The sequence below is a fragment of the Corallococcus caeni genome (assembly GCF_036245865.1).
Classification (GTDB): Bacteria; Myxococcota; Myxococcia; order Myxococcales; family Myxococcaceae; genus Corallococcus; species Corallococcus caeni.
The window spans coordinates 1,200,798-1,258,468 of sequence record NZ_BTTW01000001.1 but is presented as its reverse complement, the minus strand read 5'-3'; the positions used below and the strand labels follow the sequence as shown (position 1 = coordinate 1,258,468).

The following is a 57,671-nucleotide window of genomic DNA, read 5'->3' as shown; positions in this document are numbered from 1 at the left end:
GCTCAACGCGGACAAGTACCACTCCACGCTGGACTACACGGAGGAGCTCTTCGCGTGGACGCTGCGCGAGGGGCTCTTCCAGTACAAGCTCGCGGTGAAGAACGGACGCGTGGATGGCTTCTACGCCACCCACACCAGCCAGGACGTCGTCTGGTCCCCCATGTTCGGCTACGACCTGGCGCTGCCGCAGGAGCTGGGGCTGTACCGCGGGCTCGTGCACCGGCTCATGCAGGACGCGCTGGAGGTGGGGCTCACCATCGAGCTGGGGCCGGGCTCGGATCCGTTCAAGAGCCTGCGCGGCTCCCAGCCGGTGCCCCGGTGGTCCGCCTTCCACGTGAAGCACCTGTCGGGCTTCCGCCAGTACGCGTGGCGCACGCTGCAGCGCTACGTCAACGGCGGGGTGCGGCCCGCCGCGAACGCCATGCTGAAGAAGATCGACGGGGAGGCGGCCGTCGGCTTCGGTCCGCTCACGCTGCCCTTCACGCCGCCCACGGGCCAGACGCCGCGCGAAGCGGCCCGGGCGCTGCGCGAGCAGGTGGACGCGCTGGAGGCGGCGCTGGAGTCCGCGGCCCGGCTGGAGGGCGAGGCCCGGCTGCAGGCGCTCTCGCCGCTGTCGCAGACGCTGCACAACTGGCCGCAGCCCATGCCCCGCGTGGTGGCCCTGCGCGAGCGGCTGACGCGGCTGGAGCAGGAGGCGCGCCGCAAGCCCGTGCAGGCCGCGGCGCCCGTGGGCGCGCCGCCCGAGGACCAGGCCCGCCAGTTGCTCCAGGAGGCGACGCGCTGGGGCGACACGTCGCTCGTCGTCGCGCACCTGGGCGAGGCGCCGGCCCCGCACCTCAAGGCGCTGGTGGAGGCGCTGCGGCAGGCGGCGGGCAGCGTGGGCGTGGTGCTCACCGCCACGCGCGGCGGCAAGGTGGTGTTGGTGACGGCCGCGAGCGAGGCGCTCCGCGGCAGGGGCGTGGACGCGGGTCAGCTCATGGCCCAGGCGGCGCCCTGCGTGGACGGCAAGGGCGGCGGCTCTCCGGAGGTGGCCTGGGGTGGCGGCTCGCGCGCGGACGGCATCGACGCGGCGCTCACCGCGACCCGGCGCTTCGTGGAGTCGCGGCTGGCCGGGCCGGTGCCGTCCGGCGGTGTCGGCTGAGCGTCAGAGGACCTGGCGCACGGCCTCCTCCAGCTTCGCCTTCGGCACGGCGCCCACGACCTGCTTCACCACCTTCCCGCCCTTGAAGAACAGCAGGGTGGGCATGGCCCGGATGCCGTACTGCTCGGGCGTCCTCGGGTGGTCGTCCACGTTGAGCTTCACCATCTTCATCCGGCCCTTGTACTCGGCGGCCAGCGTGTCGATGACCGGCGCGATGACCCGGCACGGCGGGCACCAGGTGGCGGTGAAGTCCACCAGCACCGGCTCCTGCGACTCCAGCACCTCGCGTTGGAACTCCGCGTCGCCCAATTCGATGACGTTGCCAGCCATGTCCATCCTCCCTGCGCTTCGTGTGCAGGGGATGTAATCGCGGGCGGGGGCGCGGACGAGCACCCCGCGCGGGACGCATTGTTCCGCCAGGAGCCCTATTCCTCTTCCCACGGGAGCGCGGCGCCGCGCGCGGAGAGGAGCTTCAGGAAGGCGCGCACCTTGAGGGGCAACTGCCGGCTGCTCGGGTAGACGGCGAAGATGGGCAGGCCCGGGGGCGTGTCCGCCGCGAGCACCGGGACGAGCAGCCCCGCGCGCACGTCGTCCGCCACCAGCGACGCCGCGAGCCGCACGATGCCCAGGCCCGCGCGCGCCGCAGCCTGGCCCGCGCGCTCGCTGGGCACGCGCAGGCGGCCCGTCACCGGCACCGTGCGCGCGCTCTTGCCCTCGCCGAAGAACCACACCTCGTCGGTGCCGGACTCGGCCAGGAGGATGCACTCGTGGCCCGTCAGCGCTTCGGGTGTCCGGGGCGTGCCGTGGCGGCTCAGGTAGCTGGGGCTGGCGTAGTAGCCCGTGCGCACGCGTCCCAGCCTGCGCGCCATCAGCGACGAATCCGCGAGCGGCCCGGTGCGCAGCGCCAGGTCGTACTCCTCCGCGATGAGGTCCACGTGCGTCTGCGCGAGCGACACCTCCACGCGCAGCCGGGGCTGGTGCAGCAGCAGCTCCGCGATGACGGGCGTGAGCAGCTCGCCCAGCAGGGACAGCGTGGCGATGCGCAGCGTCCCCTGGGGCGTGCCGCGCGACTCGCTGACGGCCGCGTTCACCTCGCGGGCCTCGGCGACGAGCCGTGCGCAGTGCGCGTGGTAGTCGCGGCCCGCCTCGGTGAGGCGGAGCCTGCGCGTGTTGCGCTCGAGCAGCCGGATGCCCAGGCGCTCCTCCAGGGCCGCCAGCCGGCGGCTCACCGTGGACTTGCGCAGGCCCAGGCGCTCCGCCGCGGAGGTGATGCTGGCCGCCGCCACCACCTCCGCGAAGAGGAGCATGTCATCCAGCAGGGGCGGGTTGGCGGCCACGAGGGCCGAGCCTATGCCCCGGCAGGAAGGGGCGCGAGCCTCTCGCGCACGGCCGTCAGTCGTTGGCCGCGCCCGCGAGGATCCACGAGCGGACCAGGACGTTCAGTCCCGGGTGCTGATCGAAGTACTCCGGCTTGCCGGCGGGCATGCGGTCTCCGCACCCGGTGCCCTCCATCTTCCGGATGAGCGCCGATTGGTCCGGGGCGCCGGGCGTGACGCGCATGAGCGTGCCGCAGTCCCTGGCGGTGACGTTGATCAGGTTGGCGTGGCTGCTGTCCGCCGCGAGGTTCAGGTTGCCGGCCTTGCCGTGACACTTCGTGCACTCCCCGGAGCCCCACACGGCCTGGACGTCCGTGCCGTAGCGGGGCACCGACACGGGCAGGGTGACGGTCCGCACCACGGGCAGGCCCACGCCATCCGAGACGCTCACGGAAAAGGTGAACGCGGTCTGGGTCGCGACGACGGGCGAGTACCACTGCGCGCTCGGGCCGGTGGTGCCGCCCACCCAGGTGCCCGCCGTGCTCGGGGAGGTCTGCGTCCACGCGTAGGTCAGCGGGTCGCCGTCCGGGTCGCTCGCGGTGACGGTGAGCGTGCCAGTCGCTCCAGCCACCAGCGACGTGGGCGCGGAGATGCTCACGGTGGGCGGCTGATTGCTCTTGCGCACGGTAACGTCGATGGTGCCCTCGTTGGAGCCGCCCCGGCCGTCGCTCACGGTCACCTTCAGCGTGAAGCTCTGGGTGCTGTTCACGTCGGGCGCGGTCCAGGAGGGCTGGGCTGCGGAGGGGTTGTCGAAGGTGCCCGCTGGGGAGGCAGGCAGCTGTGTCCAGGTGTAGGTGAGCGCGTCTCCGTCAGCATCCGACGCCTCCAGCGTCATCGCGACGGGCGTGCCGGAAGTCACGCTCGACGCCTGGACCGTGGGACCACTGACGGTCGGAGGGGTGTTGGGGGCGGGAGAAGCCTCATCGCCGCAGGCGATGCCTCCAAGCCCGATGACCAGCACGGGCAGCACGAGTCGTAAGGGAAGGTGCATGGGGGAACCTCGGAACACGGGTGCCTGCCAAACTGGTATGCGGTGGTCATTTCAACCCAGTGTCCTGAGGGGATGGACAAGTCAGGCTGACGCACGTTCAGCACGTTCTTGAAGGCAGGCAGGGAAGCGAACGCCATGTTCCGCATCGAGTCAGAGAAAGAGTTGCTGCGCGCATTCCGCTCCAGGGATCGCAAGTACGTCGAGCTGCCCAAGGGCACCCGGCTCCCGCTCTTCGTGCGGGACTACCTCGCGTGGGTGGATCCGTATGGGGTACGCGTCTTCCTGGTGTTCGTCGCGCCGGGGAGCAAGCAACCCACGGGCATCGCCTTCCGTCGGGATCAGCAGGGGGACCCCACCCTGGCACCCAAGATGTGTGACTGGTGCTGGACGTCCACGGACGCGGAGATTGGCCTGCTCACCACGGATGTGGATTCGAAGCGCCGGGTGGGCGTGAACCTCTGCCTGGACCTGCGCTGCGGTGAGCGGCTGGAGGCCCAGGCGGACAGGGCCGGACGCAGCACCCTGGACGAAAACGCGCACCTGATTGAGCGCATGGCGCGCTTCGCTCGCGAAGCACTGGGCATGGAGCCCGACTCCGACGCGTGAGGAGGCGGGCCCAGGTTCGGGCCCGCGCTCCTTCGCGCGCTACAGCGCCCGCAGGTGGTGGAGCAGCCGCTCCGCCACGGTGGAGGCATGGGGGGCGCTCAGCATCGTGTAGTGGTCGCCCGGCACCTCGTACCGGGTGACGGACCCCGTGAGCCACGTGCTCCAGTCAGGCTCCCCGGAGGCGGTTCGCGCGGTGGCGGCCTGGAAGAGCAGCGTGGGCCCCGAGTAGTCGCCGCCGGGCACGTAGCCGCGCTGCGCGTCGTAGAGCCGCGAGTGCAGGGCGAACAGGTGCGCCGCGCCATCCAGGTCCAGTCCGAGGTCGTTCGCGGGCGCGCTCCGGAGCTGCTCCAGGACGTAGGCGAGTTGCTCGCGTCCCTCCAGGCGTCGCAGCCGGTCCAGATCCAGGGACAGCTCCTGCCAGGGCAGCCCAAGCGTCCGCGCGAAGAGGGCCAGCATGCCGAGCGGATCCGCTTCGGGGCGCGGTTGGGGCGTGGGCACGGTGGAGTCCATGAGGGCCAGCAACTCCACCTGCTCGCCGGTGAGCTGGAGCTGACGTGCCATCTCCAGCGCGACGAGCCCACCGAAGGACCAGCCTCCCAGCAGGTACGGCCCTCGCGGCTGCACGGTGCGGACCTGGACGAGGTAGTCGCGTGCCAGCGCTTCGATGGAGGCGGGAGGCAGGGTACCGCCGTCCAGCCCCGATGCTGACAGACCGTAGACGGGCCGGTCGTTGCCCAGCTGTCGGACCAGCTCCGAGTAGCCCAGCACACTGCCGCCACCCCCATGGACGAGGAAGAGCGGGCGCGCGCTGGAGGTGCCCGCGTCCAGCCGCACGAGGTTGGGGGGAAGCGCGGTGGCCTCCTGAGCCACCCTGCGCGCCAGTTGCTCCACGGTGGCGTACTGGAAGAGGGCGGCCATGGGGATCATCTGGCCCGTGTGCTCGCGGATGGCCGCCATCAATCGCAGCGCGAGCAGTGAGTGGCCACCGAGGTCGAAGAAGCTGTCGGTGACGCTGACGCGGGGCACGCGCAGCACCTCCGCGAAGGACCGTGCCAGCTGTTCCTCCAGGGCCGTGCGGGGCGCGACGTAGGCGTCCGCCGGGGTCGCGGAGTCGGGAGCGGGCAGGGCTTTGCGGTCCACCTTGCCGTTGGAGGTGAGGGGCAGGGCGTCCAGGCGGCACACGGTGGAAGGCACCATGTAGTCGGGCAGCCGCTGCTTGAGGAACGCGCGCAGCTCGGCCATGTCCAGGGTCGCGGGAGCGACGACGTAGGCGACGAGGCGCTTGTCGCCGGGCACGTCCTCGCGGGTGATGACGACGGCCTCGCGCACGTTGGAGTGGGCCAGGAGCGCGGCTTCGATTTCAGACAGCTCGATGCGGAAGCCGCGCACCTTCACCTGGACATCCGCGCGGCCGAGGAACTCCAGCACGCCGTCGTCGCGCCAGCGGCCGAGGTCGCCGGTGCGGTAGAGGCGGGCGCCTGGAGTGGCCGCGAAGGGATTGGGGACGAAGCGCTCCGCGGTGAGCGCGGGCTGGCCCACGTAGCCACGAGCGAGGCCATCACCGCCGACGTAGACCTCGCCCTTCACGCCCGGAGGAACGGGCTGGCCGGAGTCATCCAGCACGTACACCTGCGTGTTGCCCAGCGGGCGGCCCAGCGGGGCGCACCCCCCCACCTGAGAGGCCTGCGTGAAGCGGTGGCTGGTGGCGAAGACGGTGGTCTCCGTGGGGCCGTAGCCAGCAGTGACGGGGAGGCCCAGTTGCTCCAGCACCTTGCGGACATGGGGCGCGGAGACGACATCGCCGCCGGTGAGCACCTGGCGCAACGAGCGCAGCGCGGGCAGGTGCGAATCCACCACCTGCGTGAAGAGGCCCGAGGTGAGCCACAGCGTCGTCACGCCGTGGCGCACGAGCACCTGCTCCAACTCGTGCGGATCCGTCGGAGGGTGGGCCGGGAAGACGGCCAGCTTCGCGCCATGCAGCAGCGCGCCCCAGACTTCGAGCGTGGAGGCGTCGAAGGCGAGGGGCGCCATGAGCAGCAGCGTCTCGTCAGGGCCGAAGCGGGCGTAGTCGACGCCAAAGAGGGTGCGGAGCACGGCGGCGTGAGGCGTGCCGACACCCTTGGGCCTGCCGGTGGAGCCAGAGGTGAAGTCGATATACGCGAGGCTCTGGGGCAGGGCGCTTCGTGGAGGCGCATGCACGGGCAGCGCGTCGAGGGACAGCTCCTCCAGCACCACGGGCAGCAGGTCCGCGTGAGGCAACTTCGGCAAGAGCGCGCGAGAGGTGAGGAGGACGTGGGGACGGGCGTCCTCCACCATCGCGGCCAGACGTGCCTGCGGATACGCCGGGTCCAGGGGCACGTAGGCCGCACCGGCCTTGAGGATGGCGACGAGGGAGACGACCAGCTCCAGTGAACGCTCCAGCGCGACGGCCACCCGCGAGTCCGTATCCACGCCCAGCGAGCGCAGGTGATACGCGAGTCGATTCGCGCGCTCCTCCAGTTGCCGGTACGTCAGCCGCGCATCGCCGAACTCGACGGCGACCTTCTCCGGGAAGCGGGCCACCACCCGCGCGAAGACCTCCGGCAGCGTGGCGTCGCGCGGGTATTCGGTCTCCGTCGCGTTCCATTCCACCAGCACCTGCTGGCGCTCCATCGGCGTCAGCAGCGATACGGAATCCAACGCCGCCTCGGGCCGTGCAACGAGCGCTTCCACCAACGTGCGGAAGTGCTCCGCCATCCTTGCCGCCGTGCGCGGCTCGAACAGCGCGGTGTTGTAGCCCAGCGTTCCCGCGAAGCCTTCCGGCGACTCCGCCAGGCTCAGCTCCAGGTCGAACTTGGCGGTGGTGTCTTCCACGTCCAGTGGGTGCAGCTCCAGCTCCCCTCCTTGCGGTGAGCGCGGGGCAGTGGTGTCCCGCAGCGTGAAGAGGACCTGGAACAGGGGGCTGCGGCTCGGATCGCGAGCGGGCTTCAGCTCCTCCACCAGCCGCTCGAACGGCAGGTCCTGGTGGGCATAGGCCCCCAGCGCCACCTCCTTCACCCGCCGCAGCAACTGGCGGAACGAACCGCGCCGGTCCACCTGGGCGCGCAGCACCAGCGTGTTGACGAAGAAGCCGACCAGCCCCTCCAACTCGCCGTGCTCACGGCCCGCGATGGGCGAGCCGACGGCGAAGTCCTCCTGCCCGGAGTAACAGGCCAGCAGCACCTGCCACAGGGCGAGCAGCGCCATGAACGGGGTGGCGACCTCCTGCTGGCAGAGGGCCTTGAGACTCCGCGAAGCCCCCGGCGAAAGGACCACGGGCACCTGGGCCCCCCGGTACGTCTGCACGGAAGGACGGGGCTTGTCCGTGGGCAGCTCCAGCGCCTGCGGTGCACCGTCGAGCTGCCGCTTCCACCACCCCACCTGCTGCTCCAGCACCTCGCCCTTCAGCCAGTCCCGCTGCCAGGCCGCGAAGTCCGCGTACTGGAGCGCCAGCGGCGGCAGGGGCGACGGCTGCCCCCGCGAGAACGCCGCGTAGAGCGCGCCCAGCTCCTCGACGAGGACGCGGTTGGACCAGCCGTCCGAGACGATGTGATGCAACGTGACGAGCAGCACGTGGCGCTGCTCGGACAGGCGCAGCAGCGTGGCGCGCATCAGGGGCGCGCGCGTCAGGTCGAAGGGCGTCCGCGCTTCCTCCAGCGCCCGTCGCCGGACCTCCGCGTCCTGCGCCGCCTCTGGCAGTTGGCTCAGCTCCACCCGCGACACGGCCAGTTCCACTTGCGCATGCGGATGCTGGACGGGCTCGCCGTCGTCGCGCGCATGGAACGTGGTGCGCAGCGCTTCGTGACGGTGGACGAGTTCCCGCAGGCCACGGCTCAGCGCCTCCGTGTCCAACGGACCGTCGAGCCGCAAGGCGGCGGGGATGTTGTAGTGGATGCTTCCCGGCTGGAGCCGGTCGAGGAACCACAGGCGCTGCTGCGCGAAGGACAACGGCAGCGGGCCGGTGCGAGCCACGGCCACCAGCGGCGGACGCGGCACCTCTGGCCGTGCACGCAACGCGGCTTCGACCCTCGAGGCCAGTGACTCCACCGAAGGCGCCTCGAACAACGCGCGCAGCGGAAGCTCCGCGCCCGTCTCCGTGCGCACCCGCGACACCACCTGCGTCGCGAGCAACGAGTGTCCGCCCAGCGCGAAGAAGTCGTCCCTCACGCCCACGCGAGGCACTCGCAGCACCTGTGCCCAGATGGCCGCCAGCTTCGCCTCCAGCTCCGTGCGCGGGGCTTCGTAGGTGCCGCCGGACGTGGGCGCATCCGGCTCCGGCAGGGCCTTGCGGTCCACCTTGCCGTTGGCGTTCAGCGGCAGCGCCTCCAGCACCACCACCGTCCCCGGCACCATGTACTCCGGCAACCGCTGGCGCAGATCCGCCTTCAACGCCTTCGTGTCCAGCGCCGCCCCGGGCTTCGGCGCCACGTACGCGACGAGCCGCTTCTCCTCGCCCTCTCCCTTCGCCATCACCACCGCGTCCTTCACCGCCGCATGCTGGCGCAGCGCGGACTCGACTTCGCCCAGCTCGATGCGGAAGCCGCGCACCTTCACCTGGAAGTCCACGCGGCCCAGGTACTCCAGCGCCCCGTCCGCCCGGTAACGGACCCGGTCCCCCGTGCGGTACATCCGGCCGCCCGCGGGCCCGTGGAGCTCCGGGACGAAGCGCTCCGCCGTCAGCTCCGGCCTCGACAGGTAGCCGCGTGCCTGGCCATCTCCCGCCAGGTACAGCTCGCCCGCGACACCGATGGGCACCGGTTGCAGGTTCGCGTCCAGGACATACGCCCGCGTGTTCGTCAGCGGCCGGCCGATGTTCGGCACCTCCTCGCGCCCCACCCGCGACCACGTCGAGTACGTCGTGTCCTCCGACGGACCGTAGAGGTTGTAGAGCTTGCGCACCGTGGGGAGGGCGTACACCTCCTTCGCCAGCGTCTCCGGCAGCGCTTCACCCGCGAGGTTCACCACCTGCACGGACGGCGGCACCGCGCCCATCCGCACCAGCTGCGCCATCGCCGATGGCACCGTGTTGATGAGCGTGACCTCGGCGTCCGGCTTCGCTTCGGCGAGGGACAGCGCGTCGCGCACCACCACCACGCTGCCGCCCCGAACCAGCGGTGCGAACAGCTCGAAGACCGACAGGTCGAAGTTGAGGCTCGTCGCCGCGAGCACCGCCTTCGTCTCTTCCTTCGTGAACGTCTCCGTCGCCCACGCGAGGAAGGCCGCGGCGTTCCGGTGCGTCACCGCCACGCCCTTCGGGCGGCCCGTGCTCCCGGACGTGTAGATGAGATACGCCACGTTCTCCGGGTGCACATTCGCCGGGGGCGCCGTCGTGGGTTCACGGTCGAGGTCCGCGTCCCGGTCCAGGCACATCGCCTGCGCCGTGAAGGCGGGCAGGGACGCGAGCAGGTGCGAATGCGCCACCAGGGCCGGGCCTTGCGCGTCCTCCAGCAGCCAGCCCAGGCGCTCCTTCGGGTAGCGCGAATCCAGCGGCACGTACGCGCCGCCCGCCTTGAGGATGCCCAGCGTTCCCACCACTACGTCCGCCGTGCGCTCGACGCACAGGCCCACGCGCGACTCCGGGCCCACGCCCAGCTTGCGCAGCCGGTGGGCCAGTTGGTTCGCCCGCGCCTCCAGCTCCCGGTACGTCAGCCGCTGCGCGCCGCTCACGACCGCGACGGCCTCCGGCGTGGCCTTCGCCTGCGCTTCGAAGAGGCGCGGAATCGTCGCGTCGCGCGGGTACTCCGCCTGCGTCTGGTTCAAGGTCACCAGCAGGTGTTGACGCTCGTCGGCCGTCAGCAGGGGCAGCCGGCCCACGGCTTCGTCCGGCGTCGCCACCGCGGCCTCCAGTAGCGTGCGCAGGTGCTCCACCATCCGGGCGGCGGTGGAGGCTTCGAACAGGTCCGTGCGGTAGCTCAGCGCGCCCTGCAGGCCCTGGGGCGTCTGCGCCAGGGCGAGGGTGAGGTCGAACTGGGTCGTCTGCTCGGCCTGCTCCAGGGGCAGCAGCCGCAGCGGCGCGGATCCGCCTGTCAGGGACAGGGGCTGCGTCGGAGCGTTCTGCAGCGCGAGCAGCACCTGGAACAGCGGCGAGTGGCTCAGGCTGCGCCGGGGCTGCAGCTCCTCCACCAGCTTCTCGAAGGGCGCCTCCTGGTGCTCGTAGGCGGCGAGCGTGGTGGCGCGCACCTGCCCCAGCAACTGGCGGAAGGGAGCCTTCGGATCGACGTGCGTGCGCAGGACCAGCGTGTTGACGAAGAAGCCGATGAGCCCCTCCGTGTCCTCGCGTGTGCGGCCCGCGATGGGCGAGCCGAGGAGAACGTCCTCCTGGCCGGCGTAGCGCGAGAGCAGCACCTGCCACGCCGTCACCAGGCCCATGAAGAGCGTGGCGCGCTCGCGCTGGCACAGCGCCTGGAGGGCCTCCGACAGCGCTCCCGACAGGTGCACGGGCACCTGCGCGCCACGCTGGGACTGGACGCGCGGGCGCGGCTTGTCGGTGGGCAGCTCCAGCAGCGGCGGTGCGTCCGCGAGCTGACGGCGCCAGTAGGACAGATGGTGCTCCAGCACCTCGTCCTTCAGCCACGCGCGCTGCCACGCCGCGAAGTCGACGTACTGGACGGGAAGCGGCCGCAGCGGTGACGGCTGGCCCGACGCATGGGCGCCGTACAGCGCGGACAGCTCCCGCACGAGCACGCCCATGGACCACCCGTCGGAGACGATGTGGTGCATGTTCAGCCACAGCACGTGCTCCCCGGCGCCCAGGCGCAGCATGCAGACGCGCAGCAGCGGCCCTCGCTCCAGGTCGAACGGGCGCTGCGCCTCCTCGCGCAGCCGTTGCTCCAGGTCTTCACGGGAGACCGCGCCCAGGTCCACCTGTTCCAGGCGGAAGGGGACCGGGGGGAGGATGACCTGGACGGGCTCGCCGCCGTTCGAGACGAAGACGGTGCGCAGCGAGTCATGGCGGGCGATGAGCGCGGCGAAGGCCTGCTCCAGGGCGGCCACGTCGAGCGCACCCTCCACGCGCAGGGCCAGGAAGATGTTGTAGGCGGCACTGCCCGGTTCAAGCTGATCAATGAGCCACAGCCGTTGCTGCGCGAAGGACAGCGGCAGCGGGCCCGTGCGCGCGACGGGGACGAGGGGCGGCGGGGGCGGCAGCGGCACCACGCCCCGTCCACGCAGCGCACGGAGGACCTCGCGGGCCCGTCGGTGTGCCTCCGCCCAGGTCAGCGTGTCGCCTTCGTGCTCGAGGGCGGGCAGGTCCGGATGGAGCCGGGCCTGCGCCTGGAGGAGTCCGTGCAGGGACGCGTCCTCCGCGGTGGCGGCACCGGGAGCGCTCCAGGTGTGCAGCAGCAGCCCGCGCTCCTCGGCCGTGAGCATGGGCAGCGCGGAGACGCGGCGCTCCGGTGCATGGACGGCGCCGGACAGCAGCGTGCGCAGGTGGCCCACAATGCGGCTCGCGGTCGCGGCGTCGAAGAGGTCGGTGTTGTATTCGAGCAGGCCCTTCAGCCCGTCGGCCGTGTCGTTCAGGGCCAGGGTGAGGTCGAACTTCGCCGTGCCGCCCCGGGGCTCCAGCGGGTGGAGGCTCAGGCCCGTCGTCAGCGTCTGCGGCATGGGCGCGTTCTGGTACGCGAGCATCACCTGGAAGAGCGGCGCGCGGCCGGCGACGCGCTCCGGCCGCAGGGCCTCCACCAGCTTCTCGAAGGGCACGTCCTGGTGCGCGTACGCGCCCAGGGCCACGTCGCGCACGCGGGCGAGCAGCTCCCGGAAGCTCGGGTCGCCGTGCAGCTTCGTGCGCAGCACCAGCGTGTTGACGAAGAAGCCGATGAGCCCCTCCAGCTCCGCGTGGTGGCGGCCCGCGATGGGCGAGCCGACGGTGATGTCCTCCTGGCCGCTGTAGCGCGAGAGCAGCAGCTGGAACGTGGCCAGCACCACCATGGAGGGCGTGACGCCCTCGCTCCGGCAGAGCGCCTGCATCGCGTCGGACAGCTCGCGCGGGAACTGGAAGGGCACCACCGCGCCCCGGAAGGTCTGCGTCGCGGGGCGGGGACGATCCGTGGGCAGCTCCAGCGCCTTCGGTGCGCCGTGGAGCTGCGCGCGCCACCAGCCGAGCTGGGCCTCCAGCGCCTCGTCGCGCAGCCAGCCCCGCTGCCAGACGGAGAAGTCCGCGTACTGCACGGGCAGCGGCTTCAGCCCAGGAGCCCGGCCCTCGGAGTGGGCGGCATACAGCGTGGTCAGCTCCTGGAGGAGCACGCCCATGGACCAGGCGTCGGAGATGACGTGGTGCATGGTCAGCAGCAGCAGGTGGTGCCGCGCTCTCATGCGCACCACGAGGACGCGCCAGAGCGGGCCGGCTTCCAGGTCGAAGACGTGCCGGGCCTCATCATCGAGGACGGAGTCGAGTGCGTGCTCGGCGTCGGGCAGGGCGCTCAGGTCCATCCAGCTCGCGGGCAGCGTGGGAGCGGAAGCGATGACCTGGACGGCGCCGGACGGGTGCTCACGGAAGGTGGTGCGCAGGGCTTCGTGGCGCTGGAGCAGGTCACGCAGGGCGCGTGCGAGCGCGGGCACGTCGAGGGCCCCTTCGAGCCGCATGACGAACGGCAGGTTGTACGCGGTGCTCTCGGGCTCCAGCTTCGAGAAGAACCACAGCCGCTGCTGGGCGAAGGACAGGGGCAGGTCGCCGTCGCGAGTCACCGGCTTGAGCGCGGGCACCGACAGGGCGGGGCGCACCGGGCCCTGGGACTCCAGGCGGCGCGCGATGGCTTCCACGGTGGGGGCCGCGAAGAAGTCCGCGATGGACAGCTCCACCTGGAACGCGCGCCGGATGCGCGAGAGGACCTGCGTGGCGCTCAACGAGCTGCCGCCCAGGTCGAAGAAGTGGTCCTCGGCACCGACGGTGCCGGTCTGGAGGACCTCTTCCCAGAGCGTGGCGAGCAGCCGCTCGGTGTCCGTGCGGGGAGGGCGCGTCCGGGCGTGGGTCTGGAACGTGGAGGGATGCGGCAGGGCCTTGCGGTCCACCTTGCCGTTGGAGGTGAGGGGCAGGGCGTCCAGCCGTCCCACGACGGACGGCACCATGTAGTCGGGCAGTCGCTGCTTGAGGAACGAGCGCAGCTCGGCGACGTCCAGGGATTCGGGAGCGACGACGTAGGCAACGAGGCGCTTGTCACCTGGCACGTCCTCGCGAGCCACGACGACGGCCTCACGCACCTCGGAGTGGGCCAGGAGCGCGGCTTCGATTTCAGCCAGTTCGATGCGGAAGCCACGCACCTTCACCTGCGCATCCGCGCGGCCGAGGAACTCCAGCACGCCGTCGTCCCGCCAGCGGCCGAGGTCGCCGGTGCGGTAGAGCCGAGCCCCTGGAGTGGAGGAGAACGCGTCCGGGACGAAGCGCTCTGCCGTGAGCGCGGGCTGGCCCACGTAGCCGCGAGCAAGGCCGTCTCCGCCCACGTAGAGCTCACCTTGCACGCCCGGAGGAACGGGCTGGCCGGAGTCATCCAGCACGTACACCTGCGTGTTGCCCAGCGGGCGCCCTAGCGGAACGGAGGCGCTTACTTGCGAAGCCTGCGTGAAGCGATGACTGGTGGCGAAGACGGTGGTCTCCGTGGGGCCGTAGCCAGCGGTGACGGGGAGGCCCAGTTGCTCCAGCACCTTGCGAACATGGGGCGCGGAGACGACGTCGCCGCCGGTGAGCACCTGGCGCAGCGAGCGCAGCGCGGGCAGGTGTGAATCCACCACCTGGGTGAAGAGGCCGGAGGTGAGCCACAGCGTCGTCACACCGTGGCGGACGAGCACCTTCTCCAACTCGTGAGGGTCCGTCGGAGGATGGGCCGGGAAGACGGCCAGCTTCGCGCCATGCAGCAGCGCGCCCCAGACTTCAAGCGTGGAGGCGTCGAAGGCGAGGGGGGCCAAGAGCAGCAGCGTCTCGTCGGGGCCGAGGCGTGCGTAGTCGACACCGAAGAGGGTGCGGAGCACAGCGGCGTGAGGCGTGCCAACACCCTTGGGCCGGCCGGTAGAGCCGGAGGTGAAGTCGATATACGCGAGGCTCAGGGGCAGGGCGCTTCGTGGAGGCGCATGCACCGGCAGCGCATCCAGGGACAGCTCCTCCAGCACCACGGGCAGCAGGTCCGCGTGAGGCAGCTTCGGCAAGAGCGCGCGAGAGGTGAGGAGGACGTGGGGACGGGCGTCCTCCACCATCGCGGCCAGACGCTCGCGCGGATAGGCCGGATCCAGGGGCACGTAGGCCGCACCGGCCTTGAGGATGGCGACGAGGGAGACAACCAGCTCCAGCGAACGCTCCAGCGCGACCGCCACCCGCGAGTCCGTATCCACGCCCAGCGAGCGCAGGTGCCACGCGAGTCGATTGGCGCGTTCTTCAAGCTGCCGGTACGTCAGCCGCGCATCACCGAACTCAACGGCGACCTTCTCCGGGAAGCGGGCCACCACTCGCGCGAAGACCTCCGGCAGCGTGGCGTCGCGCGGGTACTCAGTCTCCGTCGCGTTCCATTCCACCAGCACCCGCTGGCGCATCTCGGCCGTGAAGGGCGCAACGGTGTCGCGTGGCTGTTCGGCGGTACGGGCCTCCCATTCACGCGCGACGTCTTCCAGCGGAACCGTGGGCGCGGCCCGCGTGCGGGATTCCTGCGACTTGCGCGGTGCCGGGACCGGTTGCCCCTTCCCCGCGAGCGCCTCGTCGATGAGGCGGGCCACGGCATCCAGCGTGGGAGACTCAAACAGGCGCCGGAGGGGCAGCTCCACCGTGAAGGCCTGCCGGATGCGGCTGAGCGCCTGCGTGGCCAGCAGCGAATGGCCGCCCAGGTCGAAGAAGTGATCATGCGCCCCGACGCGCTTGACGCCGAGCAGCTCCTGCCACAGCTCCGCCAGGCGCTGCTCGGTGGGCGTGCGTGGCGCGACGTACTCCCGAGGGTCACTCCCCGCCAGGTCCGGAGCGGGCAGCGCCTTGCGGTCCACCTTGCCGTTGGTCGTGAGCGGGAGCGCGGGCAGCACCACCACGGCCGACGGCACCATGTACTCGGGCAGCGCGTCCTTGAGGGCCGCCCGCAGTTCGGAACCCTGAGCGGTGACACCGTCGCGAAGCACGACGTAGCCCACCAGCCGCTTGCCGCCGGGGCCGTCCTCGCGCGCCACCACCACCGCGTCCCGCACCGGGGGCAGCTTCGCCAGCGCGGCCTCCACCTCGCCCAGCTCGATGCGGAAGCCACGCACCTTCACCTGCGCGTCCGCGCGGCCCACGAACTCCAGCGTGCCGTCCTCGCGCCAGCGCACCACGTCGCCCGTGCGGTACAGCCGCGCACCCGCCTCACCGGAGAACGCATCCGGCACGAAGCGCTCGGCCGTCAGCGCGGGCCTGCCCGCGTAGCCACGCGCCACGCCCACGCCGCCCAGGTGCAGCTCGCCCTTCACGCCCACGGGCACGAGCCCGCCCCGCGCATCCAGCACGTACGCGCGCACGTTGGCCAGAGGCCGGCCGATGGAGGGCACGCGTCCGTCCGCCGTGCACTCGGTGAGCGTGGCCATGACCGTGGCCTCCGTGGGGCCATACGTGTTCAGGAACGTGCGGCCTGGAGCCCACCGCGCCACCACCTCCGGGGGCAGCGCTTCACCGCCCGAGATGACGGTCCGCAGCGCGGGCAGCCCCTCCGGAGCCGTGGCCGCGAGCGTCGCGGGCGTGAGGCTGATGACGGTGAGGGCTTCGTCGCGCAGCAGCTTGCGCAGCGGCTCGCCGGGCATCAGGTCTTCCAGCGGTGCCAGCACCAGCGTCGCGCCGCTGCACAGCGTGGTGAAGATCTCCTCCACCGACAGGTCGAACGACAGGCTGGCGAACTGGAGGACGCGGCTGCCCGGCCCGATGCCGTACGCCGTGGCCTCATGTGCAACCAGGTTGCACACGCCACGGTGTTCGATGGCGGTCCCCTTGGGCGTGCCCGTGCTGCCGGAGGTGTAGAGCACGTAGGCCAGATTCCGCGGCCCCACGCCGGAGGCCGGAGCCAGCGCGCTCTCCCCCGCGAGCCCGTCCCGCTCCGCGTCGAGGCACAGCGCCCGGGCGCGCATCCCTTCCGGGAAGCGCTCCAGCAGCGGAGCCTGCGTCACCAGCACGCTCGCGCCGCTGTCCTCCAGCATGAAGGCCAGGCGCTCACGCGGCAGCAGCGGATCCACGGGCACCCACGCGCCGCCCGCCTTGAGGATGCCCAGCAGCCCCACGGCGACGTCCAGCGAGCGCTCCACGCTCAAGGCCACCCGAGCCTCCGGTCCCACTCCCCTGCGTCGCAGCGCATGCGCGAGCTGGTTGGCCCGAGCATCCAGCTGCGCGTACGTGAGCGCCTGCCCCTGGAACCGCACGGCCACCGCCCCGGGTGTCCGCCGCGCCTGCGCCTCGAAGAGCGAGTGCAGGCAACGGTCCTCCGGAAAGGGCGCGGAGTCCCCGGCCCACTCCCGCTGGACCCGCATCGCCTCGGCCGCGTCCATCAGCGGCAGCTCCGACACGCGCCGGTCCGGATCCGCGACCGCGCCCTCCAGCAGCGTGCGCAGGTGCGCGAGCAGCCGCTCGATGGAGCCGGGGTCGAAGAGGTCCGAGCTGTACTCCGCCGTGAGGCGCATGCCCTGCTGGGGCAGCTCCATGGCGATGAGCGACAGGTCCGTCTTGCTGGTGCGGTTGTCCACCGGCTGCGCGTCCAGCACCAGCCCTGGCAGTTGCAGCGGCGGCAGGGGCGCGTTCTGCAGCGTCAGCGCGACCTGGAAGAGGGGATTGACGCTCAGCTGGCGCTCCGGCTTCAGCGCGTCCACCAGCTTCTCGAAAGGCACGTCCTGGTGCGCGTAGGCCTCCAGCGTCGTCTCCCGTACGCGCGCGAGCAGCTCCCGGAAGGACGGCTGGCCGGACAGGTCCGTGCGGAAGGCCAGGTAGTTGGTGAACAGGCCGATGAGCCCCTCCAGCTCCACGCGGCCGCGGCCAGCCACGGAGGTGCCCACCACCACGTCCTGCTGGCCGCTGTAGCGCGAAAGCAGCACCTGGAAGCCGGACAGCAGCACGCCGAAGAGCGTGTTGCCCTCCGCGAGCGCAAGCGCCTTGAGCGACTCCACGAGCGCGACGGGCAGCATCGCGTTGATGCGCGCGCCACGGCCGGAGAGGACCGCGGGGCGGGGCCGGTCGGTGGGCAGCTCCAGCACCGCGTCCGGATCCAACCGCTCGCGCCAGAAGCCCAGATGCGACTCCAGCACCTCGCCTCGCAGGAACTCCCGCTGCCACGCGGCATAGTCCGCGTACTGCATGGGCAGCGGCGACAACGGCGAAGGCTTTCCTTCCGCGAGCGCCAGGTACAGCGCGCTCAGCTCGCGCACCAGCACGCCCATGGACCAGCCGTCCGTGATGATGTGGTGCAGCTTGAGCAGCAGCACGTGCTCCAGCGCATCCATCCGGTACAGCACGGTGACCAGCAGCGGCCCCTTCTCCAGGATGAACGGCCGGCGCGCCTCGTCCGTGAGCAGGCGCTGGAGCTCGGCCTCCCGTTCGGAGGTGGGCAGCGCCTGGAGGTCCACCACGGGCAGCGCCAGGTCCAGGGCGGGCGCGATGTGCTGCACGGGCCGGCCGTCCTGCTCGATGAAGGTGGTGCGCAGCGGCGCGTGGCGCCGCACCAGCGCCTGGAGGCTGGCGCGCAGCACGGCCACGTCGAGCACGCCGGAGAACCGCACGCGGACGGGGATGTTGAAGGCCGCGCTGCCCGGGCTCAGCTGGTCCTGGAACCACATGCGTTCCTGGCTGAAGGACACGGGCGCATGCGTGGGGCGGACCTTGCCGCGCAGCAGCTCGGCCAGACGCGCGCGCTTCTGCTCCGGCGTCATCCCCGCGCCGTTACCTTCCGTTTCAAATGTCCCCATGTATTGAGAATAACCCGTCAGCGAAGGGGCCTGGGTTAAAGCCGCCCTCGGCGTTATTCCCGGTGCGTTCGACGCGACGCACCCGGTAGGGCGCGTCGTGAGACAGGGGGATGAGGTCGCGAAACGGGGCATTTTGCCCCGGACCTCCAATGACCCTGCAGAAAAACAAAGGCAGCGATTTGGGACGGCCCTCGCACCGGGCCGTCCCAGGGGACCACGTTACTTCTTGCCGCCGGGCTTGCTCGCGTCCGGCGCGGCCTGCGGCTTCGGCGGCGTGCCCGTGGTGGGCGGCGTGCCCGGTCCGGGCACGGGCTCGGTGCCGGGCGGCGGCGGCTGGCCGTTGGGCACGATGGTCTCCTTCGGGCCGGTTTCGATTTCCGACTTCACCAGCTTGAAGTCCACGCGCCGGTTCTTCGCGCGGCCGAGCGCCGTGTCGTTGGTGGCGATGGGCCGGTCGAACCCGAAGCCCTGCGACGTGAGGCGCTTGCGGTCGATGCCCTTCTTCACCAGGTAGTCGAGCACCGACTTCGCGCGCCGGTTGGACAGGTCCACGTTGAGCTGGCGCGAGCCCTTGTTGTCCGTGTGCCCTTCAATCTGCACCGGCCCCAGCGTGGGGTTCTTCACGAGCACCGTCGCCACCTCGTCCAGCAGCGGGTACGACTGCTTCTGGATGACCGCGGAGTTGGTCTCGAAGAGGATGTTGCCCTTGATGCGGATGCGGTCCGATTCGACGACGACGTAGGGCGGAGCGTCGTACGGGCAGCCATTGTTCTCCGGCGGGCCGGCCACGTCGGGGCAGTCGTCCTCGCCGTCGGGGATCTCGTCGAAGTCCGTGTCCGGGCAGCCGTCGAAGTCCTTCAGGCCGGGCACCAGGGGGCACTTGTCCAGCGGGTCGATGACGCCGTCGCCGTCGGTGTCCTTGTCGGGCTCCACGGGGCAGCCCTTGTTCTCCTTCGGGCCGGGCTTGCCGGGGCACGCGTCGTCGCCGTCCGCCACGCCGTCGCCGTCGTTGTCCGGATCCGGGCAGCCGTCCTGGTCCTCGAAGTCGTCCTTGTCCTCGGGCTGCGTGGGGCAGCGGTCGCGAATGTCGGGCACGCCGTCGCCGTCCGAGTCCGGCCCCTCGTCCTTGAAGGTCTTGTCGTAGCGCAGCGCCAGCATGACGCGCAGGGCTTCGCGGCCGTAGCCGGTGGTGACGTTGAGGCCGCGGCCCACGTCCAGCTCCACGCCCCAGTCGCCCCACACCTTCGCGCGGGCGCCCACGAGCAGCTCCCACGGCGACTTGAGCGACTCCGCCTGGTCGAAGTTGAAGGGGCGCGCCAGCGGCGTGCGCAGGTGCATTTCCGCGGTGGCCTTCACCTCGCGCAGCCGGCTGATGTCCGGCAGGTCCACGATGCCGCCCGCGCCCAGCGTCAGCTCGTCGTCCACGCGCAGGTTGAGGTACTGCGCCGCGGGGCGCAGCAGCACGCCCGCGTTGCCCAGCACGCGCACGGGCCCCAGCTTCTTCTCCACGGCCAGGCGCGGGGCGAACACCACGCCGCTCTCACCCGTGAAGCTCTGGGCGCTGCCGGTGGGCAGCCGCACCTCCGCCACCAGCGCGAGCCCCAGCGGGAAGCGATCCGGGTTCAGCAGGCTCACGCGCGGCAGCACGCGGAGGTCGCCCAGCGTGGTGCTGCTGACGCCCGCGGCGCCGGGAAAGTCCGGCGAGTTCAGCGCGTCACCCAGCAGCGAGAAGTTGTCGCCCTGCACGAGCGTGAACGGCAGGTCCACGCCCAGCTCCAACCGCTCCAGCAGCTGGTAGGAGAACAGCAGGTGCGCGTCCAGCCGGTACGGGATCAGGTCCCCCAGCTTCTCATCGCCCAGCTTGAGGGCGAGGATGCGCCAGTTGAAGTCCAGCAGCAGCGCGCCCCGGTAGCTGCCCACCGGCTCCACGGTGGCGCCTTCCAGTGCGATGCCGCTGGACTGCGCGGCCGTCGGTTTCACCGGGACGGCGTCGAAGCCTCGTGAGAAGGGGTCGGGTTGGGCGTGGGCCGCTGCCGTGGTGAGCAGCAGGCCCAGGACCGCGAGTCGCAGGGCCGCGCCGCACGCGGACCGGCTCCACGAAGGTTCGGAGTCGGGGCATTGCATACCGAGGCTCTTAGCACCCACCCACCCCCGCCGGAAGAAAACCCACCCCTCGGGATGTGAGCTACAGCCTCATGCCATTTCTACAAACCCCGGGCGTGAGCGGAGCCGCGCCGCATCCTGTCGGTTACGACACACTTCCCGGAGGGCCTCCGGTTTCCCCGCGCGCGTGACGCCGTTCGAGCGGCGAGAAGAAGGGCCATGAACCGGTGGCTCCTGTGGGGATGTGTGTTGGTCGCGGGCTGCGGCGCCCGCGAGGCGAACGTGCGGCGCGACGCGCTGCCCGCCGCGGCACCTGAAGGCACGGTCGTCTTCGAGGGAAGCTGTGACGCGTCCGGCGCGGTGGAGCTGGGCCACGGCCTGTTCGTCGTGGCGGACGACGAGGACAACATCCTGCGCGTCTACGATGCCCGCAAGGGAGGCCGTCCGCTGCGCACGGTGGACCTGTCCCCGTCGCTGGAGTTGCCGGTGAAGAAGAAGCCGCCGGAGACCGACATCGAAGCGGGCTCGCGGCTGGGCAACCTGGCCTTCTGGCTCACGTCGCATGGCCGCAACAGCTCCGGCAAGAAGCAGCCCGCGCGCCTGCGCTTCTTCGCCACGGGCGTGGAGGAGCCGGAGCACGTCCAGCTCGTGGGCCAGCCGTACACGCGGTTGCTGGAGGACCTGCTCGCGGACCCCAGGCTCGCGCCGTACGGGCTCGCGCAGGCGGAGCCGCTGCCGCCCAAGGAGCCTGGAGGGCTCAACCTCGAGGGCATGACGGCGATGCTGGACGCGCCCGGGATGCTCATTGGCTTCCGGAGCCCGCTGACGCAAGGCAAGGCGCTGGTGGTGCCGCTCTTGAACCCGGAGGCGGTGGTGCGCGACGGCGCGTCCGCGCGCTTCGGGCCGCCCCGGTTGTTGGAGCTGGGCGGGCTGGGCATCCGCTCGCTGTCGTCGTGGCGGGGGCGCTATCTCATCATGGCGGGCGCCACGGCCTCCGAGGCGAAGTCGCGGCTGTTCACCTGGAAGGGCGGAGACGACGCGCCGGTGCCGGTGACGTCGGTGGACCTGTCGGGCGTGAACCCGGAGGCGTTCTTCACGCCGGACACGTCCGACGACATCCTGCTGCTCAGCGACGACGGCACCGTGCAGGTGGAGGGCGTGGAGTGCAAGCGCCAGAAGGATCCGGCGCTCAAGCGCTTCCGCGGCGTGTGGACGGCGTTGCCGGAAAGCCCCTGAGCGCCGGAACGAGCGCGGACGTCAGCGCTCCATGAACTCCGCCGCGGGGACGACCTGGATGGCGTCCGGGCGCACCGGGAGCTTCTGCTGGATGATGATCTCATCCAGCTTGAGCAGCTCCGGCGACTTGGGCGACGCGTAGGTGATGGGCGACGGCGCGCCGGACTTCAGCTTCTGCGCCAGCCCCTGCGCGTCCTCCGTGACGAACACGAACGCCAGCTTCTCCGGCGCGAGCTGCCGCTTCACGGCGGCCTGCACGGACTGCGGCGTCATCGTCTTCAGCGCGTCCCGGTAGTGGTCCAGGAAGTTCGGCGTGCCGTAGTAGAGCGAGTCGATGGCGAAGCCCAGCCGGCGCTGGTCGGTCTGCTCCCACAGGCGCGTGTAGCCCTGGAGGAAGCCTCGCACCAGGTCGAAGCGCTCCTGGGTGAGGGGCTCCTTCGACATCCGCTCCAGGAAGTACACCGCGCCGCGCGTGGCGAACACGCCGTTGGCGGGCACCACGGGGCGCAGCCAGAGGGACACGTCCTGCTGGGTGCGCACCAGGTTCGTGCGGTTGAACGTGCCGTTGCCGCGGTCCTCGATGAAGTGCTCGGCGTAGGCGTAGTCGCCGTAGTTGAGGCCGCGCTGCTCGCGCAGCTCGTTGAAGAGCACGCCGATGAACTGGCGGTGCTCACCCAGGTTCGACAGCGCGAACGCCACGGGGAAGAAGTCCGGGTCCCCCCGGCGCAGCGGCGTGACGAAGCCCATGCTCACGGCGGTGGAGAGCGTGGGCTTCTGGAGGATGAGCGTGCGCCCCGCGGACGACTTCACGGTGGGCAGCTCCACCCGGGGCGCACCCGTGGCGGGCAGCGCGCCCAGGCGCGAGGTGATGGCTTGATGGAGCTGCGCGTCCACCGGCCCCGCGAGCCCGATGACGAGCCGGTCCTGCGTGAAGACGCGGCGCGCGTGGGCCTTCACGTCCTCCAGCGTGAGGGACTGGAGCCCCTGCACGGTGCCGCCGGTGTAGTGCGCGTACGGGTGCCCCGCGTAGAGCAGCGCGTCCAGGCCCACCTTGCCCAGCGTCTCGTCGTCCTCGCTGCGCAGGCCGTTGCGCACGGCATTGAGCGCGTTGGCGCGCAGGCGCTCGAACTCCGCGGGGTCGAAGCGCGGTGCGAGCAGCGTGTCCGTGAAGATCTCCAGGAACGCGGGCAGGAAGTCCTGGTGGACGCGGCCGGAGAGGGTGGTCATCTCCTTGTCCGTCACCACCTTGAGCTCGGCGGCCATGGGGTAGAGCGCTTCCAGCAGCTGCGCGGCGGTGAGCTTCTGCGTGCCGCCCTCCGCCATCAGCTTCGCGGTGAGCGCGGTGAGGCCCTCCTTGCCCTTCGGGTCGTCGATGGAGCCCGTGTGGAAGACGAGCCGCAGGCTGACGAGCGGCGTGTCCGGCCGGGCCTGCACGACCAGCTGCATCGGCTGCGGCTGCTTCAGCGGCACCGCGGGCACGGAGCCGGGCTCGGGCGGCGGCTCCCCGGGCGGGTTCTGCGGCGGCGTCTCAGGAGAGGGCTTGTGGTGGGCGCAGCCGGCGAGGGACAGCGCGGCGGCCAGGACGAGCAACACGGTAGCGCGGGTCTTCATCACGGCGTCCCTCCGGCGGCGGCGACCTTGGGGGTGAGGGTGAGGACGGTGAGGTTGGCGTCCCCGAGGTACTTCCTCGCGAACAGGTTGATTTGCTGGGGCGTCACGCTGCCCAGTTGCTTCAGGTAGCTGGCGAGCGCGTCAGGGCGGCCCATCACGCCCGCGTAGAGGGCCAGGTCGATGGCCACGTCGCGCGGCGTCTCCAGGTCCATGAGCAGGCCGTAGCGCAGGTGGTCCTGGATGGCCTTCAAGCGCGCGGCGTCCACCGGAGCACCCGCCACGGCCGTCACCTCGCGGCGCAGCACGGTGTCCACGGCGGCGCGGTACTTCTCGTCCTGGAGGGTGGCGTCGATGGGGAAGAGGTACGGGTCGCGGTGGGGTGTGGTGCTTGCGTTCAGCGACTCCACGTACTGCTTCTCCAGGACCAGCTCCTTGTACGCGGGGCTGGTGTCGCCCACGAGGTACTCGGCGAGGATGGCCTGGATGGCGGCGTCCGGCGTGTCCGCGCGCGCGGCGGGCGTGTGCCACGCGAGCACGTGGCGAGGCTGCGTGGGCTGCGGCCAGTCCACGTGGACGGCGCGCGCCTTCGTCTGCTCGGGCTCGGTGGGGATGGTGACGTTGGTGGGCTGGCGCTGCCATCCGCCATACGCCTGGGTCACCTGGGAGAGCACTTGCGCGTCGTTGAAGTCACCGACGATGAAGAGGGTGGTGTTGGCGGGCGTGTACCAGCGCTCGAAGAACGAGCGGCTGTACGCGTACGCCTTGGGCATGGCCTGGATGTCCTCGTAGAAGCCGAGCGTGGTGTGCTGGTACGTGTGGCGCTTGAAGGCCGTCTTCGCCAGCGCCTCCTCCAGCTTGAGGTCCGGGCCCGCGGCGTTCTTGTGGTACTCGCCCAGCACGGCGAGCGCCTCCGTCTGGAAGGCCGGCTCGGAGTACTCCAGGTTCTGGAAGCGGTCCGCCTCCAGCGCGATGAGCTTCTCCAGGCCGGCGGTGGGGCCGTACACCTGGTACACGGTGATGTCGTCGGTGGTGAACGCGTTGTCGTCGAAGCCGTAGCCGCCGAGGATGCGCTCGCGCTGGCCCTCGGGGTTCGCCTTCGTCCCCTTGAACATCATGTGTTCGAAGAAGTGGGCGAAGCCGGTGCGGCCGGGCTCCACCTCGTTGCGGGAGCCCACGCGCACGGCGGTGACGTACGCGACGATGCCGGGCGAGTTGAACGGCACGCGCACCACGGTGAGCCCGTTGGGCAGGCGCGTCGTGTTCAGCGTGTAGGGGAAGAAGCGGGAGGCTTCCGCAGGCGGCTCCGCGGACGCCGGGAGCACCGGCATCAGGAGCAGCAGCAGGAGGGGCAACAGGCGGCGCATGCGCGGACCCTTTCGGTGCTGGGAAAGCGCGGGACGTTACGCCGGAGGTAGGGCGGAGGGGGGCGGCTTTCTGGAGGCGCGTGTCACCTGCGCACCAGAGCCCGGGCCTCACACGGTGATGACGATCTTCCCGAAGTGGCCGCCGGACTCCATGTACTGGAGGGCCTCGCGAGCCCGGGCGAAGGGGAAGACGCGGTCGATGACGGGCCGGGTCTTCTCCCGCGACATGGCCTCGAGCATGTCCTCGAACATCTCGCGGCTGCCCACGTAGGTGCTGACGACGCGCAGGTGCTTGCTACGGGTGGCGGTCGTGTCCGGCTTGCCGGGGGCGCCGGTGAGCAGGCCGATGAGCGCGATGTGGCCGCCCTCCTTCGTGGCCGCGACGGAGCGGGGCAACGTGCCCGCGCCGCCCACCTCCAGCACGTGGTCCACGCCCTGGCCGCCGGTGAGCGTGAGGACCCCCTGCTCCCAGTCCGGCGTCTGGCGGTAGTTGACGAGCCCGTCGGCGCCCAGCTGCTTCGCGCGCTGGAGCTTGGCGTCCTGGCTGGAGGTGATGATGACGCGAGCCCCGCGCAGGCGGGCGAACTGGAGCGCGAAGATGGACACGCCGCCGGTGCCCTGCGCGAGCACGGTCTGCCCGGCCTGGAGGCCGCCCTGGGGGACGAGCGCGTTCCAGGCGGTGACGGCGGCGCAGGGGAGGGTGGCGCCCTCCTCGTAGGAGAGCCAGTCCGGGAGGAGGGCGAGCCCTTCGGCGTCCAGGCAGACGTACTCGGAGAGGACGCCGGGGACGCTGCCGCCGAGCGCATGGGCGACCTTCTCCGGGGTGCGCTCGCCGTCGGTCCAGACCTGGAAGAAGGTGGGGGCGACGCGGTCGCCGACCTTCACGCGGGTGACGCCGTGTCCCACGGCGACGACCTGGCCGGCGCCGTCGGAGCAGGGGATGAGGGGCAGCTTCAGCCCCGGGTAGGTGCCGCGGGCGATGATGAGGTCGCGGTAGTTGAGGGAGACGGCGTGGATGCGGACGAGCGCCTGGCCGGGGCCCGGCTGGGGCTGGGGCGTCTCCACGAGGGTCCAGGTGGAGGCGCCGGTGGTGTGCTGGAGCTCGTACGCCTGCATGGGAGGGCCTCCGGGGGGCTTGGCCGAGGGGCAAGCGGGGAAGGGGATGTTGCCGGAGCGACCTCCGTGCATTCAGGAGGATTGACGGAGGGCGTTCAGCGGTTAATGTAGGTCGAGTGCGGAGCAGCGGTGGCCGCATGACGTACATCGAACCGGGGGCGACCTGGCTTCGACGGGGGCAATGACGTTCGAGACGCGTGCCGAGCTTGTTGGGTGCTCGTAAAACTTCCGACAACAACACAAAAGCCAACGACAACGTTGAGCTCGCGCTGGCTGCCTAACTAGCAGTCTCTAGTGCGCGGTCCCCCTGCTCTCGGTCCGTGGGGTAGGGATGGGCCGTCATAATGCGGACTGGCTGCCAAGGGTGCCTGGGCCCGAGGCGGCGAGATCTTTCCAGGACCGGCATCGGGTATCCCGTCCGTGGGAGCCCCGGTGACGTAGCAAATCGCGGACTACGCACGTAGGGTCGAAGAGCCGACGGCTTTCGGACGAGGGTTCGATTCCCTCCGCCTCCACAGTGAAAGAGCCTGGCAATCCAGTACGGGTTGCCAGGCTTTTTCTTTGGGAGAGGGGCGTAACCGGGGGCGTACCCTGCTCATCTATGGCGACACGGTGTAGGCATCCATGATGCCGCCTTGGGCTCGTGAGTGACCCAACGGAACAGCTCCTTCCGCGTCGAAGGCCAGGCCCATGGCGCGGCCGACGTCGGCGGCGAGCTGCTCGGCGGAGCGCAGGTTGCCCTTGCGCATGAGGCCGTTGCCGATGCGGATGGTGCCCATGGCCTTGAAGGCGCCGAGGATGAGGTCCCCGGTGTCCAGGTCGGACTCGCTGGCCTCCTCGTCCTCGCCCTCCCACTGCACCTGCACACCGTCGTTGATGACGCCGATGGTGAGCTTGGAGCCGTAGCCCGACTCGATGCGCGGGCCCGCGCGCAGGAGGATGGAGGCGGGGCGCAGCACGTCGATGATTTCCTCGCTGCGCGACTCGCGCGCCCAGAGGTTGCCGCCCTGGGCGAAGACGGACTCGAAGACGCCGGCGGACTTCACCTTCTCCAGCCACTCGCGCAGCGGCTGGTTGAGGGCCTTCGCCTTCTCGCGGCCGGTGCGGTCCTCGTACTCCAGGAAGGCCGCCTTCAGGCGCACGTCCAGCGCGGCGAGCGCCGGGTGCTCCGTGTCGAACATGCCCTTGTACTTCAGCAGGGCGGGGGCGCGGCCGGGCGCCGCGGGGCTGATGATGGCGGGGCGCGCGGCGAGCGCGGCCTCAACGTGCTTGGTGATGAGGGGCGCGAGCGCGGCCTCCACCACCGGGGGGACGGCGGCGGGCGCGGGGGGCTTCGGGGTCGTGGACATGACGGCTCCTGCGGAAGGGTGAGGTGAGGCGTCCAGGTGGAGAGAAGGGGCGGCGCCGTGCGCGGCTACTGCTTCTTCGTGACGAGGCTGCGGAAGTACTTCGTCACCGCGTCCTCGCCCTCGGCCGCGCCGTCACCCTCCTGGCCCTCTTCGCCGCCCTCGCTCTTCGTCTCCTCGGACGCGGGCGCCAGCTTCGCCACCAGCGCCTTCACCTCGGCCACCATCGCCTTCGTCTCGGCGATGTCCTTGGCCATCTGCTCGAACGTCTGCTGCACCTCTTCGGGGGTCGACATGCTCTTCAACCTCTGCGCGGAGCGCTTTGCGGAGATGCCGGTGATGGACACCTCCAGCAGCTCTGCCTCCTGCACGTCCTCGCCGCCCCTCTCGCTAGGGCGGGCGGACAGCGTGAGGTAGCCGATGGAGCACGCGCGGAGGGTGCCGGCCTGCACCTTCTCCGCGCACAGCTTGGACAGCTCGCCGACGCCGTCGAAGACGGGGGACATGAGCGGCTCGCCGCCCTCCCACCAGATGCGCGCGCGGCCCACGGGCAGGCGGCTGGTGGCGCTCGGGTCCTTGTGGCTGTGGTCCCAGAAGAGGGGGACGTCCGTCTCCCCCGGGGGCAGGCGCAGCGCGCCCGCGGCCATCCGGTCCCCGTCGCGGTCGTACTCCTCCGGCGGATCCACTAACCGGAAGACGGGCGGCGCGCTGGGCTGCGCCGGCGGCGCGGAGGCCGGAGGCTCGTAGAGCTTCAGCTTGAGGGCGCGCGTGTTGCGGTTGCTGCGCGGGCGTCTGTCCATGCCCCAGAAGAAGGGGCGGCGCCTGGCGCTACAGCCGCCCCTCTTCGCCGCTGCGGTCGCGCGGCGGGTTGGGTGTGGCGTTCGCGGACGCCGACTGCGGGTTGTTGCCTCCGCCGGCGCCGGGCAAGGGCGGGGGGCGCTTGCCCTCGAGGAGCGGATCCGGCTCGTAGCCCGCCAGCTCGCGCACCTCGTTGTACGTGAAAGCCTCGGTGGGCTGCGTCGTCATGAGGCGGAAGACGCGCTCGAACTCCTGGGGGCGCGGGTCCTCGTAGTCGAGGATGGCGTCCCTATCGACGAGAGGCACCAGGCAGTGCTGGAGCCAGGAGCGCCAGAACTCCAGCCGGGGCAGGACGGCGAAGTCCGCGAGGGTGTACTCGGCGCTCTCCGCGGTGGAGCGGTTGCTGGAGGTGAGGTCGCCCACCAGCTCCGGCGGCACGTTGTACGTCTGGCGGATGAAGTCCGGCAGGCCCTTTTTCAGCTCCTCCGTTTGGAGCTCCCGGAAGTTCACCTGCACCTGGGCGAGAGAGACGCCGGCGGGGGCGAACCACACCTTGCCCGCGCTGCCCGGCCCGGCGAAGGCCTCCTTGTACTTCTTCTCCAGGTCCTCGACGACTTCCTCCATGTCCGCGCCGGAGGCCTTCGAGTCCACCCCGACGATGGCGGCGGGGATGCCGCCGCGCTCGAAGGTGGCCTTCGTCGCGCGGGAGATGGCCTCCACCGTGTCCAGCTCATCGCCCAGCGCCATGCCGGCGCCGGCGCCGCGGTCCTCGGGCGCCTCCGGGTCCAGGTGCTTGAACCAGAGGACGTCCGCCTCGGGCACCGCGCCGATGAAGGTGTTGTGGCTGAGGAAGAAGACGGGGCTCTCTGGCGTGGGCGTCATCATCACGCGATGCGGGGGCACCACCTCCCAGCCCACGACGCGCCCGGTGTCGTCCCGGCGCAGCCAGAGGAAGGCCTCGCCCACCAGGTCCACGTGCACTTGGCTGAGCTTCCGGAAGGCGCGGCCGGGGTAGCGCGGGTGCGGCGCCTCCAGCAGACGCAGCAGTTCGTGGTCCGGTAGCTCCACCAACTCACCGGAGGCGGTGGCCTCCTTCAGCGCCTTGGTGCGCAGCCGGGGGTTGGCGGACTTCAGCCGGTGCTCGAGCACGCCCAGGACTCCGGGGCGGGCGCGCTTGTAGACGCGCCACCGGGGCGTGGCCACCGCCTCCGCCACGGTGTCTACGACGGTGCGTAGCCCCCCGTTCTCCTTGTACGCGCGCAGCACCTCACGGCTGCCTCGGCGTGGGCTGAAGCTGACGAGAGGCAGGGCGTGGACGAGAGAGCCCTGGGGGTCGGGCAGCAGCCCCAGGGCCTTGAAGGCGCGACGGAGGAAGGAGGCCATGCCCTCCGAGAAGGGGCGGCATGGCGATCATTGCATGCGCGCGACGAGTACTCCTCAAGGAGGAATTACCAGCGACCTGCCGGCATTATGCCAGGCCTCGGCCTCCTCAATCACTTTCTCAGCGAAGGCCACGGCGATACGGCCATCCACTGGCGAGAGCGGGGGCGCGTTGCGTGATACGTCGGGGTGGACGTAATTCCTCCAATCCCTCAGCGTGTGGCCAATGTCATGAGTCCTCTCCGTGAGCACCTTAAGTCCCTCGTGGCCCAGGGCGAGAATGAGAAATGCAAACGTCCAATCCTGTGGGGCCGTCTTCTTGGGCGACATATGCAGCTTGCGGCGCCTGTCTTCTGGTAGGGCGTTTAGGCAATCTCTGAGCTTCACGGTATCGGCTGGCGGAATGGGTTCGATGATATCGAGCGCAATGGCTTCAACGACGCTTCCGGCGGTAATGGCTGTCGTCTTTGCGTCCTCGCGCTGAGCGGACCCTACGGCACGGCTCCAGTCATCCTCAGCGACCGCCCTGAGTTTTGCGTCTCTGATGAACGGTAGTTGGCGCAATGCGTGCTGCCCCGAGAGCTTCCAAAACTTCGTGACGAATTTCGCCACTTGTTCGAGTTCCCCAGGAGCAGAGCCAAGCTCAGCTATCAAGTTGGTTCGAATCGTCTCAACCATCGTGAACCAGTCGACCGCAGCTCCAGTGTCGGTTAGCACGAGTTGCGGCTCTACATGGGAAACCAATTTATCGAAGACGAGAGCAGCCTTTCCTGAACGAAGCCTGTTTGGGCCAGTGAGTCGATGTCCGAGAGCGACGAAGTCGTCTGCCGTGACTATCAATTTGCTGCCTCCCAAATGAAGCGGAATCGATCTTCAGTGTAGCGCTAGTCTGATGCGTCGTCAGGATTGGTGGTTGCGATGGTTGGTGTCATGCTGCGCCCGGCGGCCCCCGCGTTGCGGCGCTTCGGGATGACGTAGAGGTAGGTGGGCCACGCGAAGGCATCCGCCCGGTCGTCTCTCGCGTGGCCGCCCTCCTGGCCGGTGAACTTCGCCAGCTGCGCCTCCAGCTTGTCGTGCTTGCCCACCATGTGGACGAGGCCCGCCTTCGCGTAGGAGGACACCGGCGCCGCGCGTTCCGCCTTCGACTGCATGGCGCGCTCGGTGAGCACCTTCACCTTCTTCACGGTGCGGATGGTGCTCTTCACCATGGAGCCGCCCGTGTTGCTCTCGGCGAACACTCACGCGTTCGGCTTCCCGTTGCTGCGCTTCTTCGCGAAGGGCTCCCAGGCCTCCAGCGCCTTGATGGCCTCGCGCGCCCAGACCTCGGGCTCCGGCGTGCGCAGCGACGCGTCCTGCAGCACGTAGACGTGGTCCAGTCCGTCCGCCTCCAGGCGCACGCCCAGCACGACGATGCCGTGCATGTCCGCGCCCTTCTTCTCCCCGGTCGCCGGATCCACCGAGACGATGATGGCGTCGTACTCCTTCGGCGCCTTCTTCGGATCGATGCGCGAGGCGTTCCAGTTGACGCCCCGGTAGAGCGCCGGGTCCAAGTCGAAGCGCAGCTCGCCCATGAACTCGCGCCGGCCCTCGGGCGTCTCCATCACCCGGCGCACGTAGGCCTCGTAGTCCGGGGCCAGGTTGGCGAGGTTCTCCAGCGTGGAACTGCGCGCGAGCACCAAGCCCTCGCGGTCGCCGAGCATCTCGCGGAAGAGCACCGTGGGCGCAGGCGTGGTGGTGATGACCATGCGCGGCGGCAGGCCCTGCGCGCGCATCCAAGTGGTGGTGAGGCGGTTGACGACGCGGCACTCCTTGTAGACGGCGACCGCGTCGCCCTTCCACGCCACCGGCTCGTCCGCCCAAATGAACGTGTACTGGTGCCCGCGGAACTTGTCCGCGTTCTTCGCCGGCAGCCACGTGGCCTGCGCCCCGTTGGGCCACACCAGCTTGCGGCGCGACTTCTCCACCTTTGGGAAGAACCAGGGCGCGGAGATGGTGAGGATGCCGCTCGTCCCCTCCATCTGGTTCTTCACGATCTCGGAGTAGGTGGGGCCGACGATGAGGATGCGCGCTTCGGGGTCCGCGCGGGCCTCGTCGATGACAGCGGCGGCGCCCGCGTACGTCTTCCCGGTGCCGCGCCCGCCCATGAAGAACCAGGTGCGGAAGTGCGCGGGCGGGCGCTGGACGGGGCGCAGCCAGTACCGGTGCTCGTGGTAGAGGAGCACCAGCTCCTGGGGCGTGAAGGCCAGCGCGTTGCAGTGGCCGGTGGTGGTGCCGTCCGCCGCGTGGGCCGCGAGCGCAAGCTGCTGGATGAGGTTGTGGTGGCCGTGGCTGTCCGCCGTGATGACGGGGATGCCGTCCAGCAGCGACTCCCCAGCCTTCGCCACGCCCGCGTCAGTCCCCATCGCCGTCCTCGAGGGCGGGCTCCGGCGGCACGTCCCTCGCTGCCTGGGCCTTCAGGTGCTTGGCGATGAAGGTGGCGAGCTTCTCGTCCAGCTTCGCGCGGGCCTCGTCCGGGGTGATGACCTCGAAGAGAGGACCGTGCCCGTTGCCCGCGGGCGTGGCGGGCTCGCGCGGGATGGTGAAGTCCTTGGGCGCCGTCACCGCCAGGAACCAGCGGGCACCGCGGCCGTCCATCGTCTTGTCGCTGATGGAGTCCAGCGCGTCCTTAACCCGGCTCTTCTGGAACTCGGCCTGGGCGCGCTCCACCTCCACGACGAACTCGGTGTAGCGGCTGCGCTTGCCGGACTCGATGGCCTCGCGCCCGCGGCGCAGCCAGTTCTGCAGCCGCGCCTCGGTGGTGCCCGCGAGCGCGGCGGCCATGCGCTTCGTGGAGCCCTGTCGCAGCTCCGCGACGATGGCCGTCTGGATCTTGTAGGTGAGGGTGGTGGCGGGCCCGGAGAACTTCGGCGCGCGCTTCCCCCCGGCCGGCATGCCGGGAGGGGGCTTCGGGTCGTAGCCACGCGGAGGGGACACCCCCTCCAGAAGGGGCGGCTACCCGGGGCAGGCGAGGGCGTGCGCCCGGGCCACCAGCGCGGCGACGTCGCCGGCCACCTGCTCCACCACCGCGCTCCCGACGACGTTGCCCGCGATGTTCGCGGCGTGCAGCGTGGCCAGGGCGCTGCTCGCCGAGGCGATGAGGGCGGCGAGGGCGGACGGAGTGACGGGGCCGGACGCGACTTGCGCCATGGAGGCGGCCGTCTCCTGGATCTGCGCGTCGAGCGCCTTGAGCTCGGCGGCGGCGCTGGAGATGTCGGCGGTCACCGCGACGTGGAAGTCGCCCACCTTGCGGTCCACGTCGGACGGCTCGGGCTGGTTGGTGCCGGCGGACGAGTCGGTGGAGGCCATACGCCAGCGGGCGGACTTGGCGCTCACGCTGTGGTCGGTGAGCTCGGCGGACGACGTGGACGGGGAGGGCATGCGGTGCTCCTGGACGGCGGGTAGGCCTGCACCACCCAGAAGGGGCGCCGCTGGCCCGCTGGCCCGCTGGCGCGCGCGGCGCCGGGACGCCCAACGGCCCCGGCCGAAGTGACAGGACGCGCCTACGGGCCGCCAGGAACGCGTAGGGCCCCAAAAAATGGGGGGTCGTCTGTCAGTTCCCCTCGGAAAAACCGCGAGGAATCCGCGTCGCAAGATTGCAGCGCGCCGAGCAATCCTAATTTTGTCCTACATCTGCGGTTTCCCACCCTAGGGGGAGGTTGGGCCCACATCCTCGCACCGAGAAACTTGGTACGGGCCCGGTGCTCGTGACATGGCGTGCTGGCTCCCGGGTTTGCTGAAGCAAGCATGAGCTCCCGGCTCACACCTTGTCGCACCGTCGGACCAGGTAAGTGTCAGCTTCGGCCGCTCTCGTCCGCTCGCCAATCCGCTCGGGATCACACCACCAGATTCACGCTGGCGCGCAGGGCGTCTCCGGGCTGGAGTTCCACTAGCCGCGCCGGGAGCCGGGCCTTGCTCACGGAGAGCAGGCCTCGCGCCGCGCCCATTTCCTCCAGCAGCGCTAGCTCCTTCGCCCGCTTCATTAGGTGCAGGGTGGCGCCAGTGTCGGGGCTGGGGTTGTCTGCCCCCGGCCGAACCCATTTCCGCGTGATGCCTTCTAGCCGGGGCGCATGAACTGGCCCTGCACCACCACCGCTTGGCCGTGCTCCAGATTGCGGTCGCTCCCGACAAGAGTCCACGAGTTCAGGCTCGCTCATTTTCTCGTGGGGGCGTTCACTCGCTCTGGACACAGCGCTAGGTTGGCAACCTCTTAGGAGGGAAGTCGCCATGCCAAACCAGACGCAAACCCAATTGCCGTACGAGGTTAAGGTCAATTCGCCGTTCGAACAGCTTCTGCTGGACGCTCTGCCGCAAGCAACGAGAATGCGCATTGACCGGGAACTGAAGGCACTCTCAGCGGAAGCAGGCAGCCGTCACGACTCCCAAGCCCGACCGGTTTCAGGGCACATCGACTTGGGTCCAATCAGGGATGTGAAGTCGGATGATTACGAGGTCCTTTATCGGCTCGACTTCCCCAGCAGGTGTCTTGTCGTCATGAATGTTGTGACGACAGGGTGTCGCTGCCGAGCAGTTGGATCTGCGGAGCAAGAGGACTGTCGATGTGAAATCTATGAGCCAGCCAAGTTGGTCGAGTTCATAGACGAGCTTGCCGGCACATATGCCTTTGGAAACTTGGTGATTACCCTGCCGGAAGGCGTGTATGCTCGATACGTCGGCCACCGTTCGCCGGGGCAAGAAGATTCGAGCTACGTGATGATGGACTGTGTCTACGGGCGAGCGCAAATCGATAATGCTCGCTGGCAGAGTCATCATGATGTCTGTTCACTCCTTGCGATGCATAAGTCTGGGGAGCTGAAGCGTAAGAACCCGCTCTCGTGAACGCAGTGACACCGTCAATGGACGAGAAGTGGAGGTCCTGCGCGCGTCCCTGCGAGCGCGAGGACTTGCCGTGCCCGGAACCAGGATGCCCCGCGGGCGTGGCGCTCCCTCGCGGCTTCCGCCGAGGTCCGGACGGCAGGCTCTGGCGACGTGAGCTCGTCCCGGGCCCGCCCGGCGCAGTGTCCCGGCGGGTGTGGACGCGCTGGGCGCCCGCCGCGCATCGCAGTCCGCGTGCTCCAGGGTAGGGGGCCGCCCCTTCTGTCAGGGCATGCCCCCCCGTCAGCACCGAGTCCGCCGTCCTCATCCTGGCTGTGAGCCAGCGCCTCGTCCCCCTCCTCAACGGGCTGCTGTCGCGCCGGCAGACGAAGCACGAGGCCGCAGTGGACCAGGTGCCCCTGCTGGTGCAGTCGCTGGGCGCGGTGGCCCAGGACGTGCGCGACATCAAGGCTGAGCTGCGCGTGGTGAACGAGCACAGCGCACTGCTGAAGCTGCTTGAGCTGCGTCTCCGGGGGCTGGAGGACTGGATGGGCGCCGCGCGGCCGCAGATCCACCAGGTGGTGAACCAGGTGGAGCTGCTGATGGGGGACCGCACTGCACGACAGCTCCAGCACGCGGCCAACGTGGTAGCCAAGGACGCGGGCCCTGGCCACCCGTGACGACGCTCATCGCTGGGTGTGTCAGCCGCAGGTTTCCAGGCAGTACTGCCGGTCAATCATGCAACTCTCCTGCTGCTCTATATCGCCGCCAGCATGGCGCATGCAGACGACGTACTCGTTGTAGCAGGGTTGGCAACCCAATTCTTGTTGGGCCGTACCCACCTCATTGGCATGGCCCTCCTCGGCCGGCAAGCTGCCGCCACATCCCGCCAGCATCCCGACCGCCATCAACCCGGCAATGATTGCCACTCGCATGCGCTTCTCCTGATTTAAGAGGTTGTGCTGCCTCGCCAGGATAGCACTGCCATAGGTGTCAGGCAGAAGGGCGCTCCTTCTCCGGGGAACATCTCGCAGTCCCCGGAGCCCGCCATGCCCATCATCACCTTGCAGCGCGCCGCCTTCCTCGCCCTCGTCCTCGCGCAGATGCACTCGCCCTACAGGTGGGGCGCGAAGGGGCAACCCGCAGCGAAGGACGGCCCGCGGCTCTTCGACTGCTCCGGCCTCGTAACCTGGGCTTTCCATCAGGTGGGCGGGAAGGACGCGAGTTCGGCGCGCACGTGCTCCAGTTCGTCAGCGTGAGGACATCCGTCCTCAGGAGGCTGGAGGCCGATGTCGGGAACAACGTCCGTGGGCGTTGGCCAGCGCGCCTCGGGCGGCAGTTGGCCGGGAATCACCTGGCTCGCGTCCTCCTCGGTGACGAGCTGCCCCGACAGCAGACGCACCATGCCCTCCGGCACAGGCTCGTCGGCGGGCACCTCCGGAGGTGGAGGAGGCACGGGACGGCGGCGTGGGCGAGCGGGATGCGTGGGGCAGGTGCTCATGGTGTCGTGTCCAAGGTGAGTTGCGGGCGACAGGCGGGCGGGACGGGCCGGTCCACGCAGTCGGCCAGCGACGCGACCCCGTGGCGGCAGGTGGGCCAGGGACTGGAGTACTTCACGCGCACGGACTCAGAGGCGACGCGCGGCGCGTGGGGCGACAGCCTGCCGTCCTGGGGATGGCGTCGCCCAAGCGGGTGGCCCCGCAGTGCTCGCAGCGCACGGCCGGCAGGCGGCAGCGGCTCAAGGCGACACCCCCGTCGCGCAGCTGTGAGTCGGGCACCCGGGCGCGGTGCAGCGCCAGGCGCGGCAAGTGGAGCACTCTTTGATCGTGCGCGTCGCGAGCGTGCCATCAGGCGGGCCCGGCTGGCGGGAAGTGAAGCCGTGGTCGAAGACGCGATCTGGCGTGCGGCGACCTACACACAGGCGGACCTGGAGGCGTTGACGGAGCCTCTTCCGCAGGGGCTTCGCGTGACGTTGAGCCGGCTTCTCCAAAGGTCGTCGGCCGACCGTTACCAGACGGCGCGCGAGCTGGCGGCAGACCTTCGCCGATGGCTGGGGGAAGGTAAGGTCTACGGCCCCGACGAAGCGGAAGCCGAGCTGCACTCGCTGATGAGGCGGGCGGGTGAGGCACTGAACGAGCTGGGCATTCGCACGCCCCGGAGCTTCGCGGCATCACAGGACGAGTTCAGCACGAACTAGGACGGCGCCCGGTGCCGGCCCTCACTGCTCGGGGGCTGGCGCCATGTTGCACGTATGTCGCAGGAGCCTGCGGAATGTGCTGGGACGAGCCGGGACAGGGCGGGATGCGGAGGGAAATCGAATCCGAATGGTTCCGGGCGTTTGCGAGGTAAGGGCGCGATTCTGCTTGGGTTTTCGCAACGCTGGCCGTGGGTTCGATTCCCTCCGCCTCCACAGTGAAAGAGCCTGGCAATCCAGTACGGGTTGCCAGGCTCTTCCTTTTCCGGGCTACTTCTTCACGTCCCGGCCCAGGGTGATGGCGTAGCTCACGCCGCCCTGCTCGACGACCTTGTCACCGGTGGCCTCCGACTCCGAGTGCTGGACGACCTGCATCTCGAAGGTCTCCGTCTGGTCGCCCACGTCGGCTTGGAATGTGACGGTGGCGTGCGCCTCCGCCCCCGGCGCCAGCACCAGGTCCGTGAGCCGTGCGCCTTCCAAATCGGTGATGCGCACGAGCCCCTCCCCCACGATTTCGAAGCCCGTGCCGCGGCGGCTCCACTTCGCCCACAGCGCCTCGTCCAGCTTGAGCAGCATCTGGCCGCGCTCGATGAAGGAGGCCTGGCCGGCCGCCGGACGGACCTCCAATTCCAGACGCGACGAGCGCTCCGCCAGCACGTTGAGGACGCGGAAGTCGAACGACGCGGCCGGGCGCAGCGGCGACAGGTTCACGACGTTCACGTTGCGCCACGCCAGGTTGTTGTTCTGGGCGGTGGACACGAGCGTGTTGGAGCCGGGGAGCAGCGGGAAGCTGATGGGATCGGTGGGCCCCTCCCAGACCGCCAGCAGGCAGTAGTGGCCCGGGGCGGGGACAGAGGTCCACGGCACCTGCACCTCCGTGATTCCCACCGGGATGCTGACTGTGACGGTGTTGATGAGGGTCCAGCTGGTGGACCAGACGGCCGCGCCTCCGGAGGCCGTGTAGTAGACCTTCAGCGTGCCGGACGTGGGCGCCGGCGTGGGGAAGGGCGGCGTGCCCACGTTGTTGAGCTTCACGTAGACGAAGTTCGTCTGGCCGAACTCCGGGTTCTCGTTGCCCGGGCAGCCGGCGTTCTGGCACACGCGGATGTCCGGGCTCATCCAGATGGGGGTGGAGCCGTAGGAGCCCGGTTCCACGCCCACGTCGCTCGGGATGTCGCGGATGAAGACGTCCGTGCGGCAGCGGGTGATGACCAGCGTGGCGGAATCCACCGCGCTGTCATCCTGGACGATGACGTCCAGGTAGCCCTGAGCGTTGAGCGTGGGCAGCAGGTTGGTGCCGGTGCCGGGCAGCGAGGCCAGGTTGAGCGCCACGACGCCGGTGCTGAGCCAGGGGATGCCCAGGTTGGCGAGCGACTCCCCCCAGCCCGGAGCGGCGAAGGCGCCGGCGGGGTTCACGAACCACAACCCCATGCTGTCGTTGCTGCCGCCGCTGCGCACCGTCATGCGGAGCGTGGCACCGCAGATGCGGCCGCCGGTGGTGAGGTTGGAGAAGGTGGTGGCGAAGTAGCGGTCCGCGCCCTGCTCATCAAACTGGCGGATGCCGGGGAGGGAGTAGTTGGCGGCGACCCAGGTCTGCAGGCCCGGGCTGGGCGACACAGGCTCCGTGGGCAGGGTGAAGTTGTCCGTGACGCCTTGCGTATACGTCTGCGCGCCAGCCGCGCCGCTCCAGGCGAGCGCGAGCACCGTGGACAGCTTCAGGACGGACCCCAGGAGGGACCGGTGGAGGGGGTGGTTCATGCGTTCCTCTGTCTTTGAAGGGATGCAGTGGACGCGGCCGGAACGGTAGGGCTGGGAAATAACAGGCCCGGAAGAGCGCCATCGGGAAGAGAACCGCGCAACCAAAGGCAGAGCAAGAACAGGGCCTGTGATGGGTCTGAGTGGAGCGTGCATCTGAGAATGGCTTGGATTGAAACCCATTCGGTTACAACCGGGCGCGTGGATGTAGCGCGAAAGGTTATGAGGGGAAGTACGTACCCTGCCGGCCACCGTTCCGGATGCCGTCTCCTGTGCCGCACCGGTAGCTCAGGCAGCATAACCACGCTGTCCACGGAGCCGGGCCAAGCCCAGTTCAGCTCAGCAAGTTCGACTCGGCGGGCGTGCTGGTGCCCATCCAGCAGAGCGGCCAAGTGATCGAGTTCCTGCGGCCCGACGCGGCCCTGCTCAAGCTCGGCGTGCGTACCCAGGCCTTTCGCGGCGAGCTGCACATGGGTACGCAGACGGGGACTTCGGTCTTCAAGTGGGTTGGCGAGGGGGTGACCGTCCCGAGGAGCGCGCCGAAGTACGGAAAGATCGTGCTCAAGGAGCACAAGGGCATGGTGCTGACGGACATCAGCAACAACCTGCTGCGCACGCCGGGCGTGGGAGACGCGGGCGTGGGCGAGGACATCCGTTCCACCGTGGCCGATGGTCTCGACGACGCGGGCTTCAACAATGACGGTACAGGCGCCGCGCCGAAGGGGCTCTTCGCTCAGCTCGACGCCGCGCTGGTGTTCGCGAGCACGGGCACGACCGCGTCGGCCTACCTCGCGGACATCGACAAGGCGGTAGAGCTGCCGCTGCCCGCTCACGTCCGCATGGGGGCTGCGGCGTGGGTCATCCACCCGAGGCGGGCAACCGCGCTGATGCAGCTCCAGGAGTCTGGCCTCTTCCTCTTCCGAGGGGAGATGCTCGACAAGGGGACGATTCGTGGCTTCCCGTTCGTGATGACCACGCGCGTACCCGTGTCGCGGATCACGTTCTCGTGCGACTGGCGTCAATTCCTCTACGGGCTCGACGAGGACCTGATCCTCTCCGAGCACGACACCCGCGCCGAGCACGACGAGACGACCATCCGCGCGATCGTAAAGGGCGACTTCCGGTTGCGCCAGCCGAAGGCGTTCAGCTCGATCACCTACTAACCCGACAGCGTGACACCGCGAAGGTCGCCGAGGAGTGGGTAACCCCGGGCCTAACCGTCGCCGCCGATCACGCCCTCCGGCCTGGCATGCACGTTAGGGCGGGCCTCGAGGGTAACTGTCGGGCGATCGCGGTCGGCGGGGCAGCCCCCTGGACCCGGACTGGATGAAGGGCCGTCCGGATGGCTGGGAAACGAGCTGCTCGGCGCGTACCTTCTGCCGACAAGGCATGTCGCTGCCTACAGCATACCGTTTGTCAATGGGGCGTTCGTCTGGGGTGGAAATGTCTGCCGATAGCCACGAATTCTAGCGAGCTTTTGGGGTTGTCAGATCCGATTGGTATGTGGCGGATCGCTGCTGATGCTGGCGGCTGAACCTGGGGGCCACATGAGAGCTTTCGTAATAGCCGTGCTGATGCTGCTGACGGCCGGATGCGCTACGACTCGGGTCGTCAACCTCAACACGGGATACGGCAAGACAATTAGCTACACGCCCCTTGAGTCCGACCCTGTCGAGATAGGGCGGGATGCCTTCAAGCAAGCTGTCACGCAGCTTGTTCTCGACATGAAATTAGATGTCGCGTTCAAGGAAGTTGAGTGGGATGACCGTCGCTCCCTGCTCGCGTCGAATGGCGGAGTCGTTGACGGTGCTCAGGGGCGAGCCGTCCCGTCGGCCTACGAGCGAATCTGCCAGCGACAGGACGACCCCAACGGCTGCATGGGGATGTTGGCGGGTGGGCTTACGTTCGGGCCGATGGAACGCCGTATGATGGCGCTCTACTTCGCGCTCGATACAGTCTGGGAAGGCGTCGAGGATGCCATCCGAGACATGGTGAACGGGGCTGCTTTACGGGCCATGGTGACGACGATGATCGGGACAGCGCTTGTGATGCTCGTCGCGCCTGAGCCGATTACGAAGGTCATTGCAGTTGCGCTAACTGCATCGCTGATTGCCTATCTCGGTACAGGTCCGGTGTGGAATCTCGGGCGGGGGTTCCTGCGCCTCATGGACGAATCGAGGGACGCCGCGAACGTTTCGGAGCTGGAGCGCGCGGGGCATCGCTTCGGAAAGATCCTTGGAGACAACGGCGCTCGCGTGCTCGTGATCGTCGCCCTGTCGGCGCTCGGCGGTAAGAACGCGATGGCGGCTCAGGGGCCGAGAATGCCGGGCTTCGCTCAGGCGGCGGTCAGGGCAGAGGCAGAAGGGGGCTTCGTACTTGCCGGCGCACTATCGGGAGGGGTCCAGGCGATCTCGGTCTCGTCTGCTGGGGTCCTCAACATTTCGCTTGCTCCGACTGCTGTTGCCGCGGTCGCTATGGGCCCCGGTGCTGGCGTGGGGGCTCGCCCTGCCGTCGGCACTGGGGGAGGTATTCAGGGCGATCCCGATGGCGACGTTCATCACATTTGCACCGACAAGAACGAGGTTTCGACCGCTTCGGGAGGGCCGTGGACACCGCTGTTTGAAAGGGTGTTCAAGAGGGCCGACATGAAGCTCGATGATCCAACCAATCAGGTCCGAATTCGGGGGCACCGGGGGCCGCACCCTCGCGAGTACCATCAGGAGGTATTCAACCGAGTCAATCTGGCAACGCAGGACTGCAAAGGAGTCGCGCAGTGCAGGATTGCCCTGGTTGCGGAACTTGCCAAGATCGCGAGGGACCTCGTAAGTGAGGGGTCGGATCTGCGGAAGCTCATTGCAGGGGCGGCTCGGGAGTAAATCATGGAACGTCGCTTTTTCAGCTTGACGATTGATGTTTATGTGAAAGGACGATGGTATCTAGGCGACCCTACAGATACTCAGGGAAACGAGATCGACGATATTTGGCAGTTTAGGCGAGGGCGGCCTATCGAGCTTCGCGAGAAGCTGTGTGTTCCAGTGTATCGCTCCGGTGCGCCTTTGGATGTTGATTTTGCCGGAGTGGGGCTCACGCCCATTGTCGGTACGCGGGCTGCGTCAGTGTTTCGTGAGATGGCCTCCGACGACGTGCAGCTCTTTCCCGTTGAGGTGGTAGGCGAAGCCAGGCCGTTTCATTTGCTCAATGTGCAGCGCGAGATACGCTGTGTTGATGATGCTGCCTGTAGGTCGGTGCAGTATTTTACCGTTGACGATGTGATGCCCGAGAAGGCAGGTCAGTATCGATCTGTCATGGGGCTTCGGATCGATAAATCAAAGGTTGGAAGTGCCCGGGTGTTCAGGCTTTGGGGGTATAGTATTCCCATCATCGTCGATGGCGAGATCAAGGATGCCCTGGAGGCAAGCGGCACCTTGGGGGGGAAGTTCGAAGAGGTCTGAACGGCCCCGCTGCAGTCGCCGAACTTCCAGACCTGGGACGCTTGAAGCTTCCCGTGGATGTACCCGGCAGGGCGCTCGACTTCTCACAAGCGGCGTTCGCGGCCCCGGTGGTCCACGCCCGAGTGGCTTCCGCGCTCACGGAGCTGGCTCCCGAGGAAGTGCAGACCCTGCCCGTGGAGATACAGGGCCACCCTGAGCCGTTCTTCATTCTCGTGGCGACCCAACTCATTCAGTGCATTGACGAACGAGCATCAAGGCACGTCCGGAAATGGACCCCTGAAGATGGGCGGCCCGAGAAGCTGGGGAGGTACCGGGACGTGCGAGGGATGCGGATCGACCCGGCGCAGGTGGGTGGCGCCAAAATCTTCCGCCCCCGGGGCTGGGCTATCGCGCTGATTGTCCGGGACGATGTCAAAGAAGCCCTGGAACGCATGGAGGCCACAGGGACGGAGTTTGAAGAAGTCTAGCGACGGACTCCATGGCTCCGAGGTAGCGCCTGGCTCGGGCGTTGGCCACCACCGCGCATGGACCCTGTCCGACGCTGGGCTCCGGCAGCGTCCACCAGCGCGAACTCAGCCACCCCCACGCCCAGGCCCCTGACTCTCCGGCTGTTCGTGTCTGGGTGGATTGTCTTTGATTGATTGTATTCCAAACCCTCCTGGATAAGGCCGCCGCGCCGCGCCAAATACCCAGGACCCAGTGTGGAGCCACCGCACTTCGTGTGCGTCCTGTGGCCGGTCCGTGGCCTTTGGGGTCACCCCCTATTTCCTTGGGGTTTGGAAACTGTATGATGGTTGATAATTGCGCTGATGGTGGAAAGCACCAGGGCAAAGGTCTGGGGCTGTCCGGCCCCTGCTCCATGAGCGTGATCCTTCCGGTGGCAGCACGCCCCCTCGGGTGCTGACGGCGGGAGTTCCCCTGAATGCTGTGTGGAGTCAAATCCATGTCCAAGCCGTGGCCCCGGTGGCCTCTGCTCCTCGCCAGTCTTTTCTCGGCGAGCTCATCCCTCGCGGCAGAGAAACTCACCCCTGTCGCCGCACCCACGCTGGCGCAACTCCAGCTCCGGGAGCCGGCCCGTGTGGCGGAATCCCTGGCGAACCTCAAGGCGCAAAGCCTCAAGCTCGGGCTGGGTTCGCGGGACGACTTCCAGCTGTCCAGCTCCAGCACGGATCCGTTTGGCCAGACGCACGCGCGCTTCGCGCAGACATACCAGGGCGTCCCCGTGTGGGGCGCCATGGCCATCACCCATCAGGGGCTGTCCGCGGGGGACATCCGCATCACCACCGACGGCCTGCGCAAGAACATCCGCCTGGGCGTGACGCCCACGCTGGACGCGAAGTCCGCGGTGGCGAAGGCCACCCAGGAGCTGGCGCCCAAGGGCGAGTTCGCCGTCACGCCCAAGGGCGAGCTCATCGTCTATCCCCAGACGCGGCTCGTGAACCGCTACCCCGGCAAGCCGGTCGCGCAGCAGAACGCGGCGGACTTCGACACGCAGGTCGTCGGCTACCGGCTCGCGTACCACGTGCACACCGAGCTGGAGAACCCGAAGGACGGCGTCAAGCACACGGACTTCATCGTCGACGCGCACTCGGGCGAGGTGCTGAAGCAGTGGAACTCGCTCCAGACGGCCGCCGCCAAGGGCCTCGGCCACTCGCAGTACAGCGGTGACGTCCCGCTGGACGTCTTCCAGAACGCCGAGGGCCTCTTCGAGCTGCGCGACGTCACGCGCGCCGGCGGCGAGGGCATCCGGACCTACGACGTCAACCACGCCGCCGTGCAGAACGGCGTCGTTCCCACGCTGACCCTCTACACGGACGCCGACAACGCCTGGGGCGACGGGCAGAACTACGTCGTCGGTGCCAACAACACCCTGAGCGACAACGGCCAGACGGCCGCCGTCGACGCGCACTTCGGCCTGCTGGCGACGTGGGACTTCTACAAGAAGATCCTCGGCCGCGACGGCGTGGACGGCGTTGGCTCGCCCACCTACAACCGGGTGCACGCCAGCAACCTCTACAACAACGCCTTCTGGAGCGACGGCTGCTTCTGCATGAGCTACGGCGACGGCTCGTTCCCGGCCGCCGGCGGCTTCAGGTCCATGGGCGTGCTCGACGTGACGGGCCATGAGATGACCCACGGCGTCACCTCGCACACGGCCGGCCTCATCTACGACGGCGAGTCCGGCGGCCTCAACGAGGCCAACTCGGACATCTTCGGCACCCTGACGGAGTTCTGGGTGGCCAACGGCCGCGGCAGCACCATTGGTGACACCGGCGGCAACTGGCTCATGGCCGAGCAGCTCAGCGACTTCCCGCTGCGCGTCATGTTCCGCCCGTCGCTGGACGGCGCGAGCGCGGACGCCTGGTACCCCGGCCTCGCCAACGTCGACGTGCACTTCAGCAGCGGCCCGATGAACCGCGCCTTCTACTTCCTGTCCCAGGGCGTGCAGCCGCTGGCGGTCAGCACCGACTACTCCAGCACCTACCTGCCCGCGGGCATGAGGGGCATCGGCAACGACAAGGCGGCGGCCATCTGGTACCGCGCGCTCACCGTCTACCTGTTCCCGTCGTCCAACTACCTGTCGGCCCGCACCAGCAGCCTCCAGGCCGCGGCGGACCTCTTCGGCTCCCAGTCCAACGAGTACCGCGCGGTGCAGAACGCCTTCGCGGCCATCAACGTGGGCTACACCGCCGGCACGTACGACGACCGCATTGCCCCCACCGTCGTCGCGAGCGTCTCTGGCAGCGCGCCCGACCTCCAGCTGCAGGCGCAGGCCAACGACAACGTCGGCGTGGCCCGCGTGGAGCTCTACGTCGACGGCGCCCTGGCGGGGAACGTCACCTCCCAGCCGTACCAGCTCCCGCTGGATGCCACCTCGCTGACCAACGGCACGCACGCGCTGGTGGCGGTGGCGTACGACGCGGCCGGCAATTACGCCGCGTCCGCTCCGGCGAGCTTCAGCGTCTCCAACAGCTTCGATCAGCTCCTGATCAACCCGGGCTTCGAACAGGACACGCTGGGCTGGACGGACGACCCGTCGAACATCAACTTCCCGGTCGCCTCCGGGCCGCGCAACGGCCAGGGCTTCGCATGGCTCAACGGCTATGGCACGACGCACGTCGACCGGCTGTGGCAGGACGTCACCATCCCCGCCGGCGTCACCCAGGCGGCGCTGACCTTCTTCCTCAACATCACCACCTCCGAGACGACGACCACCGCCGTACGCGACACGCTGACGCTGCAGGTGCGCGACACCTCGGGCACGGTGCTGGGGACGGTGTCGACGTGGTCCAACCTGGACGCGACGCTGGGCTATGCGCAGCAGAGCGTGGACCTGACGGCCTACGCGGGCCAGACCGTGCGCATCTTCCTGGAGGGCAGCGAGAACGCCTCGCTCGCCACCAACTTCCAGGTGGATGACTTCTCGCTGCGCGTCATCCGCGCGGCGGACGCCGAGGCGCCCCGGGTGACGGCCAACGTGGCCATCTCCGGCACGCGCGTGGGCTACTTCGCGGACGTGTCCGACAACGGCTTCGTCAACGCGGTGGAGTTCTTCGTCGACGGCGTGTCCCTGGGCAACTCGGTCAAGTCGTTCAGCCGGGTCGTCAACCTCTCCACGCTGACGGCCGGCGTGCACACGCTCGTCGCCCGGGCCACGGACGCGGGCGGCAACGCGGGGAACTCTCCCGAGGTGACGTTCTACGTGGACACCACCGCCGCCCAGCTCGTGCTCAACCCCAGCTTCGAGGCCTCCGGGAGCTGGGTGAGCGCGACGACGCGGCCGGGCTCAACGGGCATCTTCACCAGCGCGTCCTTCGCGCACACCGGCAGCCGCGTGTATGTCTTCTATACCAACGCGGGTCCGGCGCGGCACTCCGTCCGTCAGTCCGTGGCCATCCCGGCGACCGCGACCTCGGCCATCTACAGCTTCTGGCTGCGCCTCTACGATGGCGCGTTCACCGACACCGTGGCCCACCACACCATCAGCGCGAAGATTCGGGACTCCGCCGGCACCGAGCTGGCGACGCTGAAGACGCTCTCCAACCTGGATGACACCGGCGGCGAGTACTTCCAGCACCGCTTCGACCTGACCGCGTACAAGGGCCAGACGGTGCAGTTGTTCTTCGACGCGGACCAGACGGAGGCCGCTCAGGTGACGGGCGGAGTCACCCAGTTCTTCCTGGACGACGTCAACCTGGTCACCTCGACCCAGGCGGACCTCCAGGCCCCCAAGCTCGCCGTGGCCGTGGACGGCAGCTACGGGACGGTGCAGCTCAAGGCCACCGTGAGCGACAACGTCTGGACGTCCAGCCTCGCGTTCCTGGTGGACGACGCCCCGGTGAGCTCGTTCACGGACGTCCAGGGCGTCTACGCGACGGCGTTCGACACGAAGAACCTGTCCAACGGCCCGCACCAGTTCAAGGCGACGGCCACGGACAAGGCGGGCAACACGACGGAGCGCGTGGTGACCTTCGAGGTGCGCAACTCCACGGTCCAGGACCAGGGAGCGCCGCACGTCACCGCCAGCGTGGAGGGCCTGTTTGAGACCTACACGATGCGGGCCGAGGCCACCGACGACACGGGCGTTGCGTACGTGGAGTTCTACGTGGACGGCGCGCTGAAGGGCCGGGCCTCGTCCGAGCCGTACACGCTGCCGCTGTTCCCGATTCCGCTGGCGCCGGGGGAGCACGTCCTCGAGGCGGTGGCGTACGACGCGTACGGCAACTTCTCCAAGGCGACCACCCCCTTCACGCTCCTGCCCGTCACGGTGGAGTTCGCGGTGGCGCAGAACGTGGTGCCGGTGGGTGGCTCCGTCGCTCTGCAGGCGAACGTGGCGAACGTGGTGAACACGGCGGTGAGCTGGTCCGTGGCGGAGGGCCGCGTCTGCGGCACCGTCAACGCGGACGGCGTCTACGCCGCGCCGTTGGCCCGTGGCCTGTGCCACGTGTCCGCGGCGAGCGTCGTGGTACCGACGGCGAAGGCCGTGGCGGCCATCCAGGTCTACACGGGCGACATCAACGGCGACAACGTCGTGGACGGAGAGGACATGGGCCTGCTCGCGCAGGACTACGGCACCAACGGCTCCGAGGAGACGAACCTCGACGGCGCCGGCTCCGTGAACGACAGCGACATCACCCTCTTCGTCAGCCAGTTCGGACGGTAATCCCCCATGAAAACGTGGATGAAGCTCATTGTTCCGCTCCTGATTGGGGCGCTGGCGGCCTGCACCGACCCCGACTCGGGGCCGGTGACGGTGACTCCGAAGACCGTGACGGTGAAGGCCGGTGAGAAGACGACCCTCAACGCCTCGGTGAAGGACGCGAAGGACCCGCGCGTGCTCTGGTCTGTGGAGGGAGGCGACTCCCACGGCACCATCAGCAGCTCGGGCGTCTACACCGCGCCGGCCGAGGCCGGCACGTACACCGTGGTGGCCACCAACGCGGTGGACACCTCGAAGAAGGACACGGCCACCGTCAAGGTGGAGGCGGTCCAGGCTCCGACGGTCATCGTGAAGGTGACGCCGGAGGCGGTGACCATCGGGCAGGGGACCGCCACGGACCTCACGGCGGAGGTCTCCGGTTCCTCCATCACCGCCGTGCAGTGGGCCGTGGAGGGGGGCGACGAGAACGGCACCGTCAGCAGCGCGGGCCGGTACACGGCGCCGAACAGGGCCGGCACGTTCACCGTGACGGCCACCAGCGTGGCGGATCCGACGAAGAAGGCCTCCGCTTCCGTCACGGTGGAGCCGGTCGTCGTCGGGGCGGTGATGGTGACTGTGAGCCCCACGTCGGCCAGCACCACCTGGGGTGGCACCGTCCAGCTGACGGCCGAGGTCTCCGGCACCAACAACCTCGCGGTGCTGTGGTCCGTGGAGGGTGGCGACGCGAACGGCTACGTCAGCAGCACGGGCGTGTACCGCGCGCCGAACAAGACGGGCACGTTCACCGTGACGGCCACCAGCGTGGCGGACCCGGCGAACAAGGCCTCCGCCTCCATCACGGTGGAGCCTGTCGTCGTCGAGACGGTGGCGGTGGCGGTCTCTCCGAAGACGGGCACGGTGGCGCAGGATGCCGCCTTCTCCCTGTCCGTGCAGGTCACCGGCACCAACAACCACGCGGTGCAGTGGGCCGTGCAGGGCGGTGACGACAACGGCACCGTGAGCAGCACGGGCGTGTACCGGGCGCCGCGCCGCGCGGGCACGTTCACCGTGACGGCCACCAGCGTGGCGGACCCGTCGAAGTCCGACTCGGCCACCCTCACCGTGGACCCCATCGTCGTCCCGACGGTGGCGGTGAGTGTCACGCCGAAGACGGCCACCGTGGATCAGGGCGCCGTCGTCAACCTCACGGCTGAAGTCACGGGCACCTCCGTCGTCGCGGTGACCTGGGCCGTGGAGGGCGGTTCGGCCAACGGCACCGTCACCAGCGCCGGCGTGTACACCGCGCCGAACAAGCCGGGCACGTACACCGTGACGGCCACCAGCGTGGCGGATGCGTCGAAGAAGGACTCCGCCGTCATCACCGTGCCCGTCGCCGGCACGGTGAAGTACGTGGACCCCACGGGTACGGGCTGGCGCCTGGTTCGCAACGCCACCCTGTCCACGGGCAACACGCTGGTGCTGGACCTGGTGGGCCCCGCGGGCCAGTCCGGCCGCGGCGCGGACCTGACGCTGGGGCTGGATGCGGCCACCGCGTCCTGGTCCACCGTGGACGGCTCCGAGTACGTGGCCAACGGTGGCTACGACCTGGGCGCCGCGCCCCGGTTGCTCAAGTCGGCCGTGAAGGGCAGCACGCTCAGCGTGGGCGTGTACCAGAAGGGTGCTCCGGCGCACGCGTACAACGGCGCGCTGCTGTCCGTGGCGCTGACCGTGAATGCCACCGCCCAGACGCCGGCCGGCTCCGTGGTGCCGCTGAACGTCCTCAAGGCGCACGCGCTGCCGGCTTCCGGCTCGCTGCAGGTCATCAACGTGGCGGTGGGCACCATCACCACCGCGCAGTAGTCCGAAGCCTGAAGCAGTGAGAGCGGCGGCCTTCCCCAGGGAAGGCCGCCGTTTTCATTGATGAGCCCGGCGGATTCGCATGCTCCCCAGCGGGAGGCACGACCCGGAGTCGCTAGTAGGAGCCCCAGCGCGAAGGAAGGGGGCCGCTCCATTGCGTCTGGGTTCCCGGGGTCGTCAGCGGCGAGGTGCCATTGATGCGCATGATGCTGGAGCTCGCGTTGAGGTCGGACCAGTTCACGGCGATGTTGCGGCAGTAGCGGTCGCGCGCGAGCCCCGTGCCGAGGTCGTGCACGCAGGGCGTGGCATCCCAGACGCGGTCCGCTTGCAGGCGCTGGACGGCGGCGACGAGGTTGGAGGGCATCTCCCCGGAGGCTCGGACGAAGGGGACGCCGTCGACAGGCGCGCCCTTCGACGACAGCAGCTCGAACACCTTGCCGGAGTAGCTCAGCGAGCCAGGCATGCTGAAGTCCCAGGCACTGGCGCTGAAGGGCGAAGTCTGTCCGCAGGAGGCCGGGTTGCCGGGTGCGTCGGTGCAGGAATCGCCGAGGTGAAGTACCAGCACGGCGCCCGCCTCCACCGTGTAGCCCTGGGGGAAGGTGAAGGCGAAATCGGAGTTGGTGAGCTCCTGGAGGGAGATACCGGTCAGCGTCCCGCCGGTGACGGCCACCAGCTCGATGAGGTCCTGCGGGGCGTCGGGATTGATCTCGGTGATGCGGAGTGAGGCTTCCGGAGGGGGCCCACCGCCATCCAGGGGGTCCGCATCCGAGGCGCCGGCATCCGGGGTGCCCGCGTCCTCGGAGCCCGCGTCTGAGGGGCCGGCATCAACGCCCGAGTCATCCGGGCCCGCATCCCCTGGCCCCGCGTCTGACGAGGAGGCCTGAACGCAGCGCTCTTCAACGCAGACGATGTCAGGGCCTCGGGACGCACAGTCACCCGTGTCCGTGCACTCAGGGGAGGAACAGGCGGAGACGAGCGGGAGCAGGGCAAGGGCTGCGAGTCGCGGGCGAAGCATGGAGAGGACCTGGAGGAGCGGTGGGGGCGGGCAAGAGTCGCGGGCGGACCATAGGAGAAAAGGGGACGCGGTTGAGGGCGAGGGCGGGTGCCGGGAAGGCCGCATGGCCTGTGGGCTCCGGTCTCCGGTCCGCCGTGCTCGGGTCTGTTCCAATAACATGCTGCCCATGATGCCCCCCTCGCCCGATGCCTCCACCTTCGTCTCCCTTGGGATCGCGGGACTGTCCCTGTTCATGCTGGGCGCATGGGGGATCCTGGCGTGGCGCTCCACGCGAGGTCAGGTGGACGGCTTGCGCATCACGGTGCGCTTCACCGTGGCGCTCTGTGTCTGGGCCGCGGGATGGCTGGCGCTCGCGCTCAGCGGGGTCCTTGCCCGTCTGGACCTGCGTCCGCCGCCGTTCGCGCTCCTTCCTCCTGGGCTCGTCGTGGCGGTGGCGCTCCTGCTGAGAACGGGCGCGGGACGCCTGTTGAGCCGGAATACCCCCCTCTGGCTCCTTGTCGGGCTGCAAGCGTTCCGCCTGCCGCTCGAGCTGGTGATGCATCAGGCCGCGCTCGAAGGCGTCATGCCCGCGCAGATGACCTTTGGTGCCGTCAACGGCGTCACGGGCCTGAACTACGACATCCTGACGGGCGCCTCCGCGCTGCTGCTCGCGCTCTGGCTGCGCACGGGCGACGTCCCCCGGCCGGTCGTGCTGGCGTGGAACGTGTTCGGCAGCGTGCTCCTGCTGGGCATCCTGGCCATCGCCGTCGTCAGCACTCCGCTCGTTGCTCTTTTCGGCGACGCCCCCGACCGGCTCAACACCTGGGTGCTGTTCGCGCCGTTCGTGTGGCTGCCCGCGGTCCTGGTGGGCTCGGCGCTTTTCGGCCACGCACTGCTCTTTCGCCGGCTCTGGAGGGACCGCGTTCCTTCGGACAGGGCTTCGTAAGCCCGTTCTTCATCGGGCCTCGGCGTGGCTGGAACCTCAGCGTCCGCGCGTCATGATGCCGCCCTGCTCCAGTAGCCCGAACAGCTCCACCAGCGCGTCCACGGGAAAGACGTAGCCGTATTCGGCATGGGCCGCGTCGCGGATGTCCGCCACGGAGCGCTTGCCGTCGGCGTAGCTCGCGACAGCATCCGCCAGTTGGTAGAAGCGCAGCTCGCTCTCTCCTCGCTCGCGCAGGGCCGTGGCCGCGGCGCTCATGGCGGCCTTCACCGCGTCCACTCGGGCCTTGGCCTCGGGGGCCGCATGGCGCTCCAGTTCGTCGAACGACGCGAGTTCCTGGCCCTTCACGCGCACGGGAACGAAGGCCCGCGCCCGGCGCTCGGCTTCGCTGGGTGCCGGCTCCTTCAGGGACACCCCGCGCGTCCTGGCTTCCGCTTCCACGCGCTTCAGGGCCTGCTCCTCGGCGGTCTCCAGCGCGCGGACCATGGCCTTCACCGGCTCGGCGGGCGCGCCCAGGGCCAGACAGGAGCGCAGGGCGTCTTTTTCACGCTGGTAGCCGGCTCGCACTCCGGCGCGGGCCAGCCGGACGAAGCCTGGCAGCTGCGCGGCGGGCGTCGCGGCCAGGTCACTCCGGGCCCGGAACTCGTCCTCCGCCACGCGCCTCACTCCGTGCACCGCCACCAGGCGCGCGAGCTCCAGGGCGCCCGTGCCTTCGGCCCACGCGGCGACGGTGATGGAGGCCAGCCCCGCGAAGGCGGCGCGGTGCAGCTGGGTGGGGTCCACGTTCTCCGGCCGGTCGCCGCTGGTGTGGTAGCCGTCGTCGGGCCACGTGGCGAAGGCGACGCCGGGGATGCCGTGGTCGTTGAAGAGCTGGTGATCCGAGCCCCGGCTGTAGCGCTCCATGTGGGCATCCATCGGATCCCGCGAACCGGTCACCGAGCCGATGCGGAACTCCTTCCTCGGGGGATAGGCCACCCCGTTGAAGCGGTTCATGAAGGCCACCGTGGACTCGGACACGGCGTTCACGAAGCTGCCATTCCAGTCCGGGGTGTAGGAGACCTGGAAGCGTGAGTGGGCGCGGGTCAGGCTGGCGCCGAGCATGTCGAAGTTGAACTGCGCCACCCGCCGCACCGGATCCGCGCCGTGGTGGGAGAACCACTCGCGGGTCCCCTCGAACTCCGGCAGCCACAGCACGCGCAGGGTGCGCACCGGAGGTGGCAGCACGCCCTGGCGGATGAGCGTGGTGTACGTGCGCACCAGCTCCAGCAGCGTGGCGGAGCCAGAGGCGTTGTCGTCGGCCCCGGGCTTGTAGTGGTCCAGGTGGGCGGTGAGGACGACCTCCTCTCCCTCGCGGGTGCCGGGGATGACGCCGCTGACGATGCTGAGATGTCCCGTGGGCGCTTGCGTGGCGACGCTCACGTCCACCTTCACCGGGCCCTCCCGCAGCTGGGCGCGCAGCTCGCTCGCCTGTCGCTCCGACACCATGAACAGGAAGGGCGTTCGCATGCCCTGCGGTATCAGGCTCCGCGGGACGCCGGCCCAGCCCACCTGATCCGGGAAGTCGCCGTCCCTGCGGTGGGCTTCGTTCCAGGGCGGCGTCGAATAGGACGAAACCACGCCCACGGCCCCGAGCTTCACCACGGCGGTGCGCAGCGTGGCCCCGGGGTTGCCCCGGCTGAGCACCACCTTGCCCTTCACGTCCTTGCCCGCGTAATCGGCGTCCTGGGCGCCCAGGCCCACGTCGACCAGCTCCAGGTCCGTGCCCTCGAAGCTGCCACTGCCGGACGCCAGGGACATGGGCAGGTCCGCGTAGGACGTCACCCGGTAGCGGTGGGGACCCGCCACCCACAGCTCGCCACGCGTGGCCCGCCACTGGGGACCGTCCTTCATCGCCTCCAGGTGGAGGTCCTGGAGCCCCGCGGCCTCGGCGGCGGCCTTCGTCCATGCGGCCGCCTCCGAGTAGCCCTCCAGGCTGTCCCGCGCGATGAGCGACAGCCGCTGCACGCCGTCATGGATGCGGTCGCCCGAGCTCTCCTGGATGAGGGCGCGCACCACGTCGTCCCGGAGCACCAGGCCGGTGGTGGGAGAGAGGGGCCCCAGCGGGGACGCGGGGACCTGCGCGGAGGCGCTGAGCGCGGCGAGCACCGCGAGGAGGGCGAAGGGCAACGGGCGGATGGGCATGGGGGCCCGGGGAAATTAGCACCCGTGCCCTGCGGGATGCCCGCGCTCAGCGGACTTCAGGAAGGCGCCTGGGGTGAGCCCGACGAGCTCCCGGAAGTCCGCGATGAGGTGCGCCTGGTCGTAATAGCCCGCGTCCACGGCGATGCGTCTCCAGTCCTTCGAGGTCGCCGCCATCCGCACGGCGCGCTGCAGGCGAACGGTCCGCGCGTAGTCCTTCGGCCCGATGCCGACGTGCTCCGTGAAGGCTCGGCGAAGATGTCTCGCCGTGACGCCCAGTTGCTCCGCCACGGTCTCCACCCGAACCTCGTCTGCTTCAAGCAAGCGAACCGCGCGGCGAGCGAGCCGTGCCGACGCTGGCTCGAAGGTCTGGTGGGTGCGCAGGGCAATCGCGTGGGAGAGCCGGTCAAACACCTCCGGCAGGCTTCGCGCCGCGAGCAGCTCGTGAAGGAGGTCGCCGCCCGGCCGGCCCCAGAGGTCTTCCAGCGGGATGATCTGATCCGTCAGCGCGTTCGCCGAGACGCCCAGCAGCGGCGCCGACCAGCCCGGCTTGAACTGGAGGATGACCGCCCGCACGACGCCGGGTGCGTCCTTGAACAACGCCCGCGTTCGCGGGCCTGCGACGCACACATCTCCTTTGCGCCCCTCCTCGAGCACTCGAAAGACAAGCGTCATTCTTCCGTCGGGCAGCCGTTCGTGACGTGTGTTTCCAGCGACTGGCACGAGCGCGCGAACGTCTTCGACGAAGCGGGCAAGCGAGAACGTCGAGGCGGCGGAGTCCATCGTGAGCGGCACGCTCGGACTCTCGCGCGGACACTGCATCCGTTCAAGCCGGCGCGGAGGGCACGATGAAAATGTCCGGTCCTTCCAATCACAGAACAACGGCGGGCGGTACGAAGACGAGCATGAGCAAGCCGACTTCCGCAGCCACCACTCCCACGCCCGTCCTCTCCCTCGGTCCCATCGTGCTGCCAGCGCCCGGCCGCGCCGTCGAGCTCCAGGTGCGAGTCTCCGCGCCCGTGACCGGAAGCGGGCTGCCCGTCCTTCTGCTGTCGCACGGCCACGGGCGCTCCAATCACCTCTCGTCATTGAACGGCTACGCCCCACTCGCCAACTATTTCGCGGCACATGGCTTCGTCGTCATCCAGCCCACGCATCTCGACTCCAAGACGCTCACCCTGGGGCCTGATGCCCCCGATGCGCCTCTGTTCTTGAAGTCGCGGGCCCAGGACATGACGCGCATCCTTGACCAGTTGGATGTGATTGAGCGTGCGGTCGTTGGGCTCGCCGGGCGCCTGGACCGGAGCCGGGTGGCCGTCATGGGGCACTCACTGGGTGGGCACACCGCGAGCCTGTTGCTTGGCGCTCGGTACAAGGACTCGCACGGAACGGAAGTGAACCTCCACGAACCGCGGATCCAGGCAGGCGTGCTGCTCGCCGCGCCCGGCAGGGGAGGAGACGCCCTCAGCAGGTTCGCGGCCGAGAACTACCCCTTCTTCTCGACCATCGACTTCTCCAGGATGGCGACGCCCGCGCTCGTGGTCGCCGGCGACAAGGACGACTCGCCTCACCTGACGGTCGCGGGCCCCTCCTGGCACGCGGATCCGTACTTCCTCGCCCCAGGCCCCAAGTCCCTGATCACCCTGTTCGACGCGGGGCACGGGCTGGGCGGAGTCTCTGGCTATGACGTCGCCGAGACCACGGATGAGAACCCCGAGCGGGTGGCCGCCGTCCAGCGCCTCACCTGGGCCTACCTCCGCACCGCGCTCCATCCGGCAGACCCCGCCTGGCAGGAGGCGCAAGCCGCGCTCATGGGCGCAGCCCACCCGCTCGGCCGGGTCGAATCCAAATAACAGCCTGGCATGCTCGCATGCCCCAACCCTGCGCTGTGGTGCGAATTGTCACAAGCAAGTATGTTAAACAATGCCTGTCGTTTCGGGATGTGTCTGGCGATGCGTTGGCATGTGCCGTGAAGACAGCCCTTTCGCTTCGGCGGCTACAGCGAGGCCATGGCGCTGGAGATTCTGTTGCCATCTCCGACGTCGACGGCGGCTCGGCCGTCGTGGCGTGCATATCCCCCAGGATTGCCGTCACACATTGAAGCGCGACCTTGCGATGGCGCGCCTCGATGTCGGGGGGCAGCCGCTCGCGGACGTCAAGGCACGTAGGCGATGCAATCAATCTCCACGCGCAGGCCGGCGTCGGGGAGCGCGGACACCTGCACGGTGGTGCGCGCGGGCCGGTGACCGGCGAAGACGCGCTCGTAGACGGCGTTCATCCGGGCGAACTCCTGCATGTCCACCAGGAAGACGCCGCAGCGCAGGACGTGCTGAAGGCTGGAGCCGCCCGCCACGAGGATGCGCTCCAGGTTGCGCAGCACCTGCTCCGTCTGCGCCTCGATTCCCTCGGGCTGCACGCCGGTGGCAGGGTCCCGGGCCGCCTGTCCGGAGATGAAGAGCAGCCGGTCCAGCTGCATGCCGGGTGAGTACGGGCCCGCGGGCTTGGGCAGTCCAGGCGCGACGATGGGCTGGTGCTTCGCTGACGTCATGGGCTTCTCCTTTGAGAGGCTCAAGTGAGGGGCTCAAGTCTCGCCTGGCTTCAGCGCGGACGCGGAGCGTAACAGGCCGGCGCCGCTCACGATGAGAATGCCCGTGAGGACCAGCACCGCGCCCACGGCGAAGGACAGGTCCGCCTGCTCGTGCAGCACGAAGATGCCCGCGCTGACGCCGAACAGGGGCGTCATGAACGAGAAGACCGACAGGTTGGAGGCGAGATAGCGGCGCAGGAGCCAGAACCAGGTGAGGTAGCTGGCGAAGCAGACGATGACGCCCTGGAAGAGCAGGCTCGCCCAGGCCACGGGCGCCATCGTGATGGGGCCGGCCTGTCCCGTCAGCAGGGCCACCGGGAGCAGCAGCGCGACGCCACCCACCAGCTGGTACAGCAGGGTCTGCGTAGGCGGTGCTTCGGACAGCGCCGAGACGCGAATCGCCACGGTGGTGGCGCCCCAGGCCAGGCCCGCGAGCAGCCCCATCGCATCGCCCCTCAGCACGTCCGGGCCGAGCCCGCCTTGGAGCCAGCCGCCGCCAAACGCCAGGGCGATGCCCGCGAAGGCGACGCCGATGCCCAGCCACTGCGTCCGCTTCAGGCGCTCGGAGGGCACGAGCCAGTGCAGGCCCAGCGCGGAGAAGACAGGCGCGGTGTAGAGGAAGACGCCCATGTGCGAGGCGTGCGTGTGGCGCAGCCCCTCCGCCACGAAGAGGAACTCCGAGGCGAAGAGCACGCCCACCAGCAGGCCGGCACGCCAGGGCCCCCGGCGCAGCAGCCCCCGCTCGCCCCGCAGCCAGCACAGCAATCCCACGAGCAGCGCGGCCAGACCGGAGCGCAGCGCCATCTGCATCAGGTTCGGGATGTGCGGAGCGGCCAGCTTCACGGCCACCTGCTGCATGCCCCAGGTGGCGCACAACACGACCATGGTCGCGAGCGCGAAGCCGTCCGCGGGTTTCCGATGAGAACTCATGACTTCATCCTGCGGCTGGCGGGCCGGATGGATATAGCGAGGTTCCGACAACCCATGCCGAGAAGCCGCCATGGCGAAGCAGCTCCAAGTTCCCTTCACCTCAAAGCTTCCACACCCCGTGTACTTCCGCGCGGCGAACCTGCCCGCGGCGGCGGCCTATCCCCAGCACCGCCACCCCTGGGGTGAGTTCGTCTACGCCTTCAGCGGGGTGATGGAGCTCAAGCTGGCGGGCAGCCACTACCTCGCGCCACCGCAGTACGGCATCTGGCTTCCGCCCGACGTCGAGCACCGGGGCATGAACCGCTTCGAGGCGAGCCACTGCTCGCTCTACCTCGCCCCCGAGTGGTGCCGGGGCCTGCCCAGGACGGCCTGCGCGATGGCGGTCAGCCCGCTGATGAAGTCCTTGATGGACCACCTGCGTGCCCAGGCCTTGGCGCAGCCACGCACGAGCGCCGAGCGCAGGTTGTTCCGGGTGCTCATCGACCAGCTGGCGCTGGCCCCCGCGCACGGGAGCTACCTGCCCATGTCCGATGATCCGCTCCTGGCGCCGGTCCTCACGGCGCTCGAGCAACATCCGGAGGAGGAGCGCTCCCTGGCCGAGTGGGCCAAGGCGCTGCACACCACGGAGCGCACGCTGGAGCGGCGCTGCCAGCAGCAGCTGGGGCTGTCGTTCAGCGAATGGCGCCAGCGGCTGCGCGTGGTCAAGGCGCTCGCGATGCTGGAGCAGGGACTCGCGGTGGAGGCCATCGCGCTGGACCTGGGCTACAGCAGCGCCTCCGCCTTCATCGCGATGTTCCGGCGGATGACGGGCACCACGCCGGACAAGGTCCGCGGCCATGGCTTCGTGGCCGCGTAACGGGCCACCCCTTACTTCGCCGCGCCGCCGCCGGATTGACGGATGACGGCGCTGGAGCCCTGCACGCGCCCTTCCTTCGGCAGCGGCTCCAGCCGGCCGCCGAGGTGCCGCGCCAGGAACGCCTCCACGCGCGCGTGGTAGTCCAGGTTGTTCTCCGGCTGGTAGAAGCCGTGGCCTTCGTCGGGATAGAGCACGTACGTCACGTCGCGCCCGGCCTTCTCCAGCGCGGCCACCATCTGCTCGGACTCGGCCTGCTTCACTCGCGGGTCGTTCGCTCCCTGCGCCACGAACATCGGGACGCGGACGCGGTCCACGGCGAAGACGGGCGAGGTGGCGCGCAGCCGCTCCTGCTCGGCCGGGTCGTCCACGTCGCCCACGCGCTGCGCATACGAGCCCCGGATGACCTGCCACTGCGGGGGGAAGGACTTCAGGAACGTGAAGAGGTTGGAGATGCCAAAGGCATCCACCGCGCAGCGATACACCGTGGGGCTGAACGCCGCGCCCGCCAGCGCCGCGTAGCCGCCGTAGGAACTGCCCATGATGGCGACTCGCGCGGGGTCCGCCTGGCCCTCCTTCACCGCCCACGCCACCGCGTCCTCCAGGTCGTCGTTCATCGCGCGGCCCCACTGGCGGTTGCCCGCGTTGAGGAAGGCCTTGCCCAGCCCCGCGGACGCGCGGAAGTTGACCTGGAGCACCGCGTAGCCCCGGTTCGCCAGCCACTGCACCTCCGGGCTGAAGCGCCACGTGTCCCGCGTCCACGGGCCTCCGTGCACCAGCAGCACCGTGGGCAGCGGGCCCGGCGGCGCGTCCACCGGCCGCGTGAGGTAGCCCGTCAGCGTCAGGCCGTCGCGGGACTTCAGCTGGAAGGGCTTCATCCGCGCCAGCGGCGCCTGATCCAGCGCGGGCTGGTTGGAGAAGAGCAGCTCGGCGCGGCGGCTGGAGCGGTCGTAGGTGTAGTAGCGCAAGGGGG

The 57,671-nt window shown here is 69.5% G+C and carries 41 protein-coding genes, 1 other RNA gene and 1 pseudogene (2 of these 43 cut by a window edge); 17 read left to right on the top strand and 26 right to left on the bottom strand.

The window, feature by feature from the left end:
* Positions 1-1,141: the 3' portion of a DHHA1 domain-containing protein gene (locus tag AABA78_RS04955; RefSeq protein WP_338261874.1), read on the top strand. Its footprint begins 698 nt before the window's first position; the window shows 1,141 of its 1,839 coding nt (coding positions 699-1,839); its start codon lies off the left edge, out of view; its stop codon occupies positions 1,139-1,141.
* A 3-nt stretch (positions 1,142-1,144) separates the two neighbouring features.
* On the opposite strand, the gene trxA is transcribed toward AABA78_RS04955, so the two are convergent.
* The 3 genes from trxA to AABA78_RS04940 all read right to left on the bottom strand — a co-directional run bounded on the left by trxA (position 1,145) and on the right by AABA78_RS04940 (position 3,508).
* Positions 1,145-1,471, bottom strand: a complete 327-nt coding sequence (gene trxA / locus AABA78_RS04950; RefSeq protein WP_120523852.1) for a thioredoxin — start codon at positions 1,469-1,471, stop codon at positions 1,145-1,147.
* Between the two features lie 95 nt (positions 1,472-1,566).
* Entirely contained in the window at positions 1,567-2,448 is an 882-nt protein-coding gene (locus AABA78_RS04945) for a LysR family transcriptional regulator (RefSeq protein WP_171411751.1), read from the bottom strand.
* 85 nt (positions 2,449-2,533) lie between these two features.
* The gene (locus AABA78_RS04940) at positions 2,534-3,508 is read right to left on the bottom strand and encodes an Ig-like domain-containing protein (RefSeq protein WP_338261872.1); all 975 of its coding nucleotides are present in this window, start codon (positions 3,506-3,508) and stop codon (positions 2,534-2,536) included.
* 135 nt (positions 3,509-3,643) lie between these two features.
* Here AABA78_RS04940 and AABA78_RS04935 point away from each other — a divergent pair, with 135 nt between their 5' ends.
* Complete coding sequence (locus AABA78_RS04935; protein ID WP_338261871.1) at positions 3,644-4,114, top strand: FBP domain-containing protein; 471 nt, start codon at positions 3,644-3,646, stop codon at positions 4,112-4,114.
* Between the two features lie 39 nt (positions 4,115-4,153).
* Here the strand turns inward: AABA78_RS04935 and AABA78_RS04930 are convergent, their stop codons facing one another.
* Both AABA78_RS04930 and AABA78_RS04925 read right to left on the bottom strand, forming a co-directional pair.
* Positions 4,154-17,974 carry a non-ribosomal peptide synthetase gene (locus AABA78_RS04930; RefSeq protein WP_338261870.1) on the bottom strand — a complete coding sequence of 4,607 codons (13,821 nt, stop codon included), beginning with the start codon at positions 17,972-17,974 and terminating at the stop codon, positions 4,154-4,156.
* A 255-nt stretch (positions 17,975-18,229) separates the two neighbouring features.
* Positions 18,230-20,134 carry an OmpA family protein gene (locus AABA78_RS04925; protein WP_338261869.1) on the bottom strand — a complete coding sequence of 635 codons (1,905 nt, stop codon included), beginning with the start codon at positions 20,132-20,134 and terminating at the stop codon, positions 18,230-18,232.
* Between the two features lie 198 nt (positions 20,135-20,332).
* On the opposite strand from AABA78_RS04925, the gene AABA78_RS04920 reads away from it, so the two are divergent.
* Positions 20,333-21,349 (top strand): DUF3616 domain-containing protein, encoded by a 1,017-nt coding sequence (locus AABA78_RS04920; RefSeq protein WP_338261868.1) that lies wholly within the window; start codon positions 20,333-20,335, stop codon positions 21,347-21,349.
* 21 nt (positions 21,350-21,370) lie between these two features.
* On the opposite strand, the gene AABA78_RS04915 is transcribed toward AABA78_RS04920, so the two are convergent.
* The 3 genes from AABA78_RS04915 to AABA78_RS04905 all read right to left on the bottom strand — a co-directional run bounded on the left by AABA78_RS04915 (position 21,371) and on the right by AABA78_RS04905 (position 25,440).
* Complete coding sequence (locus tag AABA78_RS04915; RefSeq protein WP_338261867.1) at positions 21,371-22,960, bottom strand: M16 family metallopeptidase; 1,590 nt, start codon at positions 22,958-22,960, stop codon at positions 21,371-21,373.
* Positions 22,960-24,324 (bottom strand): M16 family metallopeptidase, encoded by a 1,365-nt coding sequence (locus AABA78_RS04910; protein WP_338261866.1) that lies wholly within the window; start codon positions 24,322-24,324, stop codon positions 22,960-22,962. Before AABA78_RS04910 ends, AABA78_RS04915 begins: the two co-directional genes overlap by 1 nt.
* Positions 24,325-24,432: 108 nt before the next feature.
* Positions 24,433-25,440 carry a zinc-dependent alcohol dehydrogenase family protein gene (locus tag AABA78_RS04905; protein ID WP_338261865.1) on the bottom strand — a complete coding sequence of 336 codons (1,008 nt, stop codon included), beginning with the start codon at positions 25,438-25,440 and terminating at the stop codon, positions 24,433-24,435.
* 154 nt (positions 25,441-25,594) lie between these two features.
* On the opposite strand from AABA78_RS04905, the gene ssrA reads away from it, so the two are divergent.
* Positions 25,595-25,958: a transfer-messenger RNA gene (gene ssrA / locus AABA78_RS04900) on the top strand.
* Positions 25,959-26,039: 81 nt separating this feature from the next.
* On the opposite strand, the gene AABA78_RS04895 is transcribed toward ssrA, so the two are convergent.
* From AABA78_RS04895 to AABA78_RS04855, 9 genes are all read right to left on the bottom strand, one after another.
* On the bottom strand, positions 26,040-26,789 hold the full coding sequence (locus AABA78_RS04895; RefSeq protein ID WP_338261864.1) for a phage major capsid family protein: 750 nt from the start codon (positions 26,787-26,789) through the stop codon (positions 26,040-26,042).
* A 65-nt stretch (positions 26,790-26,854) separates the two neighbouring features.
* Positions 26,855-27,586 (bottom strand): HK97 family phage prohead protease, encoded by a 732-nt coding sequence (locus tag AABA78_RS04890; protein ID WP_338261863.1) that lies wholly within the window; start codon positions 27,584-27,586, stop codon positions 26,855-26,857.
* Between the two features lie 28 nt (positions 27,587-27,614).
* On the bottom strand, positions 27,615-28,967 hold the full coding sequence (locus AABA78_RS04885) for a phage portal protein (protein WP_338261862.1): 1,353 nt from the start codon (positions 28,965-28,967) through the stop codon (positions 27,615-27,617).
* Positions 28,968-29,021: 54 nt separating this feature from the next.
* Positions 29,022-29,804, bottom strand: coding sequence for a hypothetical protein (locus AABA78_RS04880; RefSeq protein WP_338261861.1), 783 nt, complete (start codon positions 29,802-29,804; stop codon positions 29,022-29,024).
* A gap of 44 nt (positions 29,805-29,848) precedes the next feature.
* A complete protein-coding gene (locus AABA78_RS04875; RefSeq protein WP_338261860.1) occupies positions 29,849-30,202 on the bottom strand; it encodes a hypothetical protein in 354 nt (117 codons plus the stop codon).
* Entirely contained in the window at positions 30,203-31,366 is a 1,164-nt protein-coding gene (locus tag AABA78_RS04870) for a terminase large subunit domain-containing protein (protein WP_338261859.1), read from the bottom strand.
* Complete coding sequence (locus AABA78_RS04865; protein ID WP_338261858.1) at positions 31,356-31,937, bottom strand: hypothetical protein; 582 nt, start codon at positions 31,935-31,937, stop codon at positions 31,356-31,358. Before AABA78_RS04865 ends, AABA78_RS04870 begins: the two co-directional genes overlap by 11 nt.
* 18 nt (positions 31,938-31,955) lie before the next feature.
* Entirely contained in the window at positions 31,956-32,381 is a 426-nt protein-coding gene (locus AABA78_RS04860; RefSeq protein WP_338261856.1) for a hypothetical protein, read from the bottom strand.
* Between the two features lie 455 nt (positions 32,382-32,836).
* Positions 32,837-32,983 carry a hypothetical protein gene (locus AABA78_RS04855; RefSeq protein WP_338261855.1) on the bottom strand — a complete coding sequence of 49 codons (147 nt, stop codon included), beginning with the start codon at positions 32,981-32,983 and terminating at the stop codon, positions 32,837-32,839.
* A 244-nt stretch (positions 32,984-33,227) separates the two neighbouring features.
* Here AABA78_RS04855 and AABA78_RS04850 point away from each other — a divergent pair, with 244 nt between their 5' ends.
* Both AABA78_RS04850 and AABA78_RS04845 read left to right on the top strand, forming a co-directional pair.
* Entirely contained in the window at positions 33,228-33,839 is a 612-nt protein-coding gene (locus tag AABA78_RS04850; protein ID WP_338261854.1) for a hypothetical protein, read from the top strand.
* Positions 33,840-34,150: 311 nt separating this feature from the next.
* Positions 34,151-34,495: a hypothetical protein gene (locus AABA78_RS04845; RefSeq protein WP_338261853.1), complete on the top strand. Its 345-nt coding sequence runs from the start codon at positions 34,151-34,153 to the stop codon at positions 34,493-34,495.
* Positions 34,496-34,516: 21 nt separating this feature from the next.
* Here AABA78_RS04845 and AABA78_RS04840 read toward each other — a convergent pair whose 3' ends face one another.
* On the bottom strand, positions 34,517-34,924 hold the full coding sequence (locus AABA78_RS04840; RefSeq protein ID WP_338262391.1) for a hypothetical protein: 408 nt from the start codon (positions 34,922-34,924) through the stop codon (positions 34,517-34,519).
* On the opposite strand from AABA78_RS04840, the gene AABA78_RS04835 reads away from it, so the two are divergent.
* Positions 34,865-35,074, top strand: coding sequence for an NlpC/P60 family protein (locus AABA78_RS04835; protein ID WP_338261852.1), 210 nt, complete (start codon positions 34,865-34,867; stop codon positions 35,072-35,074). The genes AABA78_RS04840 and AABA78_RS04835 overlap by 60 nt on opposite strands.
* Here the strand turns inward: AABA78_RS04835 and AABA78_RS04830 are convergent.
* Positions 35,017-35,316, bottom strand: a complete 300-nt coding sequence (locus AABA78_RS04830; protein ID WP_338262390.1) for a hypothetical protein — start codon at positions 35,314-35,316, stop codon at positions 35,017-35,019. The two genes, AABA78_RS04835 and AABA78_RS04830, sit on opposite strands and share 58 nt — an antisense overlap.
* Before the next feature lie 378 nt (positions 35,317-35,694).
* Here AABA78_RS04830 and AABA78_RS04825 point away from each other — a divergent pair, with 378 nt between their 5' ends.
* The gene (locus AABA78_RS04825) at positions 35,695-36,012 is read left to right on the top strand and encodes a hypothetical protein (protein WP_338261851.1); all 318 of its coding nucleotides are present in this window, start codon (positions 35,695-35,697) and stop codon (positions 36,010-36,012) included.
* 267 nt (positions 36,013-36,279) lie between these two features.
* On the opposite strand, the gene AABA78_RS04820 is transcribed toward AABA78_RS04825, so the two are convergent.
* Positions 36,280-37,767 (bottom strand): hypothetical protein, encoded by a 1,488-nt coding sequence (locus tag AABA78_RS04820; RefSeq protein WP_338261850.1) that lies wholly within the window; start codon positions 37,765-37,767, stop codon positions 36,280-36,282.
* Between the two features lie 329 nt (positions 37,768-38,096).
* Here AABA78_RS04820 and AABA78_RS04815 point away from each other — a divergent pair.
* From AABA78_RS04815 to AABA78_RS04790, 6 genes and pseudogenes are all read left to right on the top strand, one after another.
* Positions 38,097-38,927, top strand: a pseudogene (locus tag AABA78_RS04815) (phage major capsid protein); the annotation flags it as partial.
* A gap of 384 nt (positions 38,928-39,311) precedes the next feature.
* Positions 39,312-40,640 (top strand): AHH domain-containing protein, encoded by a 1,329-nt coding sequence (locus AABA78_RS04810; protein WP_338261849.1) that lies wholly within the window; start codon positions 39,312-39,314, stop codon positions 40,638-40,640.
* Between the two features lie 3 nt (positions 40,641-40,643).
* Positions 40,644-41,216, top strand: a complete 573-nt coding sequence (locus tag AABA78_RS04805; RefSeq protein ID WP_338261848.1) for an imm11 family protein — start codon at positions 40,644-40,646, stop codon at positions 41,214-41,216.
* A 41-nt stretch (positions 41,217-41,257) separates the two neighbouring features.
* On the top strand, positions 41,258-41,683 hold the full coding sequence (locus AABA78_RS04800; RefSeq protein ID WP_338261847.1) for an imm11 family protein: 426 nt from the start codon (positions 41,258-41,260) through the stop codon (positions 41,681-41,683).
* Positions 41,684-42,294: 611 nt separating this feature from the next.
* Positions 42,295-46,380 carry a M4 family metallopeptidase gene (locus AABA78_RS04795; protein WP_338261846.1) on the top strand — a complete coding sequence of 1,362 codons (4,086 nt, stop codon included), beginning with the start codon at positions 42,295-42,297 and terminating at the stop codon, positions 46,378-46,380.
* An 18-nt stretch (positions 46,381-46,398) separates the two neighbouring features.
* Positions 46,399-48,216 carry an Ig-like domain-containing protein gene (locus AABA78_RS04790; protein WP_338261845.1) on the top strand — a complete coding sequence of 606 codons (1,818 nt, stop codon included), beginning with the start codon at positions 46,399-46,401 and terminating at the stop codon, positions 48,214-48,216.
* 112 nt (positions 48,217-48,328) lie between these two features.
* Here AABA78_RS04790 and AABA78_RS04785 read toward each other — a convergent pair whose 3' ends face one another.
* Complete coding sequence (locus AABA78_RS04785; protein ID WP_338261844.1) at positions 48,329-49,228, bottom strand: lipoprotein TP_1001-related protein; 900 nt, start codon at positions 49,226-49,228, stop codon at positions 48,329-48,331.
* Positions 49,229-49,394: 166 nt separating this feature from the next.
* On the opposite strand from AABA78_RS04785, the gene AABA78_RS04780 reads away from it, so the two are divergent.
* Positions 49,395-50,153: a hypothetical protein gene (locus tag AABA78_RS04780; protein ID WP_338261843.1), complete on the top strand. Its 759-nt coding sequence runs from the start codon at positions 49,395-49,397 to the stop codon at positions 50,151-50,153.
* A 36-nt stretch (positions 50,154-50,189) separates the two neighbouring features.
* Here the strand turns inward: AABA78_RS04780 and AABA78_RS04775 are convergent, their stop codons facing one another.
* Together AABA78_RS04775 and AABA78_RS04770 are read right to left on the bottom strand one after the other, a co-directional pair.
* Positions 50,190-52,331 carry a M28 family peptidase gene (locus tag AABA78_RS04775; RefSeq protein WP_338261842.1) on the bottom strand — a complete coding sequence of 714 codons (2,142 nt, stop codon included), beginning with the start codon at positions 52,329-52,331 and terminating at the stop codon, positions 50,190-50,192.
* Positions 52,332-52,346: 15 nt separating this feature from the next.
* Entirely contained in the window at positions 52,347-53,123 is a 777-nt protein-coding gene (locus AABA78_RS04770) for a helix-turn-helix domain-containing protein (RefSeq protein ID WP_338261841.1), read from the bottom strand.
* A gap of 110 nt (positions 53,124-53,233) precedes the next feature.
* Here AABA78_RS04770 and AABA78_RS04765 point away from each other — a divergent pair, with 110 nt between their 5' ends.
* Entirely contained in the window at positions 53,234-54,181 is a 948-nt protein-coding gene (locus AABA78_RS04765; protein ID WP_338261840.1) for an alpha/beta hydrolase family protein, read from the top strand.
* A 302-nt stretch (positions 54,182-54,483) separates the two neighbouring features.
* Here the strand turns inward: AABA78_RS04765 and AABA78_RS04760 are convergent, their stop codons facing one another.
* Complete coding sequence (locus AABA78_RS04760) at positions 54,484-54,876, bottom strand: RidA family protein (RefSeq protein WP_171411723.1); 393 nt, start codon at positions 54,874-54,876, stop codon at positions 54,484-54,486.
* Between the two features lie 33 nt (positions 54,877-54,909).
* Positions 54,910-55,845 (bottom strand): DMT family transporter, encoded by a 936-nt coding sequence (locus AABA78_RS04755; protein ID WP_338261839.1) that lies wholly within the window; start codon positions 55,843-55,845, stop codon positions 54,910-54,912.
* 70 nt (positions 55,846-55,915) lie between these two features.
* Between AABA78_RS04755 and AABA78_RS04750 the strand changes: the two genes are divergently transcribed.
* The gene (locus tag AABA78_RS04750; RefSeq protein ID WP_338261838.1) at positions 55,916-56,701 is read left to right on the top strand and encodes an AraC family transcriptional regulator; all 786 of its coding nucleotides are present in this window, start codon (positions 55,916-55,918) and stop codon (positions 56,699-56,701) included.
* Positions 56,702-56,712: 11 nt separating this feature from the next.
* Here the strand turns inward: AABA78_RS04750 and AABA78_RS04745 are convergent, their stop codons facing one another.
* Positions 56,713-57,671 carry the final stretch of a S9 family peptidase gene (locus AABA78_RS04745; protein ID WP_338261837.1) on the bottom strand. It continues 1,030 nt past the right edge of the window, so the window shows 959 of its 1,989 coding nt (coding positions 1,031-1,989); its start codon lies off the right edge, out of view — the gene reads right to left on this strand; it ends in the stop codon at positions 56,713-56,715.

What these genes read in the sequence shown, in the direction of transcription:
- AABA78_RS04820 (WP_338261850.1), bottom strand. Translation starts at nt 37,767, where the DNA reads ATGAACCACCCCCTCCACCGGTCCCTCCTGGGGTCCGTCCTGAAGCTG.
- AABA78_RS04760 (WP_171411723.1), bottom strand. Translation starts at nt 54,876, where the DNA reads ATGACGTCAGCGAAGCACCAGCCCATCGTCGCGCCTGGACTGCCCAAG.
- AABA78_RS04930 (WP_338261870.1), bottom strand. Translation starts at nt 17,974, where the DNA reads ATGACGCCGGAGCAGAAGCGCGCGCGTCTGGCCGAGCTGCTGCGCGGC.
- AABA78_RS04945 (WP_171411751.1), bottom strand. Translation starts at nt 2,448, where the DNA reads ATGCTCCTCTTCGCGGAGGTGGTGGCGGCGGCCAGCATCACCTCCGCG.
- AABA78_RS04890 (WP_338261863.1), bottom strand. Translation starts at nt 27,586, where the DNA reads ATGGACAGACGCCCGCGCAGCAACCGCAACACGCGCGCCCTCAAGCTG.
- AABA78_RS04805 (WP_338261848.1), top strand. Translation starts at nt 40,644, where the DNA reads ATGGAACGTCGCTTTTTCAGCTTGACGATTGATGTTTATGTGAAAGGA.
- AABA78_RS04765 (WP_338261840.1), top strand. Translation starts at nt 53,234, where the DNA reads ATGAGCAAGCCGACTTCCGCAGCCACCACTCCCACGCCCGTCCTCTCC.
- AABA78_RS04755 (WP_338261839.1), bottom strand. Translation starts at nt 55,845, where the DNA reads ATGAGTTCTCATCGGAAACCCGCGGACGGCTTCGCGCTCGCGACCATG.
- AABA78_RS04780 (WP_338261843.1), top strand. Translation starts at nt 49,395, where the DNA reads ATGATGCCCCCCTCGCCCGATGCCTCCACCTTCGTCTCCCTTGGGATC.
- AABA78_RS04790 (WP_338261845.1), top strand. Translation starts at nt 46,399, where the DNA reads ATGAAGCTCATTGTTCCGCTCCTGATTGGGGCGCTGGCGGCCTGCACC.
- AABA78_RS04940 (WP_338261872.1), bottom strand. Translation starts at nt 3,508, where the DNA reads ATGCACCTTCCCTTACGACTCGTGCTGCCCGTGCTGGTCATCGGGCTT.
- AABA78_RS04810 (WP_338261849.1), top strand. Translation starts at nt 39,312, where the DNA reads ATGAGAGCTTTCGTAATAGCCGTGCTGATGCTGCTGACGGCCGGATGC.
- AABA78_RS04750 (WP_338261838.1), top strand. Translation starts at nt 55,916, where the DNA reads ATGGCGAAGCAGCTCCAAGTTCCCTTCACCTCAAAGCTTCCACACCCC.
- AABA78_RS04915 (WP_338261867.1), bottom strand. Translation starts at nt 22,960, where the DNA reads ATGAAGACCCGCGCTACCGTGTTGCTCGTCCTGGCCGCCGCGCTGTCC.
- AABA78_RS04860 (WP_338261856.1), bottom strand. Translation starts at nt 32,381, where the DNA reads ATGCCCTCCCCGTCCACGTCGTCCGCCGAGCTCACCGACCACAGCGTG.
- AABA78_RS04910 (WP_338261866.1), bottom strand. Translation starts at nt 24,324, where the DNA reads ATGCGCCGCCTGTTGCCCCTCCTGCTGCTGCTCCTGATGCCGGTGCTC.
- AABA78_RS04850 (WP_338261854.1), top strand. Translation starts at nt 33,228, where the DNA reads ATGCCAAACCAGACGCAAACCCAATTGCCGTACGAGGTTAAGGTCAAT.
- trxA (WP_120523852.1), bottom strand. Translation starts at nt 1,471, where the DNA reads ATGGCTGGCAACGTCATCGAATTGGGCGACGCGGAGTTCCAACGCGAG.
- AABA78_RS04885 (WP_338261862.1), bottom strand. Translation starts at nt 28,967, where the DNA reads ATGGCCTCCTTCCTCCGTCGCGCCTTCAAGGCCCTGGGGCTGCTGCCC.
- AABA78_RS04785 (WP_338261844.1), bottom strand. Translation starts at nt 49,228, where the DNA reads ATGCTTCGCCCGCGACTCGCAGCCCTTGCCCTGCTCCCGCTCGTCTCC.
- AABA78_RS04895 (WP_338261864.1), bottom strand. Translation starts at nt 26,789, where the DNA reads ATGTCCACGACCCCGAAGCCCCCCGCGCCCGCCGCCGTCCCCCCGGTG.
- AABA78_RS04855 (WP_338261855.1), bottom strand. Translation starts at nt 32,983, where the DNA reads ATGAAGCGGGCGAAGGAGCTAGCGCTGCTGGAGGAAATGGGCGCGGCG.
- AABA78_RS04905 (WP_338261865.1), bottom strand. Translation starts at nt 25,440, where the DNA reads ATGCAGGCGTACGAGCTCCAGCACACCACCGGCGCCTCCACCTGGACC.
- AABA78_RS04870 (WP_338261859.1), bottom strand. Translation starts at nt 31,366, where the DNA reads ATGGGGACTGACGCGGGCGTGGCGAAGGCTGGGGAGTCGCTGCTGGAC.
- AABA78_RS04835 (WP_338261852.1), top strand. Translation starts at nt 34,865, where the DNA reads ATGCCCATCATCACCTTGCAGCGCGCCGCCTTCCTCGCCCTCGTCCTC.
- AABA78_RS04920 (WP_338261868.1), top strand. Translation starts at nt 20,333, where the DNA reads ATGAACCGGTGGCTCCTGTGGGGATGTGTGTTGGTCGCGGGCTGCGGC.
- AABA78_RS04775 (WP_338261842.1), bottom strand. Translation starts at nt 52,331, where the DNA reads ATGCCCATCCGCCCGTTGCCCTTCGCCCTCCTCGCGGTGCTCGCCGCG.
- AABA78_RS04935 (WP_338261871.1), top strand. Translation starts at nt 3,644, where the DNA reads ATGTTCCGCATCGAGTCAGAGAAAGAGTTGCTGCGCGCATTCCGCTCC.
- AABA78_RS04925 (WP_338261869.1), bottom strand. Translation starts at nt 20,134, where the DNA reads ATGCAATGCCCCGACTCCGAACCTTCGTGGAGCCGGTCCGCGTGCGGC.
- AABA78_RS04830 (WP_338262390.1), bottom strand. Translation starts at nt 35,316, where the DNA reads ATGAGCACCTGCCCCACGCATCCCGCTCGCCCACGCCGCCGTCCCGTG.